General features: G+C 37.0%; 42 protein-coding genes and 1 pseudogene. 22 read left to right on the top strand and 21 right to left on the bottom strand.

The window, feature by feature from the left end:
• The coding region (locus tag VLZ86_RS09420) for a carboxypeptidase-like regulatory domain-containing protein (protein WP_325450661.1) at nucleotides 1-279 on the bottom strand (279 nt) is incomplete at its 3' end.
• A gap of 125 nt (nucleotides 280-404) precedes the next feature.
• Between VLZ86_RS09420 and VLZ86_RS09415 the strand changes: the two genes are divergently transcribed.
• Nucleotides 405-767 (top strand): CoA-binding protein, encoded by a 363-nt coding sequence (locus VLZ86_RS09415; RefSeq protein WP_325450666.1) that lies wholly within the window; start codon nucleotides 405-407, stop codon nucleotides 765-767.
• Here the strand turns inward: VLZ86_RS09415 and VLZ86_RS09410 are convergent.
• Nucleotides 738-2,180, bottom strand: a complete 1,443-nt coding sequence (locus VLZ86_RS09410) for a sodium:solute symporter (protein WP_325450659.1) — start codon at nucleotides 2,178-2,180, stop codon at nucleotides 738-740. The two genes, VLZ86_RS09415 and VLZ86_RS09410, sit on opposite strands and share 30 nt — an antisense overlap.
• A 124-nt stretch (nucleotides 2,181-2,304) precedes the next feature.
• On the opposite strand from VLZ86_RS09410, the gene recR reads away from it, so the two are divergent.
• From recR to ftsY, 11 genes and pseudogenes are all read left to right on the top strand, one after another.
• Nucleotides 2,305-2,922 carry a recombination mediator RecR gene (gene recR / locus VLZ86_RS09405; RefSeq protein WP_325450657.1) on the top strand — a complete coding sequence of 206 codons (618 nt, stop codon included), beginning with the start codon at nucleotides 2,305-2,307 and terminating at the stop codon, nucleotides 2,920-2,922.
• Between the two features lie 7 nt (nucleotides 2,923-2,929).
• Nucleotides 2,930-4,021, top strand: coding sequence for a glycosyltransferase family 2 protein (locus VLZ86_RS09400; RefSeq protein WP_325450655.1), 1,092 nt, complete (start codon nucleotides 2,930-2,932; stop codon nucleotides 4,019-4,021).
• A gap of 118 nt (nucleotides 4,022-4,139) precedes the next feature.
• The gene (locus VLZ86_RS09395; RefSeq protein WP_325450653.1) at nucleotides 4,140-5,507 is read left to right on the top strand and encodes a dihydrolipoamide acetyltransferase family protein; all 1,368 of its coding nucleotides are present in this window, start codon (nucleotides 4,140-4,142) and stop codon (nucleotides 5,505-5,507) included.
• Between the two features lie 219 nt (nucleotides 5,508-5,726).
• Complete coding sequence (locus VLZ86_RS09390; RefSeq protein WP_325450651.1) at nucleotides 5,727-6,503, top strand: 3'-5' exonuclease; 777 nt, start codon at nucleotides 5,727-5,729, stop codon at nucleotides 6,501-6,503.
• A 180-nt stretch (nucleotides 6,504-6,683) separates the two neighbouring features.
• Nucleotides 6,684-7,295: pseudogene (locus VLZ86_RS09385) on the top strand (fumarylacetoacetate hydrolase family protein).
• Nucleotides 7,296-7,637, top strand: coding sequence for an Hpt domain-containing protein (locus tag VLZ86_RS09380; RefSeq protein ID WP_325450649.1), 342 nt, complete (start codon nucleotides 7,296-7,298; stop codon nucleotides 7,635-7,637).
• A complete protein-coding gene (locus VLZ86_RS09375; RefSeq protein WP_325450647.1) occupies nucleotides 7,637-8,884 on the top strand; it encodes a competence/damage-inducible protein A in 1,248 nt (415 codons plus the stop codon). The genes VLZ86_RS09380 and VLZ86_RS09375 overlap by 1 nt, the downstream gene beginning before the upstream one ends.
• 78 nt (nucleotides 8,885-8,962) lie before the next feature.
• Nucleotides 8,963-9,199, top strand: a complete 237-nt coding sequence (rpmB, locus tag VLZ86_RS09370; protein ID WP_325450645.1) for a 50S ribosomal protein L28 — start codon at nucleotides 8,963-8,965, stop codon at nucleotides 9,197-9,199.
• A gap of 26 nt (nucleotides 9,200-9,225) precedes the next feature.
• On the top strand, nucleotides 9,226-9,408 hold the full coding sequence (gene rpmG / locus VLZ86_RS09365) for a 50S ribosomal protein L33 (RefSeq protein ID WP_007648529.1): 183 nt from the start codon (nucleotides 9,226-9,228) through the stop codon (nucleotides 9,406-9,408).
• 45 nt (nucleotides 9,409-9,453) lie between these two features.
• Complete coding sequence (locus VLZ86_RS09360) at nucleotides 9,454-9,606, top strand: DUF4295 domain-containing protein (RefSeq protein ID WP_129016607.1); 153 nt, start codon at nucleotides 9,454-9,456, stop codon at nucleotides 9,604-9,606.
• Nucleotides 9,607-9,923: 317 nt separating this feature from the next.
• Complete coding sequence (ftsY, locus tag VLZ86_RS09355; RefSeq protein ID WP_325450633.1) at nucleotides 9,924-10,877, top strand: signal recognition particle-docking protein FtsY; 954 nt, start codon at nucleotides 9,924-9,926, stop codon at nucleotides 10,875-10,877.
• A gap of 378 nt (nucleotides 10,878-11,255) precedes the next feature.
• On the opposite strand, the gene VLZ86_RS09350 is transcribed toward ftsY, so the two are convergent.
• From VLZ86_RS09350 to VLZ86_RS09335, 4 genes are all read right to left on the bottom strand, one after another.
• Nucleotides 11,256-12,059 (bottom strand): anti-sigma factor, encoded by an 804-nt coding sequence (locus tag VLZ86_RS09350; RefSeq protein ID WP_325450630.1) that lies wholly within the window; start codon nucleotides 12,057-12,059, stop codon nucleotides 11,256-11,258.
• 31 nt (nucleotides 12,060-12,090) lie between these two features.
• Nucleotides 12,091-12,618 carry an RNA polymerase sigma factor gene (locus VLZ86_RS09345; RefSeq protein WP_325450628.1) on the bottom strand — a complete coding sequence of 176 codons (528 nt, stop codon included), beginning with the start codon at nucleotides 12,616-12,618 and terminating at the stop codon, nucleotides 12,091-12,093.
• A 226-nt stretch (nucleotides 12,619-12,844) separates the two neighbouring features.
• Nucleotides 12,845-13,858 (bottom strand): UDP-N-acetylmuramate dehydrogenase, encoded by a 1,014-nt coding sequence (murB, locus tag VLZ86_RS09340; RefSeq protein ID WP_325450626.1) that lies wholly within the window; start codon nucleotides 13,856-13,858, stop codon nucleotides 12,845-12,847.
• Nucleotides 13,858-15,048, bottom strand: coding sequence for a pyridoxal phosphate-dependent aminotransferase (locus tag VLZ86_RS09335; RefSeq protein WP_325450624.1), 1,191 nt, complete (start codon nucleotides 15,046-15,048; stop codon nucleotides 13,858-13,860). The genes murB and VLZ86_RS09335 overlap by 1 nt, the downstream gene beginning before the upstream one ends.
• A gap of 102 nt (nucleotides 15,049-15,150) precedes the next feature.
• Between VLZ86_RS09335 and VLZ86_RS09330 the strand changes: the two genes are divergently transcribed.
• Nucleotides 15,151-16,497, top strand: coding sequence for an aspartyl protease family protein (locus VLZ86_RS09330; RefSeq protein WP_325450622.1), 1,347 nt, complete (start codon nucleotides 15,151-15,153; stop codon nucleotides 16,495-16,497).
• A gap of 49 nt (nucleotides 16,498-16,546) precedes the next feature.
• Here VLZ86_RS09330 and VLZ86_RS09325 read toward each other — a convergent pair whose 3' ends face one another.
• The gene (locus VLZ86_RS09325; RefSeq protein WP_325450621.1) at nucleotides 16,547-16,972 is read right to left on the bottom strand and encodes a DUF1573 domain-containing protein; all 426 of its coding nucleotides are present in this window, start codon (nucleotides 16,970-16,972) and stop codon (nucleotides 16,547-16,549) included.
• A 187-nt stretch (nucleotides 16,973-17,159) separates the two neighbouring features.
• Between VLZ86_RS09325 and VLZ86_RS09320 the strand changes: the two genes are divergently transcribed.
• Nucleotides 17,160-19,790: a valine--tRNA ligase gene (locus tag VLZ86_RS09320; protein ID WP_325450664.1), complete on the top strand. Its 2,631-nt coding sequence runs from the start codon at nucleotides 17,160-17,162 to the stop codon at nucleotides 19,788-19,790.
• Between the two features lie 351 nt (nucleotides 19,791-20,141).
• Here the strand turns inward: VLZ86_RS09320 and rodA are convergent, their stop codons facing one another.
• From rodA to purH, 6 genes are all read right to left on the bottom strand, one after another.
• Nucleotides 20,142-21,419 (bottom strand): rod shape-determining protein RodA, encoded by a 1,278-nt coding sequence (gene rodA / locus VLZ86_RS09315; protein WP_325450619.1) that lies wholly within the window; start codon nucleotides 21,417-21,419, stop codon nucleotides 20,142-20,144.
• 6 nt (nucleotides 21,420-21,425) lie between these two features.
• Nucleotides 21,426-23,366, bottom strand: a complete 1,941-nt coding sequence (mrdA, locus tag VLZ86_RS09310) for a penicillin-binding protein 2 (RefSeq protein WP_325450617.1) — start codon at nucleotides 23,364-23,366, stop codon at nucleotides 21,426-21,428.
• Entirely contained in the window at nucleotides 23,363-23,869 is a 507-nt protein-coding gene (locus tag VLZ86_RS09305; protein ID WP_325450615.1) for a rod shape-determining protein MreD, read from the bottom strand. The genes mrdA and VLZ86_RS09305 overlap by 4 nt, the downstream gene beginning before the upstream one ends.
• The gene (mreC, locus tag VLZ86_RS09300) at nucleotides 23,862-24,686 is read right to left on the bottom strand and encodes a rod shape-determining protein MreC (RefSeq protein ID WP_325450613.1); all 825 of its coding nucleotides are present in this window, start codon (nucleotides 24,684-24,686) and stop codon (nucleotides 23,862-23,864) included. Before mreC ends, VLZ86_RS09305 begins: the two co-directional genes overlap by 8 nt.
• A 9-nt stretch (nucleotides 24,687-24,695) precedes the next feature.
• Nucleotides 24,696-25,724, bottom strand: a complete 1,029-nt coding sequence (locus tag VLZ86_RS09295) for a rod shape-determining protein (protein ID WP_129016618.1) — start codon at nucleotides 25,722-25,724, stop codon at nucleotides 24,696-24,698.
• A 146-nt stretch (nucleotides 25,725-25,870) separates the two neighbouring features.
• The gene (gene purH / locus VLZ86_RS09290) at nucleotides 25,871-27,400 is read right to left on the bottom strand and encodes a bifunctional phosphoribosylaminoimidazolecarboxamide formyltransferase/IMP cyclohydrolase (protein WP_325450609.1); all 1,530 of its coding nucleotides are present in this window, start codon (nucleotides 27,398-27,400) and stop codon (nucleotides 25,871-25,873) included.
• Nucleotides 27,401-27,605: 205 nt separating this feature from the next.
• Between purH and VLZ86_RS09285 the strand changes: the two genes are divergently transcribed.
• Nucleotides 27,606-28,856: an ABC transporter permease gene (locus VLZ86_RS09285; RefSeq protein WP_325450607.1), complete on the top strand. Its 1,251-nt coding sequence runs from the start codon at nucleotides 27,606-27,608 to the stop codon at nucleotides 28,854-28,856.
• A 95-nt stretch (nucleotides 28,857-28,951) separates the two neighbouring features.
• Here the strand turns inward: VLZ86_RS09285 and VLZ86_RS09280 are convergent, their stop codons facing one another.
• A complete protein-coding gene (locus VLZ86_RS09280) occupies nucleotides 28,952-29,410 on the bottom strand; it encodes a GAF domain-containing protein (protein ID WP_325450605.1) in 459 nt (152 codons plus the stop codon).
• Between the two features lie 90 nt (nucleotides 29,411-29,500).
• On the opposite strand from VLZ86_RS09280, the gene xrtF reads away from it, so the two are divergent.
• The 5 genes from xrtF (at nucleotide 29,501) to VLZ86_RS09255 (ending at nucleotide 34,016) form a co-directional block, all read left to right on the top strand.
• A complete protein-coding gene (xrtF, locus tag VLZ86_RS09275) occupies nucleotides 29,501-30,052 on the top strand; it encodes an exosortase family protein XrtF (protein ID WP_325450603.1) in 552 nt (183 codons plus the stop codon).
• Complete coding sequence (locus tag VLZ86_RS09270) at nucleotides 30,045-30,482, top strand: exosortase F system-associated membrane protein (RefSeq protein WP_325450601.1); 438 nt, start codon at nucleotides 30,045-30,047, stop codon at nucleotides 30,480-30,482. Before xrtF ends, VLZ86_RS09270 begins: the two co-directional genes overlap by 8 nt.
• Nucleotides 30,483-30,532: 50 nt before the next feature.
• Complete coding sequence (locus VLZ86_RS09265; RefSeq protein WP_325450599.1) at nucleotides 30,533-30,943, top strand: HYC_CC_PP family protein; 411 nt, start codon at nucleotides 30,533-30,535, stop codon at nucleotides 30,941-30,943.
• A gap of 235 nt (nucleotides 30,944-31,178) precedes the next feature.
• Nucleotides 31,179-33,431, top strand: a complete 2,253-nt coding sequence (locus VLZ86_RS09260; protein WP_325450597.1) for a TonB-dependent receptor plug domain-containing protein — start codon at nucleotides 31,179-31,181, stop codon at nucleotides 33,429-33,431.
• 222 nt (nucleotides 33,432-33,653) lie between these two features.
• Nucleotides 33,654-34,016 (top strand): heavy-metal-associated domain-containing protein, encoded by a 363-nt coding sequence (locus VLZ86_RS09255; protein ID WP_325450595.1) that lies wholly within the window; start codon nucleotides 33,654-33,656, stop codon nucleotides 34,014-34,016.
• Between the two features lie 632 nt (nucleotides 34,017-34,648).
• Here the strand turns inward: VLZ86_RS09255 and groL are convergent.
• From groL to miaB, 7 genes are all read right to left on the bottom strand, one after another.
• Nucleotides 34,649-36,277, bottom strand: coding sequence for a chaperonin GroEL (groL, locus tag VLZ86_RS09250; protein ID WP_325450593.1), 1,629 nt, complete (start codon nucleotides 36,275-36,277; stop codon nucleotides 34,649-34,651).
• 93 nt (nucleotides 36,278-36,370) lie between these two features.
• Complete coding sequence (gene groES, locus VLZ86_RS09245; protein ID WP_129016628.1) at nucleotides 36,371-36,646, bottom strand: co-chaperone GroES; 276 nt, start codon at nucleotides 36,644-36,646, stop codon at nucleotides 36,371-36,373.
• A 171-nt stretch (nucleotides 36,647-36,817) separates the two neighbouring features.
• On the bottom strand, nucleotides 36,818-37,168 hold the full coding sequence (secG, locus tag VLZ86_RS09240) for a preprotein translocase subunit SecG (RefSeq protein ID WP_325450591.1): 351 nt from the start codon (nucleotides 37,166-37,168) through the stop codon (nucleotides 36,818-36,820).
• 3 nt (nucleotides 37,169-37,171) lie between these two features.
• A complete protein-coding gene (locus VLZ86_RS09235; protein ID WP_325450589.1) occupies nucleotides 37,172-38,122 on the bottom strand; it encodes a tetratricopeptide repeat protein in 951 nt (316 codons plus the stop codon).
• Between the two features lie 9 nt (nucleotides 38,123-38,131).
• On the bottom strand, nucleotides 38,132-38,638 hold the full coding sequence (locus VLZ86_RS09230) for an LptE family protein (RefSeq protein ID WP_325450587.1): 507 nt from the start codon (nucleotides 38,636-38,638) through the stop codon (nucleotides 38,132-38,134).
• A 26-nt stretch (nucleotides 38,639-38,664) separates the two neighbouring features.
• Entirely contained in the window at nucleotides 38,665-39,930 is a 1,266-nt protein-coding gene (locus tag VLZ86_RS09225) for a sigma-54 dependent transcriptional regulator (RefSeq protein ID WP_325450585.1), read from the bottom strand.
• Nucleotides 39,931-40,006: 76 nt separating this feature from the next.
• The gene (miaB, locus tag VLZ86_RS09220) at nucleotides 40,007-41,449 is read right to left on the bottom strand and encodes a tRNA (N6-isopentenyl adenosine(37)-C2)-methylthiotransferase MiaB (protein ID WP_325450583.1); all 1,443 of its coding nucleotides are present in this window, start codon (nucleotides 41,447-41,449) and stop codon (nucleotides 40,007-40,009) included.
• Nucleotides 41,450-41,563: 114 nt separating this feature from the next.
• Between miaB and VLZ86_RS09215 the strand changes: the two genes are divergently transcribed.
• Both VLZ86_RS09215 and VLZ86_RS09210 read left to right on the top strand, forming a co-directional pair.
• Nucleotides 41,564-42,397 (top strand): hypothetical protein, encoded by an 834-nt coding sequence (locus tag VLZ86_RS09215; protein ID WP_325450581.1) that lies wholly within the window; start codon nucleotides 41,564-41,566, stop codon nucleotides 42,395-42,397.
• A 310-nt stretch (nucleotides 42,398-42,707) separates the two neighbouring features.
• Nucleotides 42,708-42,861, top strand: a 154-nt coding sequence (locus tag VLZ86_RS09210; protein WP_325450662.1) for a toprim domain-containing protein, incomplete at its 3' end; no start/stop codon positions are given.

Raw genomic sequence — 42,861 nt, 5'->3', positions numbered from 1 at the left:
CTGGATAATGGTTTTGTAACCTATATATTGAATGGTTGCAGAGAATTGGCCTTCTGGGATTTTTGAGATTTTGAAGTTGCCGTCATCTTGACTAATTGAACCGGTAACGGTCTCATTGTTGCTGTTTTTAATAACTATAGTTACATACGGCAGCGGTTGATTGAGATGGGCGTCAATGATTGTTCCTGAAATTGAACCTTCTTTTGGTAAGTCGGAAACCGACGGTTGGGCATATAATGTCGAACACATTATCAGGCAAAATAAAATTAATGATTTCATTGGTGAAGAATTTTTGATTTGATTGATGAATTTAGATTTGATTGTTAATAGAGAGACGAGTACTTTTGTGCATTGTTACGCTCTTATTAATTTTTTTTAAAAATAAAACCCTTGAAATTATGCAACTGAAGAAAAAAACCTTGGTGTTCGGAGCCTCTCTAAATCCGAGCAGATATTCTAATACAGCGGTGCACCGACTGATTGCTCACGGACATGAAGTTGTGGCTTTTGGTTTACGGGAAGGCGAGGTGGCAGGGGTGAAAATTGATGCAGAATTGAAACCTTATCATGGCATAGATACTGTGACTTTATATATGAATGCCACAAGACAAGAGCCGTTTTACGACTACCTCATTTCTTTAAAACCAAATCGCGTCATTTTTAATCCGGGAACAGAAAATCCAGAGTTTTTCGACTTGTTAAATCAGGAGCAAATTGAGTTTGAGGCGGCCTGCACCTTAGTGCTGCTTGGAACGAATCAGTATTAATCCTAAAAATGTTAAGAGGCCATTTAAAATCAGTATAAAATATCCAAATTCAAAACCTAGCCAGGTTAGGCTGTTAAGACCGATAATATAAGAGAGAATTGGGGACAGAATGGCAAGAATGGGCACCCATTTATCTTTTACCTGCCACTTGGTGAACAGTCCAAAAGCATAAAGACCAAGTAAAGGTCCATAGGTATATCCCGCAAAAAGTAAGAGTTTTGCAATGACACTTTCATCTTTAATAGCGTATTTAAAGGCTATAATGACCAAGATCAAGACAAACGACATCATCACGTGAACACGTTTTCTAATTGTAATTTGTTTTGCGGCATTATGCTTTTTCTCAATGCCTAAAATGTCAATGCTGAATGAGGTGGTCAAAGATGTTAGAGTACTATCCGCGCTGCTATACGCCGCGGCAATCAATCCCAATAAAAAGAAGATAAAAACGCCAATTCCTAGATGTTCTTTTGCCAAAATAGGGAAGAGCTCATCTTTATGTGCATCAATGCCATTTTGTTGTGCATAGACCGTTAAAAGAAGGCCTAAACTTAAAATCATAAAGTTCACTAATGTTAATATGATGGTAAACCAGAACATGTTTTTCTGCGCATCCTTCAAACTTTTACAGGTGAGGTTTTTTTGCATCATATCCTGATCCAATCCAGTCATTACAATGGCGATGAATGCTCCGGATATAAACTGGTTCCAGAAATAATCACTCGATTTAAAGTCGTCAAAGAAAAAGGTTTTGGACAAATCACTGTCTAAGACATAGCCTAAGAGATTTCCGCCACTAATACCTAAGTCATCACTTACATAGTATATGGCAACGCCAATTGAAATCAGCATAAACAGGGTTTGCAAGGTATCCGTCCAAATAATGGTCTTGATTCCAGATTTGAAGGTATATAACCATATTAAAAAAACAGTAATGGTTACAGTTTGCCAAAAGCTGATACCTAAATCATCAAAAAGAAGCACTTGCAGGACATTGGCCACTAAAAACAACCTGAAACTTGAGCCCACAATTCGGGATATGAGAAAAAATGAGGCACCGGTTTTATAGGAGGCATTCCCAAAACGCTCTTCTAAATAGGTATAAATAGAGGTAAGGTTCAGTTTGTAATAAAGTGGTAGAAGAACCGTACCGATAACAAAATAACCTACAATATAGCCCAAAACCATTTGCATATAGCTGAATTGGGAGGATTCTACCCACCCAGGAACCGATATGAAGGTCACTCCAGAAAGTGAAGCACCAATCATCCCAAAGGCCACTACATACCAAGGTGCTTGTTTGTTCGCTTTAAAAAAAGTGTTATTATCTGATTTTTTTCCGGTGAGGTAGGCTATCAAAATAAGAACTCCAAAATAGGATAGAATCAGTAGGATAATGGTTGTAGAATGCATAAATAATAAAATATAGCGGAAAATTACTTATTAAAGTTTTCAATTTTCAAATAACGTGACTTAAAGTGAAATAAGAACATGTTAAAGCCTCAAAATTATCTACTAAAATCGTAATTTTGCACCCATGGAATTTTCTTCAAAATTACTCGAAAAAGCAGTCAATGAAATGTCTCAACTCCCTGGAATCGGGAAACGGACGGCCTTGCGCTTGGTATTGCATTTGCTCAGACAGCCAAAAGATCAAACCATGTTGCTTGCTTCGGCGTTGCAACATATGAGGAATGATATTAAATTCTGCTCAAGTTGCCATAACATCAGTGATACTGAACTTTGTGAGATTTGTTCAAATCCGCGCAGGACAGGAGAAATCATCTGTGTCGTAGAAGATATTAGAGATGTCATGGCAATTGAAAATACAAGTTCGTTTAAAGGGTTATATCATGTATTGGGAGGGAAAATATCGCCAATGGACGGGATTGGACCTAATGACCTCAATATTTCTTCGCTGGTTGAAAAAGTGAAAAAAGGAACTGTAAAAGAGTTGATTTTCGCCCTAAGCTCTACTATGGAGGGTGATACGACCAATTTTTATATCTTTAGGCAAATTCAAGAGTGTCAAATTATTACCTCCACAATTGCAAGAGGTATTTCCGTAGGTAACGAATTGGAATATACTGATGAGGTCACGCTTGGAAGAAGTATCTTGAATAGAATCCCTTTTGAATCCTCTTTAAAATCCTAATATTTTATTGAAGTTATCCGTTGTCATATTAAACTATAATGTGCGCTACTTCTTGGAGTTGTGCCTCAGAAGTGTGCAAGCTGCAATAGCCAATTTGGATGCTGAAATAATTGTTGTTGACAATCAGTCGTCAGACGATAGCTGCAGGATGGTAAAGCAGTTTTTTCCAGAGGTGATCTTAATTGAAAACAAAGAAAATTTTGGTTTCTCAAAAGGGAACAATATTGGTGTCGCCAAAGCACAAGGTGAATACCTGTGCATTCTAAATCCTGATACGGTTGTGTCGGAAGATACTTTTATAAAGATATTGGCCTATATGAAAAATCATATAAATATCGGGATTTTGGGTTGCCAACTTATTGATGGACGTGGTCAATTTCTGCCTGAAAGTAAAAGAAACATCCCCTCGCCATTGGTTTCCATAAAAAAAATACTGGGGTTTTCCAAGGCCTATTATGCCAACCATTTATCACCAACGGATACTGGCAAAGTTGACATTCTTGTAGGTGCATTCATGGTTCTCAGAAAAGAGATCTACGACCAAGTTGAAGGTTTTGATGAAGATTACTTCATGTACGGTGAAGATATTGATCTTTCTTATAAAGTCCTGAAAGCAGGGTATGAAAATATATATTTTGGAGAAACAGCCATTCTTCACTTTAAAGGAGAAAGTACCTTGAAAGACAAAATTTATGCGAAACGGTTTCATGGAGCGATGCAGGTTTTTTACAACAAGCACTTTAAATCCAATCTTGTTTTTGATATTATAGTCTGGTTTGGAATTCTCTTTTCGAGGTTGTTATTCAGAAACCCATCGCAAATTGATCAAAATGTCACCTCTCATAAGTTAATGACCAAAAGTTTACACTTTAATACAGAACTCCCTTTCAACATAACAACGGTTCAGAGTTTAGCTGAGGCTTCTGCACATTCTCAAGTTGTATTTGACGGCAACACCATTGATTACAAGTCAGTTATTGAATGCATGATGTTTTCAGATAAAGACAAAGAATTCACCTTTAGAATTTTACCTAGAAACTCCAAGTTTATTATTGGGAGCGATAGCGCGGAACAACAAGGGGAAGTGGTTTTGATATAAAAATCCAATGAACATATGCGCCAAGAATTCGGAAAATATAAAGGATTATGTAATGAAGTATGGCAATTTTAACTAATTTTGCATGAGCAAATAAAAATTTTAGCATCAGAATAATAATATGGCAAAATTTGAACTGAAACTCCCAAAAATGGGTGAAAGCGTAGCAGAAGCAACTATTACCTCTTGGTTGAAAAATGTTGGCGACACTATTGAAGCTGATGAAGCAGTATTAGAAATTGCAACCGATAAGGTGGATAGCGAAGTGCCCAGTGAAGTGGATGGCGTCCTGACCGAGATCCTTTATAATGTTGATGATATTGTAAAAGTAGGGCAAGTAATAGCAATCATTGAAACTGATGCAAGTGCTGTTCAAGCGCCTGCAGCACCAAATCAAGACTCAGCTCCCGCTCCAATGGTTGATACTCCGGAGGTTGCTCAAGTAGCAGCAACAGTGGAGGCAGCTAAAACGGTAGTGGCAGCTCCTGTCGCTTCTACTGAAGATCGTTTTTATTCGCCATTAGTTAAGAATATAGCTAAAGAAGAGGGCATTTCCCAATCTGAATTGGACAGTATCTCGGGTACTGGAAAAGATGGAAGAGTGACCAAAAATGACATTTTCGAATATCTTGAAGCTAAGAAATCGGCTCCAGTGTCTGCAACACAAGGATCTGCAAAAGAACATATAGCAACATCTACTCAGCAAGAGCCAGCAGCGGTACAGCCCGCAAAAGAGAAAGCTCCTGAAAAATCCAAAGCGGCTCCTGTATTAGCCAGCAATGGTGATGAGATCATTGAGATGACCAGAATGGGCAAACTCATTGCACATCACATGGTGGAATCAATACAGAAATCAGCGCACGTACAAAGTTTTATTGAGGCCGATGTAACCAATATCTGGAACTGGCGCAATAAAGTCAAAAATGATTTTGCAAAACGTGAAGGTGAAAACCTCACCTTTACACCCATCTTTATGGAAGCTGTCGCGAAAGCGCTGAGAGAATTCCCGATGATGAATATTTCGCTCCAAGATGATAAAATCATCAAAAAGAAACATATTAATATAGGAATGGCAGCAGCACTTCCTGATGGGAATCTTATTGTTCCTGTTATCAAAGATGCAGATCAGCTGAACCTGATCGGGATGACCAAACGTGTTAATGATTTAGCAAACAGAGCCCGTTTAAACCAATTGAAGCCAGACGATATTCAAGGAGGAACTTACACTGTAACTAACGTGGGTACTTTTGGAAGTATAATGGGGACACCAATTATCAATCAACCACAAGTAGGGATTTTGGCTCTTGGGGCGATAAGAAAAGTGCCTGCAGTTGTAGAGTCTCCTCAAGGCGATTTTATAGGCATCCGTTACAGAATGTTCTTGTCACATTCTTACGACCATCGTGTTGTTAATGGGGCATTGGGTGGGCAATTTGTAAAAGCGGTCAAAGACTATTTGGAAGCTTGGGATGTCAATCGCGAAATCTAATATATTATTCAGATCTGATAGGTTTTAAAAACCTGTCAGGATCTGATTAAACATAAAACTTAAACAAATCTTAAACCTAATCTTAAAACAGTTAGGTTTTTCTATTTTTACGCTAATTATTTTCAAATCAGCTTCAAATTTTTGCGCTGAGCTTTTCTACCTTTCGCCAGTCGGAAAGAGAGAAGCGATCACTAACAATCAATAAACCACAAAACAAAAATGACTCTTAATCTCACAAAACCTATCTGTTTTTTTGACCTTGAAACTACTGGTATTAATATTACCTCAGATCGCATTGTGGAAATTGCGGTCTTAAAAGTGTTTCCCGACGGAAAGGAAGATCGAAAAACATGGTTGGTAAATCCAGAAATGCCAATTCCAGCTGAGGTTACAGAAATTCATGGAATTTCGGATGCAGATGTTGCTGACAAACCAACTTTTAAAGAATTAGCACATGAGATTAATACCATGGTTAAAGATTCAGATTTGGCAGGGTTTAACTCCAACCGATTTGATATCCCTTTATTAGCAGAAGAAATGTTACGTTCTGGGGTTGATTTTGATATGAAAGGTCGTGTGGCAGTTGACGTACAAACTATTTTTCATAAAATGGAACAGCGCACCTTGGCAGCCGCATATAAGTTTTATTGTGATAAGAATCTTGACGACGCGCATAGCGCAGCGGCAGATACTGAAGCCACCTATGAAGTCTTAAAAGCTCAAATAGCAAAATATGATGAATTGGAAAATGACACCAAGTTTTTAGCCGAATTCAGTTCGCGCAAGAAATTCGCCGATTTTGCTGGGTTCATCGTTTATAATAAATATAATGAAGAGTGTTTTTCTTTTGGGAAACATAAAAGCAAAAGAGTAGAAGATGTGTTGAACGAAGAGCCAGGATATTTTGGATGGTTGCTCAATGCAGACTTTCCGCTATACACCAAAAAAGTTTTAACCGCCATTAAATTAAGGGCGTTTAATAATAAATTGACCTAAATTTCTGTGCTTGCCTATGGACAAATAAGTAGGCTGTTCAAGGATGCTTAGTCACATGGTGCAACTATTCCAATTTTAGTAACACTTTGAAATATAAAGACATCTAAGAATTTAATTTATGCGTGTATTCGTGGCAACACAACAGCAACACACTATTAGATAAACCAACAATAAATATTCATGAAAATCATCTGCATAGGTCGGAACTACACAGAGCATATTAAAGAATTGGCCAACGAAAAGCCAGCAGAACCAGTCGTGTTTTTGAAGCCTGATACCGCGGTCCTATTAAAAAATCAACCCTTTTTTATTCCTGATTTCTCTAATGATGTCCATCATGAAGTGGAGGTTCTGGTAAAAATATCTAAAGTTGGTAAATATATCGATAAAAAATTCGCACATAAATATTAAGATGAGATTGGACTAGGTATCGATTTTACAGCGCGAGATTTACAACAGAAATTAAAGGAGAAAGGCTTGCCATGGGAAAAAGCCAAAGCTTTTGATGGCGCTGCAATGGTGGGAAAATGGATAGCAAAATCTGATTTTGAGTCGGTGGATGACATTAATTTTTCATTAGAAAATAATGGAGTTCTTGTTCAGCAAGGGAACACAAGTCATATGCTATGGAAAATTGATGAACTTATAGAATATGTGTCAAAATATTTTACTTTAAAGATAGGAGACATTATCTTTACGGGGACACCATCAGGAGTTGCTAAGGTAGAAGCTAATGATGAACTAAGGGGATTGATTGAAAATAACGAAATGTTTAAATTAACAATCAAGTAAATGGAAGAAAATTATAAACTTTATCGCGTTCGTGAATTAGCGGATGGCGATGAGGATTTTGTAATGGCAATTGCTGCGGCATTTTTGGAAGAAGTTCCAGAAGATGCGGCACGACTTAAAAAGGCCGTTGCAGAAGCAGATTATTATACTACTTATCAAGCAGCTCACAAAATGAAACCAACCATAGATTTGTTTGAACTTGGGGTTTTAGAAGATTTAATCACCGTTCAGGATTGGGGTAAGTTGGAAAAGAAGGACATGGATGTGTCAAAGGAATTAAAGTCGGTTTTGGAGGCTATAGAAAGAACTTCCGAAGAAATTAAAAAAGATTTTGATCTCTAATGTTAGCTGAAATTATAACGATTGGTGATGAAATTCTTATTGGTCAGATCGTCGATACCAATTCTGCTTTTATAGCCAAAGAACTTAATAAGATTGGGGTGTCTGTTTATCAGATTACTTCCGTGCAAGATGATGAGGAGCACATCTTGAAGTCCTTTAAGGAGGCTGAAGAGAATGCAAATATCATCATCATCACTGGCGGATTGGGGCCTACTAAGGATGATATCACGAAACGGACCATTGCAGAATACTTTAATGACACCCTTGTCAGAAATGATGCGGTCACGGAAAATATTTGGCGAATTTGGCAAGATAACGTTGATAAAACACCAACACAAGTCAATTTAGATCAAGCTATGGTGCCGTCAAAAGCAGAAGTGCTGATGAATTACCACGGCAGTGCTCCAGGAATGTGGCTTGAAAAAGAAGGGAAAGTATTCATCTCGCTCCCTGGTGTGCCCTATGAAATGCGCGGACTCATGGATGACGCAGTGATTCCTAAACTCGCAAAGCAGTTTAAGTTTCCTTATATTCAACATGAAACGATATTGACTTACGGTCTGGGCGAAAGTGCTTTGGCACAACGCATCGAGGCGTGGGAAGACCATTTGCCCTCCTACATAAAATTGGCTTATTTGCCTAGTTTAGGAAGGGTACGTTTGCGTCTTTCGGGAAAGTCTATGGACAAAAATATGATCCAGAGGGAAATAAAACAACAGATTGAATTGTTGTTGCCGCAAATTAAAGACATCTTTATTGGTTTTGAACGTGATGAATCTATAGAAGCTGTTATTGGACAAGAATTGATTGTTTTGGGTAAAACAGTAGCCACGGCAGAAAGTTGTACAGGAGGTAAAATAGCTGAATCCTTTACTGCTAATGCGGGTGCATCTCAATATTTTAAAGGAAGTGTGGTCAGTTATGCCACACAGTCCAAGGTTGATGTTTTGAAAATTGATCCAGAATTGATAGCCGAGTTTTCTGTCGTGAGTGGAGAAGTTGCGGAAGCAATGGCCAAAGCGATCTTAAAACTATTTGATTCGGACTATGCCATTGCAACCACAGGTAATGCCGGTCCCACAAAAGGCGATTCAGATGCCCAGGTAGGAACTGTCTATATTGCTATCGCTACCAAGAACAACGTATTTTCAGAACGCTTTACGTTTGGTAATCATCGCCACAAAGTCATAAACAGAGCTTCTAATAAAGCCTTTGAAATGCTACAGAAAGAAATTTCAAAAAAGTAACAATTTAAGTTTGTAGGTATTGTAAAGTTTTACTAAATTTGCAAACTGTTTTAAATAACATTATTAAAGTTAGAAAGAATGTCAAGAGTTTGTGAACTTACTGGAAAAAGAGCGATGGTTGGAAACAACGTATCTCACGCTATGAATAAAACGAAGCGTAAATTTGATGCAAATTTGATCAAAAAACGTTTTTACATTCCTGAGGAGGATAAATGGGTAACTTTAAAAGTTTCTACATCTGCGTTGAAAACCATCAATAAAATTGGTATTGCTGCTGCAATCAAAGAAGCGAAATCTAAAGGATTTTTAAAATAATAGCCGCAAGCTAAAAAGTTAAGATAATGGCAAAAAAGGGTAATAGAATACAAGTTATATTAGAGTGTACTGAGCACAAAGAGTCCGGACAACCAGGAACGTCTCGTTACATCACTACAAAAAACAAAAAGAATACGCCAGACAGAATGGAGATTAAGAAATTTAATCCTATCCTTAAGCGAATGACAGTTCATAAAGAGATAAAATAAATGTCGATTCCCATTCATTTGGGAATTATAAAAAGAAAGTATACAATGGCAAAGAAATCAGTAGCATCGTTACAAAAAGGATCTAAGAGATTAACCAAAGCAATTAAAATGGTTAAATCTCCAAAAACAGGAGCTTATCAGTTCGTTGAAACTGTTATCGCGCCTGAGTTTGTGGACGATTTTTTAAATAAAAAATAAATATATACACTATATTTTATAAAAACTGCTTTCATTTGAAAGCAGTTTTTTTATGTCTATATTTGAGTTAAATCTGACAATTTAGCAGTTTGAATCTTAAGGACTAAAATTTGTTGTTTGATTTTGGCGTTACCTTTTAAACCCATAAGGCTTTTGTAAACCTTATGAGTTGAAAAGGTCGGGCTTTACGCTATATCTTTTTAATTTGGTGGCTTCGACAAGCTCAGCCATCAAATTAAAAAGGATGCCGCTGCAATCCCTAACGCAACTCCGTCTTTGATCTGTAAAACGGCATAACAATAAATATCGCAAAACAAATGAGCTTTTTTAAAAAAATATTCACTTCAGAAAAAAAGGAAACCTTAGATAAAGGTTTGGAAAAATCCAAAACTTCATTTTTCACCAAGCTAAACAAAGCAGTTGCCGGAAAATCTAAAGTAGATGACGATGTCCTTGACAATCTTGAAGAAATTTTAGTGTCTAGTGATGTGGGGGTCAACACGACTTTAAAAATCATTGATAGAATAGAAGAGCGCGTTGCCAAAGATAAATATTTAGGTACGTCTGAGCTCAATCAAATCTTGCGTGAGGAAATTGCCGGTTTGTTGTCTGAAGTTGATAGCGGAAATGCGACAGAATTTACCGTTCCAAAAGATAAGAAACCTTACGTCATCATGGTTGTAGGCGTGAATGGTGTAGGGAAAACTACCACTATTGGCAAGTTGGCATCTCAGTTCAAAAAACAAGGTTTAAAAGTAGTTCTTGGGGCTGCAGATACCTTTAGAGCTGCCGCCATAGATCAATTGCAAATTTGGGCAGACCGAGTAGATGTGCCAATGGTACGCCAAGACTTTGGGAGTGATCCTGCTTCTGTCGCTTTTGATACCTTAAAGAGTGCGGTAAACCAAAATGCCGATGTAGTTATCATTGATACTGCAGGACGTTTGCACAATAAAATCAATTTAATGAATGAGTTGACGAAAATCAAACGGGTAATGCAAAAAGTAATTGCGGATGCACCTCACGATGTGTTATTGGTATTGGACGGATCTACAGGGCAAAATGCTTTTGAACAAGCCAAACAGTTCACTGCTGCTACAGAAGTGACCTCACTTGCCGTCACAAAGTTGGACGGTACTGCTAAAGGTGGGGTAGTCATCGGAATTTCTGATCAGTTTAAAATTCCAGTAAAATATATTGGCGTTGGAGAAGGTATTGATGATTTGCAAGTCTTCAATAAGTTTGAATTTGTAGATTCCTTCTTTAAATAACCCAATTCCTGCGAAGGCAGGAATCTTGAACTTCCAAAGCCAATTTGTCTTTGAAGAATACATCCTGTCGGCGCTACTTTCCCACAGTATTTACGATGCGCCAATTTATAATTATCTTACCCTAATGATGGGAAATACCTTATTTATTTAGTCAATATAATGCCCTTTGTTTTCTTAGACCAACATCACTAATTGAAAATTTTGAGCAGGTTTTCGCCTAATTTTTTGGATCATCCTTCTCCGTGCTGCTATTTAAAGGGCGCAGTACATACTTTTCAGAAATTTAAATATCACAAAAAAAGAGGCTGCCTGTTCAGGGAGCCTCCTTCTAATTTAAGGTAAATTGAAAAAATCAAGTTATTGGTGTTTTTAATTTAGCTAATTATTTTTTAGTGTGATTTCTGCAACTGAATTTTCAGCATGCGCCTTATTGATCTTAGAGCCTACATTTTGTTCTATTGTAATACTCAACCCAAGCGCATCTTCCATATAAGGTATGGTTTTCAATTTGCGTTCGGATTCATCCAAAATGCCTAGGTTCACCATTCTATCTTGGAGTTCAGCCCAAATTTGATAAGTTTGGTTTTCAGGAAGCTTAGGTAGGGAGACCACATCAATCATAGATGTTTTGTCCACTGCATTAATATAAGCCACTGTCTTAAGGTCCTTAGCTCTTGAATTTCCTCTTAAGACGTACTTTTCAGTTTCTGGGTTGTTCAATTTCATAAATTGAAGCATCACATTCTCAAGCCTCTGGTTGTTGTCTTCTATATCACTTCTAAGGTCAAAAATCTCTTCTACAACCACTTGGTTTTCATGGTGTAGAGACATATTTTGTTCATAGAGCATAAACGCAGTACTGCCAAAAACAAAAGCCGCGATACTTGCCGCTATGCTAAACCATGGTGTACGTTTGTGCGTGGGAGATGAGTGCATACGTATGACTGGTGCATCTTCTGTAATTTCTTTCATTACGGCGTTCAAAATATATTTTGGTGCTTCAACCGAATTTGCCTTCGCTAAAATTTCTAAATTATCTTGAAGTCTCTCATACTCAACTTTTACTTCAGGAAATTCAGCAATATAACTTTCTACTTCTAAATTTTCATTAGGAGTTGTGGTACCTAGGATATAGCGATCCAGCAGGCCCGATTCCATAAAAATTTGTAAATTATTTTCCATTTTTTCTACACTTTATACTGTATACTATAGTTTAGTTGAAGAGTTTTCGTAAATCTCTCAAACCTATTTTCAACCTAGATTTTATAGTACCTAATGGAATATCCAATTCGTCACTAGCTTCTTGTTGTGTCATGCCTTCAAAGAATAAGGCATTTAAAACTATCTGATACTTCTCTTCTAGTTTGGTAACATGCTCTTTTAAATCAATTACATCCTGATTTAAACTTGTGCTTGGTAGAATATATACGTCTGATTTGTCAATTTGGACTTCCTTGTTAAAACGATTATTGAAACTTCTCAGTTTATCAATAGCCGTATTGCGGGCAATTCTATAAAGCCATGTAAAAAGCTTTGCCTTCTTTGAATCGTATTTTTTGGCATTTTTCCAGATTTTCACGAAACTTTCCTGCAAGGCATCTTGAGCGAGTTCTTCGTTCCTGGTTATTTTTAAAATTACGCCATAGAGACTGTCAGAGTAATTTTCGTAAAGTAAATTAATCGCGGCTTTATCTCCTTTTTCAAGAAGTTCGACAATATGTTCTTCTAATGAATAGCTCAAAAAGTTAAAATTTAGTTTTGTGTAAGGTTAAAAAAGTCCAAGTTCATATTTTGGACGTATATTATATTAAGATAGCAAAATTACTAATAAACTACTTTATTATTAAAATATTGTTTTTATATCGGTAGTGTCGAAATATCTTCTTTTTAAGAAAATTGATTAATAGCTTTTTCGCTTGACACTGAAGTAATTATTTCAAAGCTCCAACATATTTGTTGGAGCCTTTTTATATGATATTTACTTCGGTTTCAATTGTAATTCCAAAAATCCGTTGAATTGTATTTTGAATGAGTTTTGCCAATTTGAGGATATCTGATCCTTTGGCATCTCCATAATTGACCAGTACCAAGGCTTGTTTTTTATGAACGCCATAATTATTAAAGGTCTTGCCCTTGAAGCCAGATTTCTCAATCAGCCAGCCAGCAGGTACTTTAACTTCATTTGGAGATACGCTATAACTGGGAATATCCGGGAAGTTGATTTTGAGTTGTTCAAAATGGGCATTAGAAATCACAGGGTTTTTAAAGAAACTCCCACTATTGCCAATCTCTTTTGGATTTGGAAGTTTGCTTTCCCTTATGGCGATCACTGCTTTTGAAATGTCCTGAATAGTTGGGTCAGTGATGCCCATGGTTTCTAATTCGTTAGTGATGGCGCCATATTCTGTATGTAATTGATGTTGATGCTTGCTCAATCTCAACGTCGTGCTTACAATCACGTGGGTATGCTTTTTATCTTGTTTAAAAACGGATTCCCGATACCCAAAATGACAGGCATCTTTCATAAACGTTTCAACTGCTTGTGTATGTATGTTAAATGCGTCACAAGACTCAAAAACATCTTTTAACTCCACGCCATAGGCGCCAATATTTTGGATGGGTGCGGTTCCCACATTTCCTGGAATCAATGACAAATTCTCTATACCTCCAAAATCGTGCGCCAAACACCATAAAACAAATTGATGCCAATTTTCACCCGCATAGGCCTTAACCAAAACTTCGTCTTCGTCTTGATCAATAATTTCAATGCCTTGCAGTGCCAATTGAATTACCAAACAATCTAAATCTTTTGTGAGCAACATATTGCTGCCCCCACCAAGAATAAATTTATCGGGATAGGCATCCCAACTTAGGGCCTCTTTTAAGTCTTGAATGCTTTTAACCTGTACAAAATATTTTGCACGAGCATCCAACCCAAATGTATTATAGGGTTTTAATGATATGTTTTCTTGAATTCGCACTAGTTCGGGTAAACTTTTAAGGCTTCTTTTAATATAAAGACAGCTTTAATCAAGCTTTCTTCGTTGAGCACGTATGCTATCCTGACTTGATTCAGTCCTACATTTGGTGTTGAATAAAACCCTGCGGCTGGAGCTACCATGACGGTTTCCATATTATAGTCATAGCTTTCCAATAACCATTGCGCAAAATGATCGGCATTTTTTACCGGTAATTCTACAATACAATAAAAGGCACCTTTTGGTTCGGCAACTTTCAGACCCTCAATTGTCTTCAATTCCCTGATGAGGGTGTTTCTCCTTTTGACATATTCTTGAATAACGTCATCAAAATAGCTTTGGGGCGTTTCCAATGCCGCTTCACTGGCAATTTGGGCCAAGGTAGGAGGGCTCAATCGTGCCTGTGCAAATTTTAGAGCAGTGGCAATAAAGTCCTTGTTTCTCGAAACCAAATAACCAATTCGCGCACCACACATGCTATAACGTTTCGATACAGAATCAATCATGATGGCATGGTCCTCGAGGCCTTCCTCTTGCATAATGGAATAAAATTCATTGCCATCATAGACAAATTCTCTGTAAACTTCATCGGCAATCAAAAACAGGTCATGTTTTTTTACAACAGCCGCCAATTGTTTGATTTCTTCTTTGGAATAAAGGTATCCGGTAGGATTTCCAGGGTTGCAAATTAAAATGGCTTTCGTTTTATCTGTAATCAGTTTTTCGAATTCCTCAATGGGTGGCAAAGCGAAATTATCTTCTATTTTTGAAATTACGGGTACCACTTTAATATCAGAAGCGGTTGAAAACCCGTTATAATTAGCATAAAATGGCTCTGGGATAATAATTTCATCATCAGAATCCATAATACTACCAAAAGCGAACAACAAAGCTTCACTGCCACCCGTGGTTACAATAATATCACTGTGGTTGACATTGATGTTATTTTTAGCGTAATATTGGGCTATTTTTTTTCTGTATCCTTCCGATCCTTCCGATCTCGTATATGCTAGAATATCCAAAGAATGCACTCTAACGGCATCCAAGGCAACTTCGGGAGTTTTGATATCCGGTTGTCCAATATTTAAATGATAGACAGTTTTACCTTCTTTATAGGCTTGTTCGGCGTAAGGAACTAACTTTCTTATAGGGGATGATGGCATCATCTGTCCCTTTTTTGAGATTTTTGGCATGAGCTTAATGTTTAAGAGGGCAAAGTTCTGAAAATTATCCCAAAGATATTTGAAATTCATCATGTAAAAAACGAATATAGACCCAAAGATGTGTAAATTGATATGACTCTAGCCTCATATCAGATGAATAAGAGATATTTTACTTTTTTTTGCCTCGTTTTCTTTTGCGGACAGTCCTTTTCGCAGAGTGGTTTTCGTTTGATTCAGAGGGAACGTACGAAAGTTAAATTTCAATTTATTGACAATCTCATTATTATTCCTGTGGAAATAAACGATGGGACGTTTTCTTTTATTTTAGATTCGGGGGTAAGTAAACCAATTATGTTCAACATTATAGGTCCTTCAGATTCATTGAAGTTCAAAAACATTGAAAGTATTTACTTAAGAGGTTTGGGTGATGGAGAATCCACCGAAGCTTTAAAATCAAGAAACAATAAATTTAAGATTGGTGATGCGGTAAATTTCAATCAGGATGTGTTTATCATCTCCGATCAAAGTATAAATTTCACGCCCAGATTGGGTATTCCAGTACATGGTATTATTGGTTATGACATATTTCGGGATTTTATTGTCGAAATAAATTATGGATCAAAGTATATAAGGTTGAATAATCCGGAAACCTTTAAATATAAAACATGTAAAAAATGTGAAACCTTAAATCTAACTCTATATAACAACAAACCATTTATTGATGCCATAGTTGAAGTAAATGGAGGGAGCGTTCCTGTAAAATTATTGATGGACTCCGGTGGGAGTGATGCGTTGTGGTTGTTTGAAGATAATTCATTAGGACTGATCCCCGAAATAGACAACTATTTTATGGATTTTTTAGGTAAAGGATTAAGTGGGAGTGTACATGGCAAACGATCAAAATTAAAGAGATTTTCCATAAAAAGTTTCCATATCGACAATCTTAACGTTGCTTATCCAGATTCTGCAGCAGTAAGTTTCGCTAGAAAATATAAGGAACGGAGTGGGAGTATGGCAGGAGAATTATTAAAACGTTTTAATATCATTATGGATTATAAAAATACAAAAGTTACTTTTAAGAAGAATCAACATTTCAATGATCCCTTTGAGTACAATAAGAGCGGTATGGTATTAGAGCAGGTTGGAGTTAGGATCGTTAAGGAAAGAAATCAGGGGTCTCAATATATAAACAATCAATCTAATGAAGAGAATTCTAGATTGTCAGTAATAGAAGCGTTTAAATTCACACTCAAACCCGCATTCAGAATTGTGGAAATGAGGTCCGAGTCGCCTTCAGAAAGAGCAGGTTTAAAGTTGGGGGACATTATCCTATCCATTAATAATAAGGAAGTACATAGCCTTAAGCTTCAAGAGGTCAATTCGTTTTTTAGAGCTCCAGAAGGAAAAAATATTAAGCTTAAAATTGAAAGGGATGGTGTGATCATGAACTTTCAATTTAAATTGGAAAGTTTATGGTAAAAAAAAAGCCCTCAAACAAATGAGAGCTTTTAAATTGTAAAAGAATAAATTATTGTTCCATTATACTTGTATCTTTTTTGTCCAAAACACTGGTTTTGCTTGAGTCAACAACCTCACCTTTAATTTTAAGGGCAACTGTTGGTGTGTCGGCATTTGATAATACCGTAATGGTCTTTCTAATAGGATTGACACGTTGGGTATCATATTTAACCTGTATTTCACCTTTTTGTCCTGGAAGGATAGGACCTTCAGGTTTTTTAGGCACTGTACATCCGCAAGTAGATGTTACTCTTGTAATAATTAATGGGGCATTACCCGTATTGGTAAATTCAAAAACACGAACGCCGTCTGCGCCTTTTTCGATTGTGCCGTAGTCAATTACGTCAGTCTTAAACTCAATCTTGGCTACTTTGTCTTGTGCAAAAGCAGAAATGCTTAACATTCCTACAAATAAAATTGCTATTAAATTTTTCATCATTTTAATTTTAAATTGATAGGGTCAAAATTACTTACTTTTCACCATTCCACAAAATATTTTAGTTGAACGGTATGAATCTGTTTTATTAGGTCTCAACATTTGGGTTAATATTTGTTTTTATAATTTCACAAAAACAGAAATATAAGTAACTTTGCCTGTTATGATACAAAAACAGTACCAAAGTATGCAGATCCCAGCAAAATATTCCGCTAACAATGTAGAAGATAAGTGGTATTCCTATTGGATGGAACACAAGTACTTCAAGTCCGTTCCTGATGATCGAGAGCCTTATACCATTGTCATTCCGCCACCTAATGTGACTGGGGTTTTACATATGGGACATATGCTGAACAATACCATTCAGGATGTGCTCATCCGTCGCGCTCGTTTACAAGGTAAAAATGCTTGTTGGGTACCAGGTACAGATCATGCGTCAATTGCTACAGAAGCTAAAGTTGTGGCAAAGTTGAAGGAACAAGGTATTGACAAAAATAAATTATCCAGAGAAGAATTTTTGAGTCATGCCTGGGATTGGACCAATGAGTATGGTGGGGTAATTTTGGAACAGCTAAAAAAATTGGGCTGTTCTTGTGATTGGGACCGGACGAAGTTTACCATGGATGATGAAATGAGTGAATCGGTGATCAAAGTCTTTGTGGATCTTTATAACAAAGGCTTAATCTATCGCGGTTATCGTATGGTCAATTGGGATCCGGAAGCAAAGACGACGTTGTCTGATGAAGAAGTGATCCATGTGGAACGCACGGATAAATTATACTATGTTAATTATCAAATTGAAAATCAAGATGGTTTTGTGACCATTGCCACGACACGTCCTGAAACTATTTTGGGAGATACCGCCGTTTGTGTTAACCCTAATGATGAACGCTTTCAACACCTTATCGGTAAAAACGTAATGGTGCCTATCTGCAATAGGATTGTGCCAATAATTGCCGATGATTACGTAGACATGGAATTTGGTACGGGCTGTTTGAAAATAACTCCTGCACATGATGTCAACGATAAGGAAATTGGGGACAGACATCATTTGGAAGTTGTAGATATTCTGAATGATGATGCTACTTTAAATAGTTTCGGTCTTCATCATCAGGGAAAAGATAGAGAAGTTGCTCGAAAAGATGTGACCCAAGAATTGAAGGATTTGGGTATACTTGAAAAAACTGAGGATATTATACATAAAGTCGGAACCAGTGAGCGCACCAAGGCTGTGATAGAGCCAAGACTTTCTGACCAATGGTTTTTGAAAATGGAAGAGCTGGTGAAACCGGCTATTAAGGCAGTTTTGGAGGATGAAGAAGTAAAGTTGTTTCCAAAACGTTTCAATAACACTTACCGTCATTGGATGGAAAATATCCGTGATTGGAACATTTCACGTCAATTACTTTGGGGACAGCAGATTCCAGCCTATTTCTATGGTGATGGAAAAGATGATTTTGTTGTGGCCGAAAATAGCGAGGCAGCGCTGAAGCTAGCTCAGCAAAAATCAAACAACGCTCAACTCACTTTAGCCGATTTAAATCAAGATAAAGATGCTTTAGATACTTGGTTTTCATCTTGGTTGTGGCCTATTAGTGTATTTGACGGAATTCGGAATCCGGATAATCCTGAAATTGAATATTATTACCCAACCAATGATTTGGTGACGGGGCCGGATATTCTATTCTTTTGGGTGGCACGTATGATAGTTGCTGGTTATGAATACAGAGATGAAAAACCTTTTGAAAATGTCTATCTCACAGGATTGGTACGCGACAAACAACGTCGAAAAATGAGTAAATCTTTAGGAAATTCTCCTGATGCTTTAAAACTGATTGAAGATTATGGTGCTGATGGCGTGCGCGTGGGATTATTGTTAAGTTCTGCCGCTGGAAATGACTTGATGTTTGATGAAGACTTATGCAACCAAGGAAAAGGATTTGCCAACAAAATATGGAATGCTTTCCGGTTGGTAACAGGTTGGGAAGTTGCAGAAATTGAGCAACCAGAAGCTTCGAAAATTGCGGTGGAGTGGTATCAGTCTAAATTTCAACAAGCATTAGTTGAAATAGAGGATCATTACAGTAAATATAGGTTATCTGATGCCTTAATGGGCATATACAAGTTGATTTGGGATGATTTCTGCTCTTGGCTTTTGGAGATGATCAAACCAGAATACCAACAGCCAATCGATTCAAAAACATTTAAAAGTGTGATTGAAATCTTTGAATCTAATTTAAAAATATTACACCCGTTCATGCCATTTTTGACTGAAGAAATCTGGCATTTTATTGCGGAGCGAACTCCGGAAGAAGCATTGATCGTATCACGTTATCCAAAATTGGAGTCTTTTGATGCCCAATTAATCGCTGATTTCGAAAAAGTCAAAGATGTGGTTTCAGGTATTAGAACCATCCGTAAAGACAAAAATATTTCATTTAAAGATACTATTGAGCTATCGGTCATCAATAACGAGAAGTTGTCAGAACGCTACAACTCCGTTATTGAAAAGATGGGAAATATCTCAAAAATGGAATCAGTTAGCGATGCTGTGGACGGCGCCTTAAGTTTTAGGGTCCATTCCAACGAGTATTTTATTCCTATTTCCGGTGCCATTAACTTGGAAGAAGAGATCAAGAAATTGAATGACGAATTAAAATACACCGAAGGTTTCCTAAAATCTGTACAAAATAAGTTGTCCAATGAGCGCTTTGTGAACAATGCTCCGGCACAAGTATTACAAAACGAACGCAATAAAGAAGCAGATGCTTTGGCCAAAATCGAGACGATTAAATCGAGTTTGGCAAATTTGAAATAGATGGGAATTGAAACTATGTTGATAAACTTACCTACTCATCCGTTCAGGCGGATTGCACAAATTAGCATAAACTGTTCAGTCGGAATGTAGGCTTTAAATTAGGTATATCATCTTGGTAATAAGTCCGCTTTATTGAGACTTTAGTTAAAACTGGATTTTTGATCGAATTACGCTTAAAATTATAAAATCTACTCTGTGAACCTATGTGCTTCCTCTGTGGAGCTCTGGGTAATACCTTCCCAAATAAGTTGGCAAAGCGTCTAATTAAGTCCTTCCAATTGGAATTTGGTACTATTATTTTTGGAATTTTTTGTTTTGAACTTTGACTTTAAAACGTTGAAACGTCAAAGGTTACCACTCATTAATCCTATTCGAATCTAATTTTACAAAAATAAAGAGTAAAATGGTAAATGCCCAAAGTGCAGAACCCCCATAACTGAAGAACGGAAGTGGGATGCCAATGGTTGGAATCAAGCCCATCACCATTCCTATATTGATCAAGAAATGAAAAAATAATAGAGAAGCAACACAATACCCATAAACCCTGCTAAACTGCGATTTTTGTAATTCTGCTAAATATAATATGCGGAGCAACAGAGCAACAAAAAGCAGGACCACGAGTGCACTTCCCAGAAAGCCCCATTCTTCTCCAACAGTACTAAAAATATAGTCGGTATGCTGTTCGGGTACAAATTTACCGGTGGTTCTCGTGCCTTGCATAAACCCTTTTCCTGTCAATCCTCCGGAACTGATTGCTTTTTCTGATTCGTTCAGATTGTAAAGAATGGTCTGTTTCATTTCATGGAGTTTATCAGGATCACTCTCCAAGCGCAACCATATGCTAATCCTGTCCTTTTGATGAAATTGTAAAATATTGTTGTAAAAATATTTGATACCAAAAGCGACCGCTATACACGCTAAAAGGATGGCAATAGGTTGAATGATTTGTGGGCGTTTTCTTTGTCCAAAAAAATGATGTCCAAAGATTAGGACTGCCGCTACTAGCACTGCCACAACTACATTAAATTTAAGTGCCAATACAGCTAATAAAATTAGAAAAACAGCAATGACAAGATAGATTTGCTGCAAACCTTCTCTATAAAAAACAAAAAAGAAAGCTGCATAAACAACTGTACTCCCTGCATCGTTTTGCAACAAGATTAAAACAGCAGGAAGCACTATAATACCCGCCGCTTTAATTTGATCTTTAAATGTCTTCATATTGGTTTGAAGGTCACTTATGTATTTTGCCAAAGCCAAAGAGGTGGCGAACTTGGCAAATTCACTGGGTTGTAAGGTCATACCACCTATGCTATACCACGCTAAGGCACCATTTACATTTTTTCCAAAAACGAATAACCCCAATAACGATAAGATGGAAATAAAATAGATGATACTGGCAAAACGTTCGTAAAACTTAGCGTCTAATGCCAAAATGAGAATAATGAGAAAAAAAGTAAATATTATAAATACGGATTGCTTTCCGTAAGGATGGTTCATGTCAAAATAACTCGTAACCTCTCCAGAATGGGAGGCTGACATAATGTTGAGCCACCCAAAACCAACGAGCAGTAAAAACAAGGCAATCGTGATCCAATCAAAATTTAATCCTCTAAAATCTCTTTGCATTTATTCTTACTTAAACGGTGATGGTCTTGTACTTAAGGGATTTACAACCGTGTCTTTGGTTATTTTGTCAATGACCTGCAATGCTGATTGCCTGTTAATACCAAATTCTTTTCCAGAATATGGTTTTGCGTATTCGTCCTCCAAGCTGTGGGTTAGAATCCAATTTTCCATGGCGGTCATTGTGATCTCTCCTCTAATATATTTTTCTATCATTAAACTTGCAATCCGACCTGCAAATCGACTGCCCCAATACCCGTTTTCAACAAAAACAGCAATGGCAATTTTTGGGTTATCCTTGGGCGCAAAAGCCACAAAAATGGAATGGTCTGTCAATTGTGTGCGTTTGCCATCTATCCTCATAAAGTTTTCAGCAGTCCCTGTTTTGCCACAGATATCAATCCCTGGCACGCGAAGGGAATAAGCGGTTCCACCATTGTAGACGTCAAACATGCCCTGCACCACAGGTTCAAAGTGCTCTTTATCGATAGTGGTGTAATTAGGTGTGGTATATTTTTCGTCAATTTCTTCTCCTTCAATACTTTTGATGATATGGGGTGTATAATAGAACCCTCTATTGCTGATGGCTGCCACCATATTTGCTAATTGAATTGGTGTAGTCTCAACTTCACCTTGGCCAATAGCATTAGATATATTGTAGGTAGAAGACCATCGATTTTCGCCATACCATTTATCGTAAAAAGCGCCATCTGGTACACGACCTTTATTCCCGATCTTAAGATCATAGCCTAAATAGTCACCAAGTCCAAAGCTCTTAACATGGTTGCTCCAAACATCCATTCCCTCAGCTGGTTTGGCATACTTATCAATAATACGTCTGTAAACATTTACAAAATAGGCGTTGCAAGACTGTGCAATTCCTTGATTCATTGATAAGGGACTTGCGTGGCTATGACATCCCGTCAAACGTCTGTTGCCAAGATAGTACCCATGTCTACATGAGAACTGATCCTGAGTGGTCACTACTTTTTCCTGGAGACCGATCAAAGCACTTAACACTTTAAAAGGAGATCCTGGAGGGTATTGTGCTTTTAGACTTCGATCAAATAATGGTTTTGCAATGGTATCGTTATAAAGCTTAGTGAAATTTCGAGAACGTTGTCTTCCAACCAATAAATTTGGATTGTAGGATGGCGCAGAGACCATCGCAATTATTTCCCCAGAACTCGGTTCAATGGCAATGATTCCGCCGTGTTTATGTCGCATTAAAAGTTCACCGTATTCCTGAAGTTCGGAATCAATGGTTATTGTAATATCTTTTCCGGGCTCAGGCAAAGTGTCATAAATACCATCTTTATAAGGGCCAATATCTCTATTGAATCGGTCTTTTTGAGTAAATTTTATTCCTTTTACACCTCGTAAGACCTCCTCATAGGACAATTCTACACCTTGTTTCCCAATTAAATCGCCACTTTTGTAGTAAGGATCGTTCTCAATAATATAATTGTTAACTTCCCCTATATCTCCCAAAACGTTGGCTCCAATAGTCGTTTGATAATCTCTTAAAGAGCGTTTTTGAATATAAAATCCTTCATATTTTCTGATTTTTTCCTGTAATACCGCATACTCCATTCTCGACAGTTGGGGAATGAAAACAGAAGGTAGCCGAGGGGAATATCGATAGGCTTTTTCGTAAAAATTGATAAAATCTTCCTTAGTGATTTTTAGAAGATTGCATAATTCTAAAGTATCCAATGGCTTTACTTCACGAGGAATGAACATCACATCATAGGATGGCTGGTTGGCCACCAGTAATTTGCCATTTCTGTCATAAATATAGCCTCGTTTAGGATAGTCATAAACCTTTCGGATGGCGTTATCATCTAATAAGCTGTATGGATCTTCATTATACACTTGTAGATAAAACAAGCGCGCAATAAAGACCAAACCTACAAAAGCTATAGTTGAAAGGAGTAATAATTTTCTCATTTACGTTTTTGGGTAAAAAGGATTGTGATGATCAAACAAAGTATAATAGTGAAAATCCCTGAGAATAACGTTTTTTGAAGTATTAAAATTATTTTAGAAATGTTAAAAATTTCTAAGGAGTACATAATGAGATGATGGATGAAAACTAAAGCCGAAAAATAGATCAATTTGCTTCCAAAATCTATTTGATTGAACTTTATGGATTGATAGTCGTAAACCGTTCCGAATGAAAACTTCAAAAACACTGGTCTTATATATGCCAAAGTGACGCAAGCCGCAGCATGGACACCTCCCGAATCAGAAAACACATCCACACAAAAGCCCAATAGAAATGCCAAGAAAACAAATAACGTACGGTTATTGTTTGCCGGGAATATGATAATGAACAGGATATAGATATACGGATTGATATACCCCATAAAATCAATATGATTAAAGATCAAAACTTGGACCAAAACCAAAATGATAAACCTTGCGGCCAATGTTAAGGTTACCTTAGTCATCTTTTGGTTTTTGTAAAGATTTTATTTCGGCAGCCTGCAGATTTTCAATCACATAAACATGGCCAATATTGGTCATGTCGTTAAATAATTTGACGTTAACGATGTACGAATCGCCGCCTCGGTCAATTTTATAAGAGTTAACGGTTCCAATTAAAATACCTTTCGGGAAAATGGTGGATTGACCGCCAGTAATAATAGTGTCACCGATAGCTACCGGTGCAAATTTTGAAATGTCAACGAGTTGTGCGAATTCTGAGGATTCCGTATCCCAAACTAAAGAACCAATATGATTGGTCTTTTTTAATTGTGCATTGATTCGGCTACGCGTGTTTAAAATGGACAATACCGAAGAGAAATTCTGGGAGGTGTTCTCAATAATACCAACAATTCCTTGAGAGGTTATCACACCGTAATCAACTTTAATGCTATCTTTTTTTCCCTTGTTTATGGTCAAATAGTTGGTAGATTGAGAATAACTGTTTTTATAAACATCAGCAGTCCTAAACTTGAAATGCGCATTTAATCTAAGGCTGTCTCTGAGGTTGTACTTCATGGTATCCACATCCAAGTTATGGACAATGGATTTTAACATGCGGTTTTCTTCCAATAACGCCTCGTTTTCCTTTTTTAGGTTGAAATATTGACCAATACTGTTGGCCGTTTTATAAACGGTACCCGTAACCACATTAGAAGAGTTAATGAACTTACTTTTGTGGTAAGAGTGTGATTGAATTGTGAAAAACAGTGACAGTCCCAAAAGCAACAAAAAGACAAGAAAAGTTTTGTTCCTAAGGACAAAGTTTATGATTTGTTGCATTTAGATTTACTATTTTATCAATATACTTTTGAATTTAGGAAGGTTTTTTAATACAATTCCCGTTCCTCTAACTACAGCTCTTAAAGGATCTTCAGCAATATACACAGGTAAATCTGTTTTTTGGGACAAACGTTTGTCCAAGCCTCTAAGCATAGAGCCTCCACCGGCAAGATAAATTCCAGTATTGTAAATATCTGCAGCCAATTCTGGCGGGGTTTGAGATAAAGTTTCCATGACGGAATCTTCAATACGTAAAATGGATTTGTCTAGTGCTTTTGCAATCTCTCGATAAGAAATTTGAACCTGTTTAGGTTTTCCGGTTAAAAGGTCACGTCCTTGAACGCTCATTTCTTCTGGTGGCAATTCTAAATCTTCGGTTGCAGCACCAATCTGAATTTTGATTTTTTCTGCGGTGCGCTCACCCACATATAAGTTGTGCTGTGTACGCATATAATAAACAATGTCGTTGGTAAACACATCACCAGCAACTTTAACTGATTTGTCGCATACTATTCCACCTAGGGCAATCACTGCTATTTCTGTAGTACCTCCGCCTATATCCACAATCATGTTCCCTTTTGGTTGCATGATGTCAATACCAATACCAATAGCAGCTGCCATTGGCTCATGGATTAAATATACTTCTTTACCATTAACGCGCTCACAAGATTCCTTAACTGCACGCATCTCTACCTCAGTAATTCCTGAAGGAATACAAACTACCATGCGTAGCGCTGGTGAGAAAAATTTCTTTTTTAACGCAGGAATGTTTTTTATAAACAAATTGATCATTTGTTCAGACGCATCAAAATCGGCAATAACCCCATCTTTTAACGGTCTTATTGTTTTAATGTTTTCATGCGTTTTTCCTTGCATCATGCTGGCTTCTTTACCAACGGCAATTATTTTTCCTGAAATTCGGTCTCTTGCAACTATTGAGGGGCTATCTACAACAACTTTATCGTTGTGGATAATTAAGGTGTTTGCGGTTCCTAAATCTATGGCTATTTCTTCTGTTAAGAAATCAAAAAATCCCATGCGTTTTGTTGATTATTTAGGTTGATATAAGTTTGTTTTTGATATTGTTGTAAATGTAATAAAACTTCATAAATATCAAAGATTATATTACATCCGTATTTATTCATTTTGGATGTTGGTTTAAATGCCTTTCGGCCTAATTCTATCTAGTGCTTAAAATGACGTGTTCCGGTAAATACCATTGCCACATTATTTTCATTGCAGTAATCAATGCTCAATTCATCTTTAATTGATCCTCCAGGTTGAATTACAGCCGTAATCCCAGCATCCTTTGCAATTTCCACACAGTCAGGAAATGGAAAAAACGCATCACTTGCCATAACGGCTCCTTTCAAATCAAAATTAAAAGACTGTGCTTTATGAATGGCCTGGTTGAGCGCATCTACACGGCTGGTTTGCCCGGTTCCACTGGCCAACAATTGTTTGTTTTTTGCCAAGACAATAGTGTTCGATTTGGTATGCTTGCAAATTTTAGAAGCAAAGATCAAATCTTCTAACTCGTTTTGTGAGGGTTTATTGTTGGTAGTATAGCTTAAATCTGATAAAGCATCTGTTTTATTGTCCTTGTCCTGTACTAAAACGCCGTTCAAGCAAGTTCTCACGGTGGTTTGTGGAAGTTCAACTTCTTTTTGAATTAATAGGATTCTGTTTTTCTTACCTTCTAAAATTTCTTTCGCTTCCGCAGAATAGCTTGGCGCTATCACCACTTCACAGAATAAACTGTGGATTTCTTCAGCTGTAGCCTTGTCAATTTCAGTGTTTGCTATTAAGATTCCTCCAAATGCCGAAACAGGATCGCCTGCCAAAGCATCAACATAAGCATCGCGCAGAGTTTCTCTTTGTGCAAATCCGCAAGCATTGTTATGTTTTAAAATGGCAAAGGTTGGGGATTCACCCTTGAATTCATTCATTAAATTAACCGCTGCATCAACATCTAACAGATTGTTATAACTTAATTCCTTACCATGAAGTTGGGTGAACATGGCTTCAAAATTTCCAAAGAAATATCCTTTTTGATGTGGATTCTCACCATAACGCAAGACTTTACCGTTGGTTTCGCTAATTTTTAAAACAGTTTGCTCCTGATTCTTGTTGAAATAATTAAAAATTGCCGTGTCATAATGTGAAGACACGTTAAAAGCCTTAGCAGCAAAACGTTTTCTGTCTTCATCTGATGTTTCACCTTTTTTGAATTTTAAGAGTTCCAAAAACTCACTATAATCGTCAACAGAAGATACGCAAACAACATCTGCATAGTTTTTTGCTGCAGCTCTAATTAAAGAAATACCTCCAATATCAATTTTTTCAATAATATCTTCGTGACTTGAGTCAGAGGCCACAGTTTTTTCAAAAGGATAGAGATCTACAATTACCAAGTCTATCTGAGGGATGGAAAACTCAGCCAATTCAGCCACATCCTGAGTGTTGTTTTGACGGTTTAAAATACCTCCAAAAACCTTTGGATGCAAGGTTTTGACGCGTCCACCCAAAATGGAAGGGTAGGAGGTCACATCTTCTACGGCAATGACGTTAATGCCTAAATCCTTGATGTACTTCTCAGTGCCACCGGTAGAGTAAATCGTAACGCCTAACTGGCTTAATTCTTTGACAATAGGTTCTAATCCGTCTTTACTGAAAACAGAGATTAAGGCAGATGAAATGGTTTTGTTGTGCATGGTATTGTGTGTTTGTTTGGCATCATTTGGCAATGATTGCTATGGAATGACTAAAATTTAATGAAATGCTATTTTTTAAAGCGCAAAAGTACATATTATTGGAGACAATTTGAGACTGCTGCAGATAGTTTATTTAAGTTTTTTGTAACAAATAATTGTAGCGAACGTCCTATCTTTAAAATCGTTTTAAAACCACCAAAAATAGATGTTGCTTTACTTACGCTTATTTAAAGAAAGTTTTTCATTTGCCATAAATGCACTTACCAACAATAAGTTGCGTACTTTTTTGTCATTATTGGGTGTAACCATTGGTATTTTTTCAATCATTGCGGTTTTGGCGGCGGTAGATTCTTTGGATAGAAATATCCAGGATCAACTTTCAGGATTGGATAAAAACACCATGTATTTGACCAAGTTTTCCTTTGGACCGACTGATGTTCCACGGTGGCAACGCGATAATTTTCCTCAAACGGAATACGGCGATTTCGATTTTATTAGACGCAATGTGCCAGACATTGCAGCGTCGGCCTATGTGATTTTTGGAAGTCCACAAACGGTCAGATATGGCGCAGAAACCATATCTGGGGTTGATATCATTCCAGTTTCCAATGAGATTTATGAGATTGAGAACATAAAAATTGAGGAGGGGCGTTTTTATACCGAATCAGAATCGATTAATGGAGCTCCTGTTATTGTTCTGGGACATTCCATAGCTGAGAATTTATTTGGAAATTCAAACCCAATCGGGAAGCAGATTAGAGTTTATGGTCGGCGATTAACGGTCATTGGGGTCATGAAAAAAATGGGTGCGGGCATGGGCGGAAGTCCGGACGATAAAGGTTATGTGCCTGCTAACTTTGTCAGACGTTTTCAAACTGGCGGTGTGGACGGTATTCCTGGAGCAGTGATTATCAAACCAGAAAAGGGCGTGGATATGGGTGCCTTTGAAGGGGTTTTAAAACAACGATTTAGAGTTTATAGAGGCTTAAAAGCTGGAGAGCCCGATAACTTTTTTGTAAATAAAATGTCTGGTTTTACTGATGCGATAGATGGTATTATTGGAACGATGAACATCATGGGATGGATCATAAGTGGCTTCTCTTTGTTAGTGGGTGGCTTTGGGATTGCAAATATCATGTTTGTGAGCGTGAAGGAACGTACTAACTTAATAGGAATACAAAAGTCTTTAGGTGCGAAAAACCGATTTATTTTATTTCAATTTTTGTTTGAAGCGGTCATTTTAGCAGTGATCGGCGGTCTTGTTGGACTGTTCTTTGTATGGATTGGATCTTTGATTGCCTTGCAATTTACGGGCGATTTCGAATTTGTGCTTTCCGCCGGGAATATGTTTTTAGGGTTTATCCTTTCTACCCTCATCGGATTGATTTCCGGCGTAATCCCTGCTATTTCTGCTTCCCGGTTAGATCCGGTTGAAGCGATTCGTACAGGGATGTAAGTGACAAAATTCAAGAATCAAATATCAAATTCCAATTGATTGTGCTTTATCTATTGGAATCTGGTATTTACAATTTGAAAATTTTGTATCGGTATTTATGAAAGGATAGAAGCCACTTGAGCACATACAAATTCTAAAAAGCGTTCATCTGCTTCAGTAAAAGGGTCTATGGTATTGGAATCAATGTCAATCTGACCAATATTGTTGTCATCCACAAAAATAGGGACTACAATTTCAGCCTTTACAGTTATGCTACAAGCAATATAATTATCTTGTGCAGAGACATCGGGAACGACAAAATTTTGATTGCTCACTGCCACTTGTCCACAAATGCCTTTACCAAAAGGAATTATGGTATGGTCAGTTGGCGGACCAACATAAGGTCCTAATTTTAATTCTTTTTTGTCACCGTTAGTAAAGTAAAATCCAACCCAGTTATAATAAGGGATGTTCGATTCAAGAACTTCACAAATGGACAGTAAACGTTCATCAACGGTTTTATGGCTGTCAGAAACTATGGTAATTATTTGCGGTTTAAGTTGGTCTAAAGTCATTGTTCAAAAGTTTTGGTAAAAGTATTTAAAAAGTGCCGCTTCCATCGGGTTTTTATATATTTTTAACAGCCTTAACAAAAACTTATAGCCTTGAGGGATTTGGTCAAAAAATATAAATCGGTAATAAAATTCATCTTAACCTTTTTTGTGGTTTATGGTGTGTTGACTTTTGCCTATATGTTGTATTTGGATTATTCGGACGGCTCAGTATATTATCCCGATTATTTCACCAATTTGGTAGCCAAACAAAGTGATGATTTGTTGCATGCTTTTGGATATGATTCTCACATAGCAAAACATCCCCATGAACCTTCAATGAAGTTAATCATTAATGGAAAATTTGTGGCGCGTGTGGTTGAAGGCTGCAATTCTATCAGCATTATTATTTTATTTATCTCCTTTGTGATTGCTTTTGCAGGGAAATTTAAGACTACTTTATTCTATATCTTAGCGGGTAGTGTGCTTATTTATGTGGTTAATCTCTTTAGAATCGTAATTTTAACTGTGGGATTATACCATTATCCATGGCGAAGGGAAGAATTGCATACCGTCATCTTTCCGTTGATTATTTATGGGATGGTCTTTTTGCTCTGGATGTTTTGGGTCAATAGATTTTCAAATTTAACCACGTCAGATGAGTAATGTTGTAAAAATGATCGGGCTTTTAGTGCTTACCGGGATGTTGATCCTGATACGCTCTTTTGAAAACGAATTGTTTTACGATCCTTATTTGACATTTTTCAAGAATGATTACCTATATATAGATAATCCGCGCCGTGAGGTTTTTAAACTGACGTTGTTTACTGCACTCAGATATTTTCTCAATTCCATATTTTCATTAGGTATTATTTATATTTTCTTCAAGGATAGAAACGTGGTCAAGTTTTCTGCCCTGATCTATACCGTATCATTCTTTATTCTTTTGGCCTTCTTCTTGTACTTTGTTGTGAATCCGAAGCAAGAAGATTATTACATCTTTTTCAATATTAGACGCTTTTTAATCCAGCCATTGTTGTTATTGTTATTGCTGCCGGCATTCTACTATCACCAATTGAAATCTAAAAAAAGTTAATGCTTTTCTAATTTGCTGAGATAAACACATTTTTTTGTAATTTCGCCTCCATGTTCAAAGAAAGCTTTCATAAAGTATTTTCGGTAGCAATGGCATTATTGGTGCTGTTGTCTACCATGTCATTTACCATGGAAAAGCATTTCTGTGGAGACACTTTGATTGATGTTTCAATTTTCTCTAAAGTTGATAATTGTTGTGACATTAAAGCAGTGGCTATTACAGCCTTTGAGAAAAAATCATGCTGCAAAGAGGAAATTGAAGTTGTTAAAGGTCAGGATGATCTCAAAAAAGCAACTTTTGAAGATTTTCATTTCGATCAACACATTTTTATAACAACGTTTTATGTTGCTTATGTAAACCTTTTTGAAGGTCTGCCTGAGCAAGTCGTTCCACATAAAAACTATTCTCCACCCAATCTGGTTACCGACATTCAGTTATTGGACCAAGTTTTTGTCATTTGATTCTTTAATTCAACTTTTAGTAATGTGTGTTCTTTAACGCATTATCCTATGAATTATGATATCAAATTTTTTATAAAATGACATTTTATCTTAGTCTTATTTCCCTTTTATTATAATAGCAAAATACAGCGTTCCACAACTTCTGTAAACTTTTAAAAGTTTCTCGAAGCGTCTTTTACGGTGTTTCTTGTTTTAATTGAGTTTTAAGATTAAAAACAATACGATCAATACACAAATGAAAAACCTATTTTACATTCTCTTATTCTTACCTACACTTGTTTTTTCGCAAGAGAAAATCGAAGGAATCATTGTTGAAATTACTGAAAATAAACACACCATCCCCCTCCCAGGTGCCAATGTATACTGGTTGGATTCTTCTATTGGAACGACGACAGATATTGATGGAAAATTCAGTATGCCCTACCAAAAACACTATACGAAACTGGTTATTAGTTACGTAGGATATAAAACGGATACCTTAACCATTGTTTCTCCAAAATATATCAAACATGCCTTAAAATCCACTAGTGAATTGGATGAAATTACGGTCACCTCTCGTAAACAAGCCACTTCAAAATCGTATATGCAATCTGCCAACGTTTCTTTTGTGAGTAGTGATGAACTACTGAAAGCGGCCTGTTGTAATCTTTCAGAAAGTTTTGAAACCAATCCGTCCATTGACGTTAATTTTGCTGATGCCGTGACGGGAACACGACAGATAAAAATGCTGGGATTGACCAGTCCATATATCTTGATAACGGCAGAAAATATTCCCACCATACGTGGTGCTTCCCAAGCTTATGGTTTAAGTTTTACGCCGGGCACTTGGGTGGAAAGCATCCAAATTACCAAAGGCGCCGGAAGCGTTGTCAATGGATTTGAAAGTATAGCGGGACAAATCAATACAGAACTCGTTAAACCTACCACAGATAATAAGCTCTTCGTCAACCTCTATGGCGCCAATAGTGAGCGCATGGAAGCTAATGTGCACCTGAACACTAAAGTAAGTGAGAAATGGAGCACTGGTTTATATCTCCATGGAAATATGCACGATAAGAAACATGATGTTAATGACGATGGTTTTATGGATATGCCCATCTATAAACAAATAAATTTCATGAATCGTTGGCAATATACAAATCCCGAAAAAGGTTTTGTGAGTTTTATCAACTTCAGCTATTTGGACGATTCAAAACAGACCGGACAGCTAAATTTCATTCCTGAAACAGACAAGTTGACGACAAATGCTTGGGGAAGTGAAATCGATACCAGAAGATTTGATGTGTCATTAAAATCAGGATACGTCAATCCTAATATTCCTTGGCAAAGTGTTGGATTTCAATCTGCTTTTAGCAGTCATAAACAGAATTCTTATTTTGGTTTGAACCCCTATGATATTTTACACAATAGTTTGTATCTCAACGGGATCTATAATTCAATCATCAGTGATTCAAGACATAAAATAAAAACGGGCGTAAGTTATACCTATGATCATTACGACGAGTTGGTCCTCACTGAAAATTTTGAACGTACAGAAAGTTCAGTTGGCGCTTTTTTTGAATACAACTTTGATAATCTTGAAGACTTGAATTTAACTGCTGGTCTTAGAATTGACAGGCATAATGTACTCGGAACCTTTGTCACGCCTAGAGTGCATGCACGATATACACCATGGGAAAAATCGGCATTGAGAGCATCTTTTGGACGTGGGAAGCGAAGTGCTAGCATCTTTGCCGAAAACCAAAATATTTTCGCAACCTCAAGAACCATTTTAATTGATGGTTCTGCACCTTTGGGCAGCTTAAAAGGGGCCTATGGCCTTGATCCGGAAATTGCATGGAATTATGGTGTTTCGTTTTTGCAAGGGTTTAATCTCTTTGGAAATAAGGCTGACATTATATTTGATTATTATAGAACTGATTTTCAGAATCAAATTGTGGTCGATTATGAAAATCCCCAACAATTAAATTTTTATAATCTTGAAGGCGAAAGTTATGCCAACAGTTTTCAGGTGGAATTGAATTATAACGTTTTTGAGGGATTTGACTTTAGAACGGCTTATAAATTCTATGATATCAAGACGCAATATCATTCAGGAAAGTTGGAAAAGCCATTAACCCCTAAACATCGCGTTTTTGCAAACATGTCTTATGAAACAAAAAAGAATGAGAGCTTTTCGCATTGGAAATTTGATGTCACTTATAATTGGTTGGGTGAACAACGATTCTCATCAACCGCTGCCAACCCCATTCAATACCAATTGCCAGATTACACACCAACTGTGGGTACCTTGAACGCGCAAATTACCAGAGTGTTTTCTGAGAAATTTGAAGTATATTTAGGCGGCGAGAATATGACCAATGTGAGACAGGACAATCCAATCTTGGGAACAGATGATCCGTTTGGAGCAAATTTTGATACCACATTTGTTTATGGTCCAATCTTTGGAAGTATGTATTATGCGGGGTTGCGGTTTAAGATAAAATAACCAAGTTCCTGCGCCTGCCTGTCGGCAGACAGGAGGCAAGAACGTCCTGTATAAACTAAATAATTGAACACCTAAGAATACGCCAATCACTTTTAAAAATTATGCGTGTATTCGTGGCCAAAAAGAAAAATAAGAAACAAAATTTCAATTAACAGATTCCTTCCTTCGAAGGAATAAAAACTAACAGATTCCTACCTTTGTGGGGATGCAAAACACAAAAACATGAAAAAAATAGTATTAGTATTAGCATTATTGGTTGGAACCGTATCCTTCGCTCAGAATAAAAATGCCAAAGCCACCATTGAAGTGGACGGTGTGTGCAACATGTGCAAAGAGCGTATTGAAAAAGCGGCTATTAAGGCCAAAGGAGTAAAAGTTGCCAATTGGGACGTCAATACCCATGAACTAAAATTAATTTTTGATGAACGCAAAACCAGTTTGACAAACATACAGCAAAGTATTGCTGAAGCAGGTCATGATACCAAAGAAATCAAAGCCACTGATGAAGCTTACCATAAATTACACACTTGTTGCTTCTATAGGGATGAGGCTGTTAGAGAGGATCATAAAGACGATAAGCAATAATTTATTCTAAAAAGTAGAATATTTTAGCTGTGTAGATGCAAGTAAAAAGGCCAGATAATAAACGATCTGGCTTTTTTAATTAGAGTCTTATCACTAGAAATGTTGCTCTCAAAATTAATTATCTCAGCTCATTTTTCATCATATCCCTTAAAGGGTTTAGAAAGTGACCTAAATCACATAAAACCATTGTTTAGTTCTTATTATATAATTTGGCACCCTAAAAATATAATTGACTGTTTTAGATGTATCTTATTTGCTCATCCACTCCCATTCCGATTGCGTTATCGTTGAAAAGATTTATTTCACCCCCGGTTGTTATTTTTCTAATCCAGCAAATAATATCTTGATTGTAATTGAAGTGATAAGAGCATTGATAACAACGAGAAATATCCCACAGATGAAAATTTTAAGTGAAAAATGCGCCATAGTGGCATCTTTGGAAGTTTATATATATTTTGAGTTAGATAAAGTCATCGTAAACTACCAAACAAAATAGTGGTCCATTTATAGTTCTATTACTAGGGTTAACATTTTAAAATTTCTTCTTGGTATGAATTTAGTTGCGATAAAACAAAAACGCCTCAAATATTTTGAGGCGTTTTTTTAAAGAAATCTTTTTAAAGATTTGAGTTTTACATCATTCCTGGCATTCCACCGCCACCCATTGGCATTGAATTACCTTCTTCTTTGACATCTACCAATGCACATTCTGTAGTAAGGATCATTCCAGCAACTGACGCTGCATTTTCCAATGCGATACGTGTTACTTTCTTAGGATCAATAATTCCAGCTTTCAGCATGTCTACATAAGTTTCTGTTTTAGCATCAAAACCGAAGTCTTTCTTGCCTTCCATAACTTTTGCAACCACAACACTACCTTCGCCACCAGCGTTTTCAACAATGGTACGTAGAGGTGCTTCAATGGCACGCGCTACAATTTGAACACCAGTAGTTTCATCTAAGTTTGCGGTAGTCAGTTTCTCCAATACTGATTTTGCTCTTACAAGCGCAACACCACCACCGGCAACAATACCTTCTTCAACAGCAGCTCTTGTGGCATGTAAAGCATCATCAACACGGTCTTTTTTCTCTTTCATTTCAACTTCACTTGCGGCACCTACATAAAGTACAGCAACACCGCCAGCCAATTTAGCCAAACGTTCTTGAAGTTTTTCTTTGTCATAATCAGATGTTGTAGTCTCAATTTGTGCTTTTATTTGGCTAACGCGAGCTTTAATGTCTTCAGCTTTTCCTGAGCCATTGACAATGGTCGTATTATCCTTATCGATAGTAATGGTTTCTGCAGAACCTAACATGGTTAAGTCAGCATTTTCAAGAGAGAACCCTCTTTCTTCTGAAATCACCACACCACCAGTTAAGATAGCGATATCTTCTAACATCGCTTTACGTCTGTCTCCAAAACCTGGCGCTTTAACTGCAGCAATTTTTAATCCACCACGTAATTTGTTAACTACCAAGGTCGCTAAGGCTTGACCCTCAACATCTTCAGCAATAATCAATAATGGACGGCCAGATTGTGCTACTGGTTGCAAAATAGGAAGGATTTCTTGAAGATTTGAAATCTTTTTATCGAATAATAAAACATAAGGGTTTTCTAAATCGGCAATCATCTTGTCAGCATCCGTAACAAAATAAGGAGAGAGGTATCCTCTGTCAAACTGCATGCCTTCAACAACATCTACATAAGTTTCCAGTCCTTTTGCTTCTTCAACAGTAATAACGCCTTCTTTACCAACTTTACTGAAGGCTTTGGCTACCAATTCGCCAATAGTATCGTCATTATTGGCAGAAATTGACGCTACTTGCTTAATCATTTCGGAAGAATTCCCAACTTTTTTGGTTTGTTTTTCAAGTTCCGCAACAATAGCTTCAACCGCTTTGTCGATACCACGTTTCAAATCCATTGGATTTGCACCTGCAGCTACGTTTCTCAAACCTTCTTTTACGATGGCCTGTGCCAAAACCGTAGCAGTTGTAGTTCCATCACCTGCTAAATCATTAGTTCTGGAAGCCACTTCCTTAACCATTTGTGCACCCATATTTTCGAGAGCGTCTTCTAATTCTATTTCTTTAGCTACAGTAACTCCATCTTTGGTCACTTGAGGTGCTCCAAAAGATTTACCAATAACAACGTTACGTCCTTTAGGCCCTAAAGTTACTTTTACTGCGTTTGCCAATGCATCTACCCCACGTCTAATCCCGTCGCGAGCTTCAATGTCAAATAATATGTGTTTTGCCATAATTTAAATTTTTTATATTCCTGTGAAAACAGGAAGCTTTTGTTCTGTAATTATTTCTATTTAAATGAGATTCCTGCCGTCGCGGGAATTTGATTAGATGATCGCAAGAACATCACTTTCACGCATTATCAAGTAGTCTTTGCCTTCAAGTTTAAGTTCTGTTCCTGCATATTTTCCGTAAAGAACGGTTTCACCGACTTTTACAGTCATTGGATTTTTTTTGGTACCTGCACCAACGGCCACAACTTTACCTTTTTGAGGCTTTTCTTTCGCGTTGTCTGGAATAATAATTCCTGAAGCTGTTTTCGTTTCAGCTTCTACTGGTTCAATAAGAACACGGTCTGCCAATGGCTTAATGTTTAATCCCATAGTTGTATGATTTTGTTTTAATCATGCCGAAGCATGAGGGTTAATTGAATTTGTTTAATGATATTAGATAGTTGCGAAAAATGTGCCACGGGTCGTTAACTGACAAAGTTTCAGTAACAAAAAATGCCAACAAATTTTGTTGGCATTTTGATTATTTTAAGTTGAACTGTTTTAGTTGTTCGTTGTGTCAAGTGGCGTTACCGCATTATCTGTTGCAGGTTTGGTTGGTGCAGGAATACTAGTTGCTGCATCAGCGTCCAAAGCTTTAGATTCTGTTGTGCCAGTAGCACCATCGATAGCAATATTTGATACTAATATCAATGCCAATAGCACAGTTGCTAAAATCCAGGTACTTTTATCTAAAAAGTCTGTTGTTTTTTTAACACCACCTACTTGTTGTGTGCCTCCGCCACCAAATGATGAAGATAGTCCTCCTCCTTTTGGGTTTTGTACCATGATGACAACCACCAATAAGAAAGATACGATGATGATAAGAACTAAAAATATTGTAAACGTACTCATGTGCTATTTGGTATTATTTTCTTGTAATTGTTTTACCGCTTTTATTTGGTCTGCAAAGAAACCACTTTTTTCTGGATATTTCAAAATTAAAATTTTATAAGATTGAATTGCTTTCTCGTAATTTTTCTGTTCTAAATAAATACGGGCTAAGGTCTCTGTCATCAAGCTGTCATTCTGAACTAACTTGGTTTGTGCCAGATTAATCGATGGGGCGGCCTGTTTAATGGGAGAGATTTTTGGATTGGCAGTTAGGAATTTGTCTATTATATCTAACTTTCTTTCAAGTCCAGATTCTGGTTTTTTCTCTTCAATTGGTGCTTGAGCTGGCGTTTCTGGTTTTGCAATGGTATCCTCTGGTGCTCTTTCAATAGGCTTGAAGCTGGTCATCTTTAACCACTGCGTAAACGAATGGGTTTCGTTTTTATCAAATTCTAAAGGTTTACCAATATTCAATTGCTCTTCAGGTGATGGTTGAATGTTCTGGACATCTACATCAATGATAGGAGCAGATGTTTCCATTTCAGGAACTCTCTGAAATGGCGTTTTTTGCTGAAATAATTCAGGGTCCAAGACGCCTTCAGTGTCTTTGATGTGTTGTTTTAGGGCATCATCTATTAGTACGCTTTTATTTACAGAAATATCATCAGCCTCTTTCACTTCAATGTCCTTAAGGAGTTCTGTGTTTTGTCTGATCAGTTTTGAAATCTCGTTTTGGTTGAATTCTTCTGAGGTTATAAAATCAAATAAAACACTTCGATCTGTTGTGTAAGCTGCAGTAACTCTAAGTTCTTGATTGTATTTAAAACTTTCCTTTGACTTTAAACCTTTTAAATGCAAGGCTCTTGCTGGCTGGAAATATGGATACTGTGCAACAATGTCACCTACGGATGCGGTATGGGAAGCGCTCAAGTTCTCGGGATGGGTGAGGAGATATGTAAATTCCTGTTTGTTCACTTTATATAATTACCATTTGCCAAGTGTGGCATTTAAAATATCTTGTGTAATCCTTTCAAAAATCTCAGCAATCGCCGCATCTTTTTGTGCACCTACCAGTTGGGCTTGTCCTGGGTAATCATAAAAGAATGAAAACTGCTGAGTTAAGTCTTCATCAGGATTATGTCTGTCATAAAAACGAAGTCTTACGCCAATGGTCAAACGGTTTTGGGCAGCGGTATTATCTGCGGTGGCTGTTGTTGGAGAAATACGATATTCCGTTATTTCACCTTCATAGGTAATGTCGCCTCCAGAGGTTACCAATTGTAAACTGGTTTGATTCTGAATTAAATCAGCCAATGAATTTGTAAATGTACGTTCTAACCCCGGTTCTATTAATGGGGCATCATTTTGAAAATAATTGACCTGATAGGTTGTGGTTCCTGCGGGTAATGAGATTCCCGTAAAAGAATAATTTCCACAGCCGGAAAACAGGCCTATACTAGAAATGAGCACTAAAATTATAAACTTTCTCACCTATGCTTTTATTGAATAACGATGGATTATAAATCGAATTGTTTGATTTTTCTATATAAGGTACGTTCGCTAATACCAAGCTCCGCGGCTGCCAATTTACGTTTTCCTTGATGACGCTCCAATGATTTTTTTATCAATTCCAGCTCCTTGTCGTGCAAAGATAATGTTTCTTCCTCTTCAACTTCTTCTGCAAAATGATACTTATCATTTGATTCATCAATGGCATCAGATAGCTGACTCATTTTTTCAGGAATAGATAAAACTTCCATGTCTTCTATGGAATCTTCATAATCTTCTGCTTCTTCATCGCCATAAATCTTTTGGATCAAACTTTCGTTTTTCTTTTGAACGTCATGGGCATTCTCATTTTTCATGAGTTCCATGGTGAGCTTTTTCAAATCGTTCAAATCACTCTTCATGTCAAAAAGAACTTTGTATAGAATTTCGCGTTCACTGCTGAAATCGCTATCACTTTTTGAGGTTTTGATTATTGCAGGAAGGTTATCTCCTTCACTTGGTAAATAGCCTTTTAAGGTTGCGGCACTAATGGTTCTGGTGTGTTCTAAAACTGAGATTTGCTCCGCAACATTCCGCAACTGTCTAATGTTTCCATTCCATCTGTGTTTCAAAAGCACCTCTACGGCATCATCCGTCAATTTAATGGTGGGCATTTTATATTTAAGTGCAAAATCACTAGCGAATTTTCTAAATAATAAATGGATGTCCTCTTTTCGCTCTCGTAAAGGAGGCAGGTGGATGTCTATGGTACTCAATCTATAAAAAAGATCTTCACGAAACTTTTCTTTTTTGATCGCTTCAAACATATTGACGTTTGTTGCAGCTACAATTCTGACATCTGTTTTTTGAACCTTACTTGAACCTACTTTTATGAATTCGCCATTCTCCAACACCCGGAGTAAACGAACTTGTGTGGTTAATGGAAGTTCGCCTACTTCATCTAAAAAAATAGTACCGCCATCGGCCACTTCAAAATAGCCTTCACGTGTGTTAGTGGCCCCTGTAAAAGCGCCTTTTTCATGTCCAAAAAGTTCACTATCTATGGTGCCTTCAGGTATCGCACCACAGTTGACCGCAATGTATTTTCCATGTTTGCGATGCGATAATTGATGAATAATCTTAGGAATGCTCTCCTTACCAACGCCACTTTCTCCAGTGACCAGCACTGAAATATCTGTGGGCGCAACCTGTATTGCTTTTTCTATGGATCGGTTGAGTTTTGGGTCGTTCCCAATAATTCCGAAACGTTGTTTTATGGCTTGAACTGACTCCATTTAAAATCAAATATTAAAAGTTAAAAATGACAAATTTTGTGGCATACATTGACATGAAGCCTGGCGTAACACTTTGTTAATTGAGTGCGTGATCAATGGCTTCCCCAATAAGCGTGGCACTTGTACAATCTGTAATAGTGACATTGACCAAATCGCCAATTTTATAATGTTCTTTAGGGAAAACGGCCACAATATTCTGTGAGGTCCTACCGGACCATTCGTTATCAGATTTTTTTGACTCACGTTCTATTAAAACTTCTACAGTGGTGTTCAGATAGGCTTTAGTTCTGAATTCGCTATGTTGTCTTTGCAATTGGACAATTTCATCCAAACGTCGTTTTTTGACCTCTTCAGGAACATTATCCTCCATTTTGCGTTCTGCTAAAGTACCTGGACGCTCTGAATAGGTAAACATATATCCGAAATTATATTTTACATAGTCCATTAAGCTTAGGGTGTCCTGATGGTCCTCCTCTGTTTCTGTAGGAAAACCTGCAATTATATCTTGAGAAATTGAGCAGGTTGGAAGGATACGTCTAATATTGTCGATGAGTTCAAAATATTCTTCGCGGGTGTGCAATCTATTCATTTCCTTTAAAATCCGATTGCTGCCACTTTGAACGGGTAAATGGATATGGTCACAAATATTTTTATACTTAGCCATTGTTTCAATCACATCCAGAGTCAAGTCTTGTGGGTTGGAAGTTGAAAAACGGATACGCATTTTTGGTTGCGCTTTCGCACATAATTCCAATAAACTAGAAAAACTGACGGCTGTTGCCTTTTGGATATCGCTGGCTTTTTCAAAATCTTTCTTCAATCCACCGCCATACCATAAATAACTATCCACGTTTTGGCCTAGCAATGTGATTTCTTTATAACCTTTGCTCCAAAGATCATTGACTTCTTCCAAAATACTTTGCGGATCACGACTGCGTTCACGTCCGCGAGTAAAAGGAACCACACAAAATGTACACATATTATCACAGCCACGAGTGATGGAAACATACGCAGATACTCCATTACTATTTAATCTTACAGGTGAAATATCACCATAAGTTTCTTCTTTGCTTAAAAGCACGTTGATGGCATCCCGTCCGTCATCAACTTCTGCCAATAAGTTAGGAAGGTCTTTATAAGCGTCTGGACCTACAACCAGATCCACAATTTTTTCTTCTTCAAGCAATTTGCTTTTTAGGCGTTCTGCCATACAGCCTAAAACGCCTACTTTCATTTTTGGATTGATGCGCTTTACGGCGTTGTATTTTTCCAATCGTTTACGGACGGTCTGCTCTGCTTTGTCTCTAATGGAACAAGTGTTAACGAGAACCAGATCAGCTTCTTCTAGTTTTTGCGTGGTATTATAACCTTCCTTATATAGAATAGCGGCAACAATTTCACTGTCACTAAAATTCATGGCACAGCCATAACTTTCAATGAAAAGTTTACGGGTATTCTCTTTTTTTTGTTCGAGTACAAGACTTTTTCCTTGCAGGCTTTCGTCAATTATTTTCTCCATGAGTATCTTGAAACGTCTGTTGTTGGGTTTTTGTCCTAGGTAAAAAGACAGCTGCAAAGATAAGATTAATTTAATGATTGTGACAAAGTGACAGTGTATAAAAATGTTTTGATTATGTTAAAAATTTATGGTTTCTTTGATTTATATCAACCAAAAATTCAAGAAATGACCGTATCAGAATTTCAGTCGAAAGTAGCCAATGCCAAAGATTTGGATTTTGGAACAATTTTCAATCAATCTATTGAACTGTTCAAAAAGAGTTGGCTTCAAGGTTTTTTGATGCAGTTGTTTGTGTTCATATTAATTTTGCCTTTTATGATCATATTATATGTGCCATTTGTGCTCATGATCATAAATCAATCAGAATCGGGACAATTGGATCCAAATGCCATGGACGGCATTTTTACTGGTTTTTCTATGTTCTATATCCTTCTCTTTTTAGTTGGTGTTTTGGTTATTGCGGCTCTTCAAATGGCGCTTAATGCTGCTTTTTACAGAATCTTAAGAAGTTTGGATGAAGGGCGTGAAGTGAAAACTTCTGATTTGTTTTACTTTATGAAAGCCCAATACTTTGGTAAAATTGTGTTGTTGATGCTGGTTACTGTTTTAATAGCCCTTCCTGCCGCTTTATTCTTTTATTTACCGTTGATATATGTCATGGTGCCCATATCCTTCTTTTCGATAATTTTCGCTTTTAATACAGAATGGTCTATTGGCGACATCGTCAGTTCTGGTTTCAGATTGGGAAATAAGAAGTGGTTGATAACTTTTGGCTTGTTTGTGGTTTCCTATGTGGCAATCATGGTTTTGAGTTTTGTCACCTGCGGACTTGGCGGTTTGTTTTTAGCGCCGTTCATGTTTCATCCTATTTATTTTATTTATAAGGGCGCGATTGGATTTGATGATTTGAGTGAATTAAATAGAATAGGGGAGAAGGAAGTCTTCTAAAGTACCATTATATAATGTCAGTAGTTTTTATTTATTAGATCGGGGGAAATTTTTAAGTGATTTAAAATGGCCCTTCAAAATATAAAAGTCTATACGGACGAATGCTACTATTAAAGTGGCGTCAGTCTAGTCAATCATAGCGCCATGAGGTTTGCTATGGAAAATGAAAATGTATTTCGTAAAAGCCTGAAGATTCAGGCTTTTTTTGTTCGGTTACTTCTCGATTAACCGCAGATAAATAGGGTTAAATTTTTTAAATTAGGTTGAATAATTATTTTTCATATACATTTGTAGCCACAAAAAAATAAATATGGCGAAGAATTTAGTAATTGTCGAGTCCCCTGCGAAGGCTAAAACTATTGAGAAGTTTTTAGGAAAGGAGTTTAAGGTAGAGTCCAGTTTTGGACATATTGCCGACTTGCCTTCAAATGAGTTGGGAGTTGATGTTGATGGCGATTTTAAAC

The organism is Gelidibacter sp. (genome assembly GCF_035515035.1).
Classification (GTDB): domain Bacteria; phylum Bacteroidota; class Bacteroidia; order Flavobacteriales; family Flavobacteriaceae; genus Gelidibacter.
This window is presented reverse-complemented; position numbering and strand designations above follow the sequence as displayed.

What these genes read in the sequence shown, in the direction of transcription:
- VLZ86_RS09305 (WP_325450615.1), bottom strand. Translation starts at nt 23,869, where the DNA reads ATGACTAAGGTAACCTTAACATTGGCCGCAAGGTTTATCATTTTGGTT.
- groL (WP_325450593.1), bottom strand. Translation starts at nt 36,277, where the DNA reads ATGGCAAAACACATATTATTTGACATTGAAGCTCGCGACGGGATTAGA.
- VLZ86_RS09325 (WP_325450621.1), bottom strand. Translation starts at nt 16,972, where the DNA reads ATGAAAAATTTAATAGCAATTTTATTTGTAGGAATGTTAAGCATTTCT.
- rodA (WP_325450619.1), bottom strand. Translation starts at nt 21,419, where the DNA reads ATGCAAAGAGATTTTAGAGGATTAAATTTTGATTGGATCACGATTGCC.
- mrdA (WP_325450617.1), bottom strand. Translation starts at nt 23,366, where the DNA reads ATGAGAAAATTATTACTCCTTTCAACTATAGCTTTTGTAGGTTTGGTC.
- rpmB (WP_325450645.1), top strand. Translation starts at nt 8,963, where the DNA reads ATGTCAAGAGTTTGTGAACTTACTGGAAAAAGAGCGATGGTTGGAAAC.
- VLZ86_RS09270 (WP_325450601.1), top strand. Translation starts at nt 30,045, where the DNA reads ATGAGTAATGTTGTAAAAATGATCGGGCTTTTAGTGCTTACCGGGATG.
- groES (WP_129016628.1), bottom strand. Translation starts at nt 36,646, where the DNA reads ATGGGATTAAACATTAAGCCATTGGCAGACCGTGTTCTTATTGAACCA.
- recR (WP_325450657.1), top strand. Translation starts at nt 2,305, where the DNA reads ATGGAATTTTCTTCAAAATTACTCGAAAAAGCAGTCAATGAAATGTCT.
- mreC (WP_325450613.1), bottom strand. Translation starts at nt 24,686, where the DNA reads ATGCAACAAATCATAAACTTTGTCCTTAGGAACAAAACTTTTCTTGTC.
- VLZ86_RS09320 (WP_325450664.1), top strand. Translation starts at nt 17,160, where the DNA reads ATGCAGATCCCAGCAAAATATTCCGCTAACAATGTAGAAGATAAGTGG.
- VLZ86_RS09360 (WP_129016607.1), top strand. Translation starts at nt 9,454, where the DNA reads ATGGCAAAGAAATCAGTAGCATCGTTACAAAAAGGATCTAAGAGATTA.
- VLZ86_RS09285 (WP_325450607.1), top strand. Translation starts at nt 27,606, where the DNA reads ATGTTGCTTTACTTACGCTTATTTAAAGAAAGTTTTTCATTTGCCATA.
- VLZ86_RS09330 (WP_325450622.1), top strand. Translation starts at nt 15,151, where the DNA reads ATGACTCTAGCCTCATATCAGATGAATAAGAGATATTTTACTTTTTTT.
- VLZ86_RS09410 (WP_325450659.1), bottom strand. Translation starts at nt 2,180, where the DNA reads ATGCATTCTACAACCATTATCCTACTGATTCTATCCTATTTTGGAGTT.
- rpmG (WP_007648529.1), top strand. Translation starts at nt 9,226, where the DNA reads ATGGCAAAAAAGGGTAATAGAATACAAGTTATATTAGAGTGTACTGAG.
- VLZ86_RS09295 (WP_129016618.1), bottom strand. Translation starts at nt 25,724, where the DNA reads ATGGGATTTTTTGATTTCTTAACAGAAGAAATAGCCATAGATTTAGGA.
- secG (WP_325450591.1), bottom strand. Translation starts at nt 37,168, where the DNA reads ATGAGTACGTTTACAATATTTTTAGTTCTTATCATCATCGTATCTTTC.
- purH (WP_325450609.1), bottom strand. Translation starts at nt 27,400, where the DNA reads ATGCACAACAAAACCATTTCATCTGCCTTAATCTCTGTTTTCAGTAAA.
- VLZ86_RS09280 (WP_325450605.1), bottom strand. Translation starts at nt 29,410, where the DNA reads ATGACTTTAGACCAACTTAAACCGCAAATAATTACCATAGTTTCTGAC.
- ftsY (WP_325450633.1), top strand. Translation starts at nt 9,924, where the DNA reads ATGAGCTTTTTTAAAAAAATATTCACTTCAGAAAAAAAGGAAACCTTA.
- VLZ86_RS09335 (WP_325450624.1), bottom strand. Translation starts at nt 15,048, where the DNA reads ATGCCAAAAATCTCAAAAAAGGGACAGATGATGCCATCATCCCCTATA.
- VLZ86_RS09260 (WP_325450597.1), top strand. Translation starts at nt 31,179, where the DNA reads ATGAAAAACCTATTTTACATTCTCTTATTCTTACCTACACTTGTTTTT.
- VLZ86_RS09215 (WP_325450581.1), top strand. Translation starts at nt 41,564, where the DNA reads ATGTTAAAAATTTATGGTTTCTTTGATTTATATCAACCAAAAATTCAA.
- VLZ86_RS09265 (WP_325450599.1), top strand. Translation starts at nt 30,533, where the DNA reads ATGTTCAAAGAAAGCTTTCATAAAGTATTTTCGGTAGCAATGGCATTA.
- VLZ86_RS09225 (WP_325450585.1), bottom strand. Translation starts at nt 39,930, where the DNA reads ATGGAGTCAGTTCAAGCCATAAAACAACGTTTCGGAATTATTGGGAAC.
- VLZ86_RS09255 (WP_325450595.1), top strand. Translation starts at nt 33,654, where the DNA reads ATGAAAAAAATAGTATTAGTATTAGCATTATTGGTTGGAACCGTATCC.
- VLZ86_RS09350 (WP_325450630.1), bottom strand. Translation starts at nt 12,059, where the DNA reads ATGGAAAATAATTTACAAATTTTTATGGAATCGGGCCTGCTGGATCGC.
- VLZ86_RS09390 (WP_325450651.1), top strand. Translation starts at nt 5,727, where the DNA reads ATGACTCTTAATCTCACAAAACCTATCTGTTTTTTTGACCTTGAAACT.
- VLZ86_RS09375 (WP_325450647.1), top strand. Translation starts at nt 7,637, where the DNA reads ATGTTAGCTGAAATTATAACGATTGGTGATGAAATTCTTATTGGTCAG.
- VLZ86_RS09380 (WP_325450649.1), top strand. Translation starts at nt 7,296, where the DNA reads ATGGAAGAAAATTATAAACTTTATCGCGTTCGTGAATTAGCGGATGGC.
- miaB (WP_325450583.1), bottom strand. Translation starts at nt 41,449, where the DNA reads ATGGAGAAAATAATTGACGAAAGCCTGCAAGGAAAAAGTCTTGTACTC.
- VLZ86_RS09395 (WP_325450653.1), top strand. Translation starts at nt 4,140, where the DNA reads ATGGCAAAATTTGAACTGAAACTCCCAAAAATGGGTGAAAGCGTAGCA.